Below are 56938 nucleotides of genomic sequence, written 5' to 3'. Positions count from 1 at the left end.
GTCGACGAGGCGGCCTCGCTGCTGGCCGCGCGGCTCTTCCACGGCGGCCCCGCGGAGCCGGGCCCGGACTGGTCGCCGGTGGACTGGCAGCAGTACCCGGACGAGGTCGTGGACCGGAAGTGGCGTGCGGACGCGGCCCGCCTGTTCGCCGTACTGGACCGGCTGGGCGTCCTGGAGGCGTCCCCGGACCCGGAGGACTCGATGGACGGCCGCGTGGACGGCCCGACGCTGGCGCGCGTCCTGACCCACCTCTCGACGGCGCCGACCGCCGCGGAGAGCCCCTCCGAGGCCCTCGCCGCGGCCCTGACCGCCGCGGTGGCGCGGGAGGAGGCCGGCCGGCCGGAGCCCGCGCCGGTGGCGCTGCCCGGCGCGCCCGGCTCCCCGCACGCCGTCTACGGCTCCGACGCGCTCCCCCTGTTCCCGCTGCAGCCGCCCCGCACCGGGCGCGAGCTGCTCGCCGATCACGTGACGGCCATGGTGTGCTGCGCCGCGGTGGACACCGCGGGGGCCCGTCCCGGGCTCGACTGGCTGGACGGCCCCGCCCTCTTCCTGGGCGAAGAGCGCCAGTCGGAGCTGAGCGGCTGCGTGCTGACGCTCGTCGAGGACGGCGATCCCGATCCGCTGAGGCTCTGGCTGGCCCGTACCGGCGTGCGGCCGGAGAAGCCCGTCCGGCTGGTCTGAGACCGCCCCGCCAGGCCCACCCGTACCGTCCGGAGCCGGAAGTCCCGCTTCCGTTCCCGTCAATTCGCGACGAACGGTGACGGACTGCGTGCGTTATGTGATGTGCTGGGTTTCGGCACTGACAACGGATCCGCGCCACGGCTCGCGCCAGGCTTGCGCCAGGCACGCCACGGCGCACGGCGGACGCACACACCACCACAGGCGCGGGGGAGTCGAGGGAGGGGCGCAACATGGGGGCGGAACACATCCGGCGATGGGAATCAGGGGCGCTCGCCCACGCCGTCACGGACCCCTTCGGGCAGGGCCCGCTGCCCTGGCTGCGCGGCAGCGAGCACTACTTCGACGACACCGGCCAGGTCGTCCCCTGGTACGCCGACGCCACCCTCGACGCGACGAGCGGCGGCGGCCCGCGCACGGCCGACGACGTGCGCCGCCAGATCAAGGGCTTCGCCTCCGACGCGGCGGTCGCGCCCGGCGAGGCGATCGACTTCCACATCACCGTGGACCCGCCCCAGCAGTTCTCGGTCGACGTCTACCGGATCGGCCACTACGGCGGCGACGGCGCCGCCAAGATCACCACCAGCCCGCGGCTCGCCGGCATCGTCCAGCCGCCGCCGCTCACCGCCGACCGAACCGTCTCCTGCCACCACTGGTGGCAGTCCTGGCGGCTGCAGATCCCCTCGTACTGGTCGATCGGCGCGTACGTCGCCGTGCTCACCACCGTGGACGGCTACCGCTCCCACATCCCGTTCACGGTCCGCGACGACCACCCGGCCGACCTGCTGCTCGTCCTGCCGGACATCACCTGGCAGGCGTACAACCTCTACCCGGAGGACGGCCGCACGGGCGCCAGCCTCTACCACGCCTGGGACGAGGACGGCCGGCTGCTCGGCGAGGAGGACGCGGCCGTCACCGTGTCCTTCGACCGCCCGTACGCCGGCGCGGGCCTCCCGCTGCACGTGGGCCACGCCTACGACTTCATCCGCTGGGCCGAGCGCTACGGCTACGACCTCGCCTACGCCGAGACCCGCGATCTGCACGCGGGCCGCGTCGACCCCACCCGCTACCGCGGCCTGGTCTTCCCCGGCCACGACGAGTACTGGTCCGTCCCCATGCGCCGGACCGTCGAGCTCGCCCGCGAACAGGGCACCTCCCTGGTCTTCCTGTCCGCCAACAGCCTGTACTGGCAGGTCGAGCTCGGCCCCTCGCCGTCCGGCGCGCCCGACCGGCTGCTCACCTGCCGCAAGCGACGCGGCCCCGGCCGCCCCGCGCTGTGGCGCGAGATCGACCGGCCCGAGCAGCAACTCCTCGGCATCCAGTACGCCGGGCGGGTCCCCGAACCGTCCCCGCTGGTCGTACGGAACGCCGGGCACTGGCTCTGGGAGGCGACGGGCGCCGGCGAGGGCGACGAGATCCCCGGCCTGGTCGCCGGCGAGGCCGACCGGTACTTCCCGCGCACCGCGCTCCCGCCGCACGAGAGCCGCATCCTGCTCGCCCACTCGCCCTACCGCGACACCGAGGGCGCGCTCCGGCACCAGGAGACCTCGCTGTACCGATCCCCGTCCGGCGCCTGGGTGTTCGCCTCCGGCACCTTCGCCTGGTCGCCCGCGCTGGACCGGCCGGGCCACACCGACCTGCGTATCCAGCGCGCCACCGCCAACCTTCTGGACCGCATCTGCAAGCGTGACTGACCGGCCCGACCACCGGCTTCCCGGCCGGGTGAGAGAGAATCGGACCGCTCCTGGATCAACCTACGCGGAGGAACCGTGTCCGGATTCGTAGAAAAGCCCGAGCCTGTCCAGGTCCCGGGCCTCACCCATCTCCACACGGGCAAGGTGCGCGACCTGTACCGCGACGAGGCCGGCAACCTCGTCATGGTGGCCAGCGACCGCATGTCCGCGTACGACTGGGTGCTGCCCACCGAGATCCCGGACAAGGGCCGCGTGCTCACCCGGCTCTCGCTGTGGTGGTTCGACCTGCTCGCCGACCTGGTGCCGAACCACGTCCTGTCGACCGAGCTGCCCGAGGGCGCCCCGGCCGACTGGCAGGGCCGCACCCTCGTCTGCAAGTCGCTCGACATGGTGCCCGTCGAGTGCGTCGCCCGCGGTTACCTGACCGGCTCCGGCCTCGTCGAGTACGAGCAGCACCGCACGGTCTGCGGCCTCGCCCTGCCCGCGGGCCTCACCGACGGCTCCGAGCTGCCCGCGCCGATCTTCACCCCCGCCACGAAGGCCGCCGTCGGCGACCACGACGAGAACGTCAGCTACGAGGAGGTCGCCCGCCAGGTCGGCGCCGAGACCGCCGCGATGCTGCGCCAGACCACGCTCGCCGTGTACAGCCGGGCCCGTGACATCGCGCGGGAGCGCGGGATCATCCTCGCGGACACGAAGTTCGAGTTCGGCTTCGAGCACACCCCGAGCGGTCCGCATCTGGTCCTCGCCGACGAGGTCCTCACGCCGGACTCCTCCCGCTTCTGGCCGGCCGACCAGTGGCAGCCGGGCCGCGCCCAGCCCTCGTACGACAAGCAGTTCGTCCGCGACTGGCTGACCTCCCCCGCCTCGGGCTGGGACCGCACGAGCGAGCAGCCGCCGCCGGCCCTGCCGCAGGAGATCGTCGACGCGACGCGCGCCAAGTACATCGAGGCGTACGAGCTCCTCACGGGCACGAACTGGAGCTAGCGTCTGCCCGGCGGATCAGGGCCGGGGCCGCGACGCCTGGCACGGCACACCTCGCCGCGTTGCCGGAGCGCCTCGATAGCTCCGCTATCGAGGGGCTCCGGCGCCTTGCGATGCACCGCACCAGACGCCGCGGCCTGCCCGGCCCTGATCCACCGGGCAGACCCTAGACACGAAGAAGCCCCCGGTCGGATCGACCGGGGGCTTCTTTCATGGAGCGGACGACGAGATTCGAACTCGCGACCCTCACCTTGGCAAGGTGATGCTCTACCAACTGAGCCACGTCCGCCTGCGCCGTAGCGCTGCGCCCACTATACCCAACCTTTCGCCCGGGCGAGACGCACCGCCGTGTGCCGGTTCTCCGCACCGAGCTTCGCGGCGGCCGAGGAGAGGTAGTTCCGGACCGTCCCGGGGGACAGCGAGGCGCGCGCGGCGATCTCCGCGACGGGCGCTCCGTCGGCCGCGAGCTCCAGCACCTCGGCCTCGCGCGCGGTCAGAGGGGAGTCCCCCGCGGAGATCGCGTCGGCCGCCAACTCCGGGTCCACATAACGGTTTCCGTCCTGGACGGAGCGGATGATCTCGGCGAGCCGCTGCGCGCTGACGGTCTTCGGCACGAAGCCGCGCACCCCGGCGGCGAGGGCCCGCTTGAGGTGCCCGGGGCGGCCGTGACTGGTCACGATCATGGTCTTGCAGCCGGGCAGCCGGTCGCGCAGCGCTGTGGCGACCTTCACACCGTCCGCCCCCGGCATCTGCAGGTCCAGCACCGCGACGTCCGGCTCGTGCGCCAGCGCCATGGCGAGCGCCTCGGGCCCGGACGCGGCCTCGGCGACGACCACGAGGTCGTCCTCCAGCGCGAGCAGCGCGGCGAGCGCGCCCCGGATCAGATGCTCGTCGTCGGCGAGCAGCACGCGCACGGTCACACGATCTCCTTCGTCACTCCACCGGCCACGGAACGGGCCTCGGGGGCGGGGGCCGCCTGGGCCCGTACGGCTTCGGGGGCGTCGGTCGACGCGCCCCCGTTCGCCGAAGCGTCAGCCGCCGGCCCCGGCCTCAGCGGTATGCGGGCCGTGACGCGGAAGCGGCCGCCCCGGCGGGGGCCCGCGTCCAGGGTGCCGTCCACGGCCGCGAGGCGTTCGCGGAGGCCGGCCAGGCCCGAGCCGCCGGTGACCGGGGCGGCGGGCGATGCCGACTCCGGGGCGCCGTCGTTGTCGACCGTCAGCCGGACCCACCCGTCCTCCTCCCGCAGCGAGATCCGGCACTGCTTCGCGTCCCCGTGCCGCAGCACGTTCGTGGTCGCCTCGCGGACCACCCAGCCCAGCGCCGACTGCACCGCCCCGGGCAGCTCGATTCCCCCGCCCGGTTCCATCGCGCAGGCGATGCCCGCCGCCGCCAGCACGCCGCGCGCGCCCTCCAGCTCGACCCGCAGGTCCGCCTCGCGGTAGCCGCGCACCACGTCCCGTACCTCCCGCTGGGACTCCCGGGCGATCCGCTGCACCTCGGTCATCTGGTCCACGGCGCCCTCCGCGCGCCCCCGCCGCGCCAGCTGCACCGCGAGCTCGCTCTTCAGCGCGATCACCGACAGGTTGCGGCCCATGACGTCGTGCAGGTCGCGGCCGAACCGCAGCCGCTCCTCGGCGACGGCGAGCCGCGCCTTGAGCTCCCGGGACCGCTCCAGCTCCCACACGATCCGCAGCAGCCAGCCGGAGAAGCCGCAGGCGCCGACGAGGCCGGTGCCGCCGAACAGGATGCCGACCGTGAAGCCGACCGCCTCCGGAAGCCCGATCCCGAGCAGCGCGACCACCGCGCCCACGCCGACCGCCGCCACCGGCACGGTGCCGAGCATGTGCTTCACCTTGGGCAGGCACAGGGACAGATGGCCGAGGGTGAAGCTGACGAGCCCGACGGCGACCCCGGCGACGACCGAGGAGTCCGCGAGCGCACCGGTCCGCAGCAGGACCAGCACGGCGAGCGTCGCCGAGCCGGTGAGCGCGATCAGCGCCGCCGCGAGCCGCACCGGCCGCTCGCGGCGGCCGAGCCCCCAGTCCAGGGCCCGGGACGCGAGCACCGCGCTGAGCACGGCGTGCACGCAGACCAGCAGGAACAGGGCCGGCGTGTCGAGGGTGTCCAGCCGGATGTCGTCGCCCCTGCTGACGGGGATGCCGCCGAGGGCGATGACCTCCAGCGGCGCGAAGACGTGGAAGGTCCACCGCGTGTACAGCTCCACCTTGGCCGCGCTGCTGCGGCCGCTCCACCACCTCGTCAGCCTGGACACGGCCGACCCCCCTGTTCTCGTAAGCCCCCGGCGCCGCGTTCCCCCGAAGTCCGTCCCGGTCCGGCCGGTCCCCCGAAGTCCGTCCCGGTCCCGGACGGTGGCTAGCGCCGCGGTTCCCAGCGGAACCACTTCTGGACAGCAAACACGCTCAGCACGATCCAGGCCACCGTGGTGAGGCCGGCGCCCAGCAGTTCCTTGCCGCCGACCTGGCCGACGCCCAGCCAGCCGGCCCGGACCAGTTCCATGACCCCGCTGAGCGGGAGCAGTTCGGCGACGGGCGCGACCGCGTCCGGCAGGGCCTCGGTGGGCACCATCAGGCCCGAGCCCATGGCGGAGACCAGGAAGAACGGCAGCGTGGTCAGGCCCGCGCTCTCCACGGAGCGGGTGATCACGGTGGTGACGGCGGCCAGCCCGACGAGCAGCAGGATCCCGGCGACGACGCCGGCCAGCAGCAGGTCGGGGCGGCGCGGGGCGCTCGCGTCGAGGACGGCCGGGCCGAGCGCGGTGAGGATCGCGCACTGGACGAGGGCGATCACGGACGCGGGCAGCGCCGCGCCGGCCAGGATCTCGGTGTCGCGGGCCTCGCCGGTGCGCAGCCGCTTGAGGACCAGTTCCTCGCGGCGGGCGACGTAGGTCGCGACGAGGTTCATGTAGACGACGAGGACGAGGACCATGCCGGTGCCGCCGACGACCGTGGCCTCGGCGACGCCCATGGGCAGGTCGTCCGTGCCGGACAGCGAGGAGCGCAGCAGGAAGATCATCAGCACCGGCATCAGCAGTGCGACGAACAGGTTGTTGCGGTTGCGCGCGAGCAGGGTGAGTTCGGCCCGGCCGAGTGCGGTCAGGCGCGCGGCGGTGGCGTTCATCGGACCTCTTCGGGGTCGGCGGCGGTCGGGGCGGTCGGGGAGACGGCGGAAGCCGGGGACGCGGCGGGTGCCGACGAGGACGCAGCGGCAGCCGCGGACGCGTCCGCGGTCGGTGGGTCGTCGGCGCGGGAGGCGATCTCCAGGAACGCCTCCTCCAGCGAGGCGGAGCGGGCGTCGAGCCCTTCCAGCCGTACGCCCTCCCCCGCGGCCCAGCCCAGCAGCTCGCCGAGCGCGTCCTGCAGCGCGTGGGTACGGATCTCCACGCGGCGCCCGTCCGCGGCGGCCCGCAGGCCGAGCGGCAGCCGCTCGGGGCCGGTGCCCTCGGGCAGGACGAACCGGATCCGGGCGGGCCGGGAGGCGGTGACCTCGGCGGGCGTGCCGGCGGTGACGATCCGGCCGCGGTGCATGATCGCCAGCCGGTCGGCGAGGGCCTCGGCCTCCTCCAGGTAGTGCGTGGTGAGCAACACCGTCGCCCCGGTCCCGCGCAGCCGGCGGACCAGCTCCCAGGTGTCCCGGCGGCCCTCGGCGTCCAGGCCGGTCGTGGGCTCGTCGAGGAACAGCACCTCGGGCCGGCCGAGCAGGGCGAGCGCCAGGTCGAGGCGCCGGCGTTCGCCGCCGGAGAGCTGCTTGACGCGGACCCCGGCGCGGCCGGTGAGGCCGACGAGCTCCAGGGCCTCGGCCGTGGGCCGGGCGTGCGTGGTGCAGCCGGCCCACATGCGTACGGTTTCGGCCACGGTCAGATCGGAGGGGAAGCCGCCCTCCTGCAACATCATGCCGATCCGGGGGCGGACGGCGGCCCGCTCGGTGTACGGGTCGTGCCCGAGCACCCGTACCGTCCCGCCGCTGGGCCGCGCCAGCCCCTCCAGGAGCTCGACCGTGGAGGTCTTGCCGGCGCCGTTCGTGCCGAGGAGCGCGAAGATCTCGCCCCGGGGCACGGTGAAGGAGATCCCCCGGACGGCCTCGAAGCCGCCGGAGTAGGTCCGGTGGAGGCCGTCTGCCTCGATCACGTCTGTCATGCCTTCAGGCTCCCGGCGGAATCCGCCGGCCGGCAGTGCGCGCTGTCACGACTGCTCATGACAAATGTCATCGGGCGCCCACCGGGCCGGGGACACGTCAAAGGCCCCGGTCCGAAGACCGGGGCCTTTGATCCCGAGCGGACGACGAGATTCGAACTCGCGACCCTCACCTTGGCAAGGTGATGCTCTACCAACTGAGCCACGTCCGCATTGCTCCCGACCGGCTTTCACCGGGCGGTGCGAGCACCACTCTACCTGATCCACCGGAGTGGTCGGTATCGCGATGCAGAGCGGGTGACAGGAATTGCACACTGCGCCTTCCCCCTGGAAGGGGGATGTTCTACTACTGAACTACACCCGCACGCTGCGTGAGGTCCGGCCTGTCGGCCTCGCCCCTCGGCGTGATCCAGACTTTAGCCGATCGGCGGGGGTGGATGGCAAATCGCTTCCTGGCTGCCCGTCAGGGGCGGACCTCAACTGGCCTGCCGGAACGCCTCGTAGACCCGCTTGGGGATCCGGCCGCGGGCCGGCACCTCCATCTTGTGCGACTGTGCCCAGGCGCGGACGGCGGCCGGGTCCGGGGCCAGCGAGGTCACCGTGCGGGGCGCCGCGGGCGCGCCGGTGCGGCTCGCGCCCTGCTTTCGCCCGGCGGCCACGTAGGGTGCCAGGGCGTTGCGCAGTTTCTTTGCATTGGCGGGATTGAGGTCGATCTCGTACGTCTTACCGTCGAGGCCGAACGTGACCGTTTCCGCCGCTTCTCCGCCGTCGATGTCGTCGAAGAGCGTGACCACTACGCGCTGCGCCACGGATATCGGTCCTTTCCTGCGGTTCGTCGCGTCTGCATGCCTGTTGGGCGTGGCTGACGTGCGGCGATGCCGGATTTTCCGGCTGTTGAGGGGCAATGCTGCTTTCCTCTGCATTCCTTTGTACAGCGGTCGGCACGGCATCGTGAAGCCCCGGCAATTCCATCAGCGTGTCACGTCGGCGGCAATGGGCGCCGCGATTTTTCACATGGATTTTTCCTGGAGGTCTTTGTGGGCTCCTCCAAAAGTCTACTCGCGTAGAATTTGGAGGCAGGTACGCTGAAGGAACCGCCCACGCAACACACCACCGGGAGTGCCAGTGGCACGCGTCGTAGTCGACGTCATGCTCAAGCCGGAGATCCTCGACCCGCAGGGGCAGGCGGTGCACCGTGCACTGCCGCGTCTGGGTTTCGAGGGGATCGCCGACGTCCGTCAGGGGAAGCGCTTCGAGCTGGAGGTGGAGGGTCCGGTCGACGAGGCCGCCCTCGCCCGCATCCATGAGATGGCCGAAACCTTCCTCGCCAACACCGTGATCGAGGACTTCACCGTGAAGGTGGAGTCGTGACCTCTCGCATCGGAGTCGTCACTTTCCCTGGGACCCTCGACGACCAGGACGCTCTGCGTGCCGCCCGCCTCGCGGGCGCCGAGCCCGTCTCGCTGTGGCACCGCGACAAGGACCTCAAGCAGGTCGACGCCGTGGTCCTGGCCGGCGGCTTCTCCTACGGCGACTACCTGCGGGCCGGAGCCATCTCCCGCTTCTCGCCGGTGATGGAGACGATCATCGAGCAGGCGAAGGCGGGCATGCCCGTCCTCGGCATCTGCAACGGCTTCCAGATCCTCACCGAGGCCCACCTGCTGCCCGGCGCCATGCTGCGCAACAACCACCTCCACTTCATCTGCCGCGACCAGAAGCTGCGGGTGGAGAACGCGGAGACCGCCTGGACCTCGGACTACACCGAGGGCCAGGAGATCGAGGTCCCGCTCAAGAACATGGACGGCCGGTACGTCGCCGACGAGCGCACGCTCGACGAGCTGGAGGCCGAGGGGCGGGTGGCCTTCCGCTACCTGGACGTCAACCCCAACGGGTCGCTGCGCGACATCGCGGGCATCACCAACGCCGCGGGCAACGTGGTCGGCCTCATGCCGCACCCCGAGCACGCCGTCGAGCCGCTGGTCGGCACCGGCAAGACCGACGGCCTCGGTTTCTTCACCTCGATCCTCAAGAAGCTGGTCAACGCCTGATGAGCCTCGACACCGTCAAGCACGCCACCGAGACCCCGGACGTCGAGCAGCCGTGGGCCGAGCTCGGCCTCAAGGAGGACGAGTACGCGCGCATCCGCGAGATCCTCGGCCGCCGGCCCACCGGCGCCGAGCTCGCGATGTACTCGGTCATGTGGTCCGAGCACTGCTCGTACAAGAGCAGCAAGGTCCACCTGAAGCAGTTCGGCGAGAAGGCCCCCGAGAACGACGCCCTGCTCGTCGGCATCGGCGAGAACGCGGGCGTCGTCGACGTCGGCCAGGGGTACGCGGTCACCTTCAAGGTCGAGTCGCACAACCACCCCTCGTACATCGAGCCCTACCAGGGCGCGGCCACCGGCGTCGGCGGCATCGTCCGCGACATCCTCGCCATGGGCGCCCGCCCGGTCGCGGTCGTCGACCCGCTGCGCTTCGGCGCGGCCGACCACCCCGACACCAAGCGCGTCCTGCCCGGCGTCGTCGCCGGCATCGGCGGCTACGGCAACTGCCTGGGCCTGCCGAACATCGGCGGCGAGGTCGTCTTCGACGAGTGCTACCAGGGCAACCCGCTGGTCAACGCCGGCTGCATCGGCGTGATGAAGCACGAGGACATCCACCTCGCCAAGGCCTCCGGCCCCGGCAACAAGGTGATCCTCTACGGCGCCCGCACCGGCGGCGACGGCATCGGCGGCGTCTCGGTCCTCGCGTCCGAGACCTTCGACGACACCAAGCCCACCAAGCGCCCCGCCGTCCAGGTCGGCGACCCGTTCCAGGAGAAGCTCCTCATCGAGTGCACCCTGGAGATCTTCAAGGAGAAGCTGGTCGCCGGCATCCAGGACCTCGGCGGCGCCGGGCTCTCCTGCGCCACCTCCGAGCTGGCCTCGGCCGGTTCCGGCGGCATGCGGGTCGAGCTGGACACCGTGCCGCTGCGCGACGCGACGCTCTCGCCGGAGGAGATCCTCATGAGCGAGTCGCAGGAGCGCATGTGCGCGATCGTCGAGCCGCAGCACGTCGACCGCTTCATGGAGATCTGCGAGAAGTGGGACGTCACCGCCACCGTCATCGGTGAGGTCACGGACGGCGACCACCTGGAGATCTTCTGGCACGGCGAGCTGATCGTGGACGTGCCCCCGGGCACCGTCGCCCACGAGGGCCCGACGTACCACCGGCCGTACGCGCGCCCCGAGTGGCAGGACGCGCTGCAGGCCGACGACGCCGGCAAGCTGGCCCGCCCGCAGACCGGTGACGAGCTGAAGGACCAGGTCCTGAAGGTCGTCTCCTCGCCGAACCAGGCGTCGAAGGCGTGGATCACCGACCAGTACGACCGCTTCGTGCAGGGCAACACCGTGCTCGCCCAGCCCGAGGACGCCGGCATGGTCCGCATCGACGAGGAGACCAACCTCGGCGTGGCCATGGCGACCGACGGCAACGGCCGGTACGCCAAGCTCGACCCGTACACCGGCGCGCAGCTCGCGCTGGCGGAGGCGTACCGCAACGTCGCCGCCTCCGGCGCCAAGCCGCTGGCGATCTCCGACTGCCTGAACTTCGGCTCGCCCGAGGACCCGGCCGTCATGTGGCAGTTCGCCGAGGCCACCCGTGGTCTCGCGGACGGCTGCCAGAAGCTCGGCACCCCGGTCACCGGCGGCAACGTGTCGCTGTACAACCAGACCGGTGACGTGGCGATCCACCCGACGCCGGTCGTGGCCGTGCTCGGCGTGATCGACGACGTCAACCGCCGCACCCCCATCGCCTTCGCGGAAGAGGGCCAGCTCCTCTACCTGCTGGGCGACACCAAGGAGGAGTTCGGCGGCTCGGCGTGGTCCGAGGTGATCCACCAGCACCTCGGCGGCCTGCCGCCGGCGGTGGACCTCGACCGGGAGAAGCTGCTCGCCGAGATCCTGATCTCGGGCTCCCGCGACGGCATGATCGACGCGGCGCACGACCTCTCGGACGGCGGTCTGATCCAGGCGGTCGTCGAGTCCTGCCTGCGCGGCGGGACGGGCGCGCGCCTGATCGTGCCCGAGGGCCTGGACGCCTTCACGTTCCTCTTCAGCGAGTCGGCCGGCCGTGCGGTCGTGTCCGTCCCGCGCAGCGAGGAGCTCCGCTTCACCGACATGTGCGGCGCGCGCGGTCTGCCCGCGACCCGGATCGGTGTCGTGGACGGCGACGTCGTGGACGTCCAGGGCGAGTTCACGCTCTCCCTGGCCGAGCTGCGCGAGGCGCACGAGGCGACGATCCCGGGCCTGCTGGCCTGACGGAACGCGTGACGCGAGGGGCCCCCGCCGTACGGCGGGGGCCCCTCGCGCGTCGATGCCTGCCCGGCGCGGCCTATTCGGCCTTGCCCCAGAAGGCGTCGGCCTCGTCGATGTCCTCGACGCACTCGTCGACGTCGGAGACCTTGTCGCCGACGATCGTGAAGAAGAGGCCGCCCTTCATCTCGATGCCCCGGTCGCCGCGGTCGCCGTGCCACTTGTGGACGCTCATGACGTGGCCCCGGCCGTCGGGGAAGATGTGCTCCACCTCCACGCGGAAGGTGCCGTCGGTGAGCTCCATGAGCCTGCCGAAGTGGGCCAGGACGTTGTCGCGGCCCTTGAAGTGCCCGGACATCTGGCTCTCACCGGGCGAGTGATGCGTACAGTCGCCCGTCATCATGCCGGCGAGCGTCTCCATGTCTCCGGTGGCGAAGGCCTCGTAGCCCTTGCGCACCAATGCGGCGTGAGGGTGTTCCGCCATGATCCTTGCACCCCTCTCGTAGCCCTCTTCTCAGTCTCCGCCGGGCCACACCGCCCTGCCACACGGCGCAGGATCTACGCTCGGGCCCATGCCTCCTGCCAAGAAGCGCGCCCGCTCGTACGACTCCGCCAAGACCCGGGCCGCCGTCCTCGCGCAGTTCGAGAACGTGCGGTCGGCCGTCGCCACGCTCACGCCCGAGCAGCTCGACGGGCCGACCCGGCTGGGGGACTGGACGGTACGGGACCTGGTGGCCCACATGACGCTGGCGCTCGGCTCGGTCGCGCGGAAGCTCGGCGAGCCCGAGCCTCCGGTGCCGGAACTCGGCCTCCTGGAGTGGCCGTCGGTGACCGCGAGCGAGGCCGCGACGATCGACGAGGACACCCGGGCGATCGACACCGGTGACCTGCCGGGGCTGTACGCGCGGACGGCGGAGAGCTACGCGCTGCGCATCGCCGGCGTCTCCGACGACCGGCTCGTCCCGACCCGCTTCGGCGCCATGCGGCTCGGCGACCACCTGGTCACCCGGGCCGTCGAACTCGTCGTCCACACCGACGACCTGAACGCCGCGACCGGCCTGGAGGTCCCGTACGACCGCCAGGCCCTGGCCGCCTGCGCACGCCTGCTCGCGGACGCGCTGGCCGTGAAGGCTCCCGGGGGCGCGGTGGAGGTCCGCGTCCCCCCGTTCGCCGTCGTGCAGTGCGTCGCCGGTCCCCGGCACACCCGCGGCACCCCGCCGAACGTGGTCGAGACCGATCCGCTGACCTGGATCCGGCTGGCCACGGGCCGTACGGACTGGGCCACGGAACGGGCCGCGGCCCGGGTGAGCGCCAGTGGCGAGCGGGCCGACCTGGCGGACCTCCTGCCGCTCATGGGGTGACGGCCGGGAACCGCCCGGGCGGCGGCTCCGTCCCATCGACATGCAGAAGCCGCGCATCACCGCAGCCGCCGCCCTGGCCTCCCTCGCCGTGCTCGCCGCCTGTGGCACCGAGACCGGCACCGGTACGGGCGCCGGATCCCGCACCGTCACGTCCGACGCGCCCGTCACGAACATCCGCTGGTCCTTCGACTCGCTCACCGTGGACGGGAAGAAGACGCCCGCCCCGGCCGGGGCGTTCGTGGAGTTCGCCGAGAACGGCCGGGTCTCGGGCAACTCCGGCTGCAACCACTTCGGCGGCGCGGTCGCGGTGAACGAGGACGCCCTGACCGTCAGCCTCGGCGAGACCACCGAGATGGCCTGCGACGCCAAGCGCGACCGCTTCGAGTCGCTGCTGCACAAGACCTTCGACGGCCGGCTCAAGGCCGTCGTCGCCGACGGCACCCTCACCCTGACCCGGCCGGACGGCGACACGCTCGTGCTCGGCTCCGAGCCGCCCGCCCCGCTCAAGGGCACGAAGTGGACGGTCGACACGCTGGTGTCCGGCGAGACGGCCTCCTCGCTGCCCGCCGGGGCCGAGGGCCGGGCGTACTTCGTCCTCGGCGCGGACGGCCGGATCACCGGCAAGCTCGGCTGCAACGGCTTCTCGACCACGGCCGCCGTCTCCGGCACGACGATCACCTTCGGGCGGGTGATCACCACCAAGATGGTCTGCGCCGCCCCGCAGATGACCGTGGAAAAGGCGCTGCTGAAGCTGTTCGAGAGCCCCGCCACGTACGAGCTCCGCTTCCGTCAGCTCGCCCTCACGGCGCCCGACGGCTCCGGCGTGGCCGCCTCCGCAACGCGCGTAGCGAAGGACTGAGCGCTTCCCGGGAGCGCGCCGCGCCTGCGAACTCCGTCACACTCCGGGCCCGCACCGGGTCCCGTACGAGCGTCCGCTCTTCGGGGGCGCCCGCTCCGGCGAGTCCGCGGACCCCTTATCCCACCAGGGGTGCGGGGCCGCGGGACCGCTCCCGCGCACGCCGGTGGATCAACTCGTGCGATCGCACGACCTGCGCACTCCCGCACTTTCCCCAATTCGGACCAGTGGTCGACCTCGCCTACACTCGGAGGCGTGCCACGTGGTGACGGTCGACTCAATCACGATCTGCTCCCCGGCGAGAAAGGCCCCCAGGACGCGTGTGGCGTCTTCGGTGTCTGGGCTCCGGGTGAAGAGGTCGCAAAGCTCACGTACTTCGGGCTCTACGCCCTCCAGCATCGGGGTCAGGAATCCGCGGGAATCGCGGTCAGCAACGGCTCCCAGATCCTCGTCTTCAAGGACATGGGCCTCGTGTCCCAGGTCTTCGACGAGACCTCTCTCGGTTCCCTCCAGGGTCATATCGCGGTCGGTCACGCCCGCTACTCGACCACCGGGGCCTCCGTGTGGGAGAACGCGCAGCCGACGTTCCGGGCGACCGCCCACGGCTCGATCGCGCTCGGCCACAACGGCAACCTGGTGAACACGGCGCAGCTCGCCGAGATGGTCGCGGACCTGCCCAAGCAGGACGGCCGCTCCACGCAGGTCGCCGCCACCAACGACACCGATCTGGTCACCGCGCTGCTCGCGGGACAGGTCGGCGAGGACGGCACGCCGCTCACCATCGAGCAGGCGGCCGCGAAGATCCTCCCCGAGGTCCGGGGCGCCTTCTCCCTCGTCTTCATGGACGAGCACACGCTCTACGCGGCCCGTGACCCGCAGGGCATCCGCCCGCTGGTCCTCGGCCGGCTCGAGCGCGGCTGGGTGGTCGCCTCCGAGTCCGCCGCCCTCGACATCTGCGGCGCCAGCTTCGTCCGCGAGGTCGAGCCCGGCGAGATGATCGCGATCGACGAGAACGGCATCCGCACCTCGCGATTCGCGGAAGCGAAGCCCAAGGGCTGTGTTTTCGAGTACGTGTACCTGGCCCGCCCGGACACCGACATCGCCGGCCGGAACGTGTACCTCTCCCGCGTGGAGATGGGCCGCCGGCTCGCGAAGGAGGCCCCCGTCGAGGCCGACCTCGTCATAGCCACGCCCGAGTCCGGCACCCCGGCCGCCATCGGCTACGCGGAGGCCTCCGGCATCCCGTTCGGCGCCGGCCTGGTCAAGAACGCCTACGTCGGCCGGACCTTCATCCAGCCCTCCCAGACCATCCGCCAGCTCGGCATCCGGCTGAAGCTGAACCCCCTGAAGGAAGTCATCAAGGGGAAGCGGCTGGTCGTCGTCGACGACTCGATCGTCCGCGGCAACACGCAGCGCGCCCTCGTCCGCATGCTCCGCGAGGCGGGCGCCGCCGAGGTCCACATCCGGATCTCCTCCCCGCCGGTGAAGTGGCCGTGCTTCTTCGGCATCGACTTCGCCACCCGCGCGGAGCTGATCGCCAACGGGATGACGGTCGAGGAGATCGGCAAGTCGCTCGGCGCGGACTCGCTCTCGTACATCTCCCTCGACGGGATGATCGAGGCGACCACCATCGCCAAGCCGAACCTCTGCCGGGCCTGCTTCGACGGCGAGTACCCGATGGAGCTCCCGGACCCGGAGCTGCTCGGCAAGCAGCTGCTCGAGACGGAGCTGGCCGCCGGCCCCGCCGCCACCGCGGCGGCCGACGCCCTGCGCCGTCCGTAAGACCCCGCTGCACACCCCGCAGTACCGACAGGAAAGCTCTTCAGCATGTCTGAGAAGACCACTGGTGCCAGCTACGCGTCCGCGGGCGTAGACATCGAGGCGGGCGACCGCGCCGTCGAGCTCATGAAGGAGTGGGTGAAGAAGACGCAGCGCCCCGAGGTCCTCGGCGGCCTCGGCGGCTTCGCCGGCCTCTTCGACGCCTCGGCCCTCAAGCGCTACGAGCGCCCGCTGCTCGCCTCGGCGACCGACGGCGTCGGCACGAAGGTCGACATCGCCCGCCAGATGGGCGTGTACGACACCATCGGCCACGACCTGGTCGCGATGGTCATGGACGACATCGTCGTCTGCGGCGCCGAGCCGCTGTTCATGACCGACTACATCTGCGTCGGCAAGGTCCACCCCGAGCGGGTCGCCGCCATCGTCAAGGGCATCGCCGAGGGCTGCGTCCTGGCCGGCTGCGCGCTGGTCGGCGGCGAGACGGCGGAGCACCCGGGCCTGCTCGGCCCGGACGACTTCGACGTCGCGGGCGCGGGCACGGGCGTCGTGGAGTACGACCGGCTGCTCGGTGCGGATCGCATCCGTACGGGGGACGCGGTCATCGCCATGGCCTCCTCCGGTCTTCACTCCAACGGGTACTCGCTCGTCCGCCACGTGGTCTTCGACCGCGCCGGCATGACCCTGGACCAGCAGGTCGAGGAGCTCGGCCGGACGCTGGGCGAGGAGCTCCTGGAGCCCACGAAGATCTACTCGCTGGACTGCCTGGCGCTGACCCGGACCACCGACGTCCACGCCTTCAGCCACATCACGGGCGGCGGTCTGGCCGCCAACCTGGCGCGGGTGATCCCGGACGGGCTGCACGCGGTCGTCGACCGGTCCACCTGGACCCCGGGCGCGATCTTCGACCTGGTCGGCCGGGCCGGACAGGTCGAGCGCCTGGAGCTGGAGAAGACGCTGAACATGGGCGTCGGCATGATGGCCGTCGTCCCGGCCGACTCGGTCGACGCCGCCCTCACCACGCTCGCGGACCGCGGGGTGGACGCCTGGGTGGCCGGCGAGATCACCGAGCGCGGCGAGCACACCACGGGTGCGGAGCTGGTCGGCGACTACGCCGTCTGAGCAGGGCCTGACGAGCCCTCGTGGTCACCCGACCGCGAGGGCTCGGCGGAATCCGGCCGCGGCTGACGTACCGCGTACGCGGAACGCACAGAAACCCGGTCCGGGAGGCCCGGACCGGGTCGGTGTGGATCAGTGCGAGGTCAAGCGCGACGCTGGGACGCCGCAGGACCGGACTGGTCGTCCTCGTCCTCGTCGTCGTCGTTGTACAACTCCGCGTACTGCGCGTACGGGTCGTCTTCCTCGTCGTCGTCCTCGAACGGCTCGCCATTAGGCGGTTGGCTCGAAGTCGATGCGCCCAGCTCATTGGCCAGACGCGCAAGGTCGGTCCCGCCGCTGCTGTACTTCAGCTGGCGGGCGACCTTCGTCTGCTTGGCCTTTGCCCGGCCGCGCCCCATGGCTCGACCCCCTCGGTGACGGGGCTCGACGGCCCCAGAGTCTTGACACGCGTTCATGATGCGGAACGGGCTCTCGTAAGAGAGACCGGCCCGTAGGGCTTCAACGGTACCTGCTTCCTCGGCCATACGGTACGCCGCCCGCATCACGTGCCCCGGAGCAGAACCTTCGAGGAGCCCTGTCCTCGCTGGTCAACCGCGATTTTAACCCCATCTTGAGGTCGACCCGCCGACCGGCGTGAGTCTTGTCTCTGCCTCTGGGCGAACCTCCAAACGAGGGACCCGGCGGGCCGACCTGTCAAGAATCAGCCGCGGCGCGCCTCCGCCATGCGCTGCTCGGCGATCCGGTCGGCCGCGGCGGCCGGCGGAACCCCATCGGCCTTCGCACGTGCGAAGATCTCCAGAGTGGTGTCGAAGATCTTCGTCGCCTTCTTCTTGCAGCGGTCGAAGTCGAAGCCGTGCAGCTCGTCGGCCACCTGGATCACGCCGCCGGCGTTGACGACGTAGTCGGGCGCGTAGAGGATCCCGCGCTCGGCGAGGTCCTTCTCGACGCCCGGGTGGGCGAGCTGGTTGTTCGCCGCACCGCAGACCACCTTGGCGGTGAGCACGGGCACGGTGTCGTCGTTCAGGGCGCCGCCGAGCGCGCAGGGCGCGTACACGTCCAGGCCCTCGACGCGGATCAGCGCGTCGGTGTCGGCGACCACGGTGACCTGCGGGTGCCTGTCGGTGATCCGGCGGACCGACTCCTCGCGGACGTCCGTGATCACGACCTCGGCGCCGTCCTCGAGGAGGTGCTCCACGAGGTAGTGGCCGACCTTGCCGACGCCCGCGACGCCGACCTTGCGGCCGCGCAGGGTCGGGTCGCCCCACAGGGTCTGGGCCGAGGCCCGCATGCCCTGGAAGACGCCGAAGGCGGTGAGCACCGAGGAGTCGCCGGCGCCGCCGTTCTCGGGGGAGCGGCCGGTGGTCCAGCGGTTCTCGCGGGCCACGACGTCCATGTCGGCCACGTAGGTGCCGACGTCGCAGGCCGTGACGTACCGGCCGCCGAGGGAGGCGACGAACCGGCCGTAGGCCAGCAGCAGCTCCTCGGTCTTGATCTTCTCCGGGTCGCCGATGATCACGGCCTTGCCGCCGCCGTGCTCCAGACCGGCCATGGCGTTCTTGTACGACATCCCGCGCGAGAGGTTCAGCGCGTCGGCGACGGCCTCGGCCTCGTTGGCGTAGGGGTAGAAACGGGTGCCGCCGAGGGCGGGGCCCAGGGCGGTGGAGTGAAGGGCGATGACGGCCTTCAGGCCGGAGGCGCGGTCCTGGCACAGCACGACTTGTTCGTGGCCTCCCTGCTCCGAGTGGAACAGGGTGTGCAGGACGCCGTCGGTCACATCGGTCACGGTGGTGACTCCCAAGTACGAAGCGGCGGTGAGGGGCCCCTCCTACGGGTGGGGAGGGACCGGTTCGGCAAGAGAGTAAGTCCTACGGGTTGGTAGATCCGCCGCAGTGCCGAGGATCACCCCCTGGGGGAGTACCCGCGTGGAAGGATTCGCGGCATGTCGGTCGTCTCCTCCGCGTGTGTCCCGTACGCCTCCTACCTGCGCGTGTACGAGCCGCTGGCGGCGTTCCCCGAGCCGGAGCGGGCGTACTGGGCGCGCTACGCGGAGCGCTCCGACACACCCACCGCGCAGGACGAACTCCGGCGCTCGCTGGCGGACTTGGCGCCGACCCCGCCGGTCCCGGTGCCGGTGCACGAGAGCGGCGACGCGTTCGTGGCGGAGGTGGACGGGGTGGTCCTGGTGTGCCCGTGGCGGACCCGGCTGCGGGGCTGGCTGGCGATGACGGAGCTGGTGGAGTCGCTGCCGGGGCCGCTGCTGGACGCGATGCTGCCGCCGGTGGTGCGGGCGCAGGCCGCGGCGGACTTCGAGCGCTGGCGGGAGCGGAACCCGGACGCGCGGCCGTGGATCCGTACGTCGGTGTGGGAGGTCCCGGTGCGGTGGTTCGCGCTGTTCGCGGACGAGGAGCGGGAGTACGCCCCCGGGGACGCGGAGGCGGCCCGGCCGCCGGTGCTGCGGTACCGGACGCCGATGGTGCAGGCGCGGCGGCGGCTCGCCCGGTCGCTGCGGACGCTGCGGGAGACGATCGACGAGGGGCCGCTGACGGAGGGTCTGGTCGACGTGGGTCGCTGGCTGGAGGAGTTCCATCCGCGCGCGCTGGTGGAGCTGGACTACGGGGGGCTGGTGCACACGATGCCGGCGGCGGCGCTGGAAGAGGACCGGTCGGCGGCGGACGTGGCCGAGGGGATCGCGGCGCTGCGGGACGGGGACGGCGAGGCGGCGGGCGAGGCGTACGGGCGGCTGATGGAGCGCTGGCGCGCGGTGCGGGACCGCCGGTTCGCGAACTGAGCGGGGTCGTCGGCGAACTGCCGAGCGAGGAACCGTCGACAAGCGGGCTGCGTCTGCTGTAAATGATCTTCATGGACGCGCGGGCCTTCGGGGACGCGCAGGGCGTGCCGGGTCCTTCGGGCGGCCCGGCGGGGGACGTAGGTCCCGATCCGGGCCTTTGGCTCAAGCGTGACGGACAGCACTTAGTGCACCCTTGCGCCCATCGCCCACCCTCGTGCCAAAATAGGACAAGGAGTCCGGGGAGGGTTCCTTCCGTCCAACTCTGGGCGGAATGCTCAGCATTGCACTCCATGGGGGGTCTGACGCCTCCTGATCGCTCTGTGACTGATCGTCACGGTGGCGTGACTGTCCGCTATGGCATGGTCCATCGGCTTCCGTCGCTGATGGACACCTGAGAGGGCAATTCCATCGGTTTGGCCGACGTGGCTGGACAGATGGTGTAGTTGTAGTGCCGAGGACAAGCCGTTCGTCCTATAACCGACTCGGCTCGCGTCCGCCATTTCGGGCAACGCGGGTCAAGGTGCAGAATTTAGAGGAAAGAACCGAGAAGGTTCGGTTCTCCCGAGGAGGCCGCTCATGACCGCTCGCACCCCTGATGCCGAGCCGCTGCTTACCCCCGCCGAGGTCGCCACGATGTTCCGCGTGGACCCGAAGACGGTGACCCGTTGGGCGAAGGCGGGCAAGCTGACGTCCATCCGCACGCTGGGTGGGCACCGCCGGTACCGCGAGGCAGAGGTCCGCGCCCTGCTGGCGGGCATCCCGCAGCAGCGCAGCGAGGCCTGAGACACCTGCAACACCCCGTAACACCGGGCTTCTCCGGGTCCCCCAATCCGGCCGCCCATCCCTAGCTCTGCCGACCGGTCGCCTGCCCCAACAGGCTCTGTGTCATTGATCGCGCTGGACTCCGCCGGGTCCAGCGCGATCTTTTTGTTGGCCGGCGAGGGTGGTGCAATTGCACATATTAAATGGGCCTGCTGTAGGGAGGGGGTAAGTGCGGGGGTTTCTGAAACTCTTTCAGTGACTCGCGTCACACTGCGGGACGGGGTCCTCGCCGCCGTCGCCGTCCGCCGCGGGGTCGTCGCCGGAGCCCTCCCCGGCCTCCTGCCCGGCTTCCTGCCCGGCCGGCTCCTCCGCCTCCATGGCGAGCCGCTGGAGGCGATGGCAGACGGGGCAGGTGCGTGTGACGTGTCCGTACCGCGACGCGGCCGCCAGATGCGCGCGCAGCAGCGCGCCGGTCTCGTGCCTCACCGTCGCCGCCGCCGCCATGCGCGCCACCTCCGCCGCCGTGGGGCCCCGCCCCCTGCATCCGGGGTACCGGCGCGCGATGACGCCGTCAAGACGCCCGGGCATACGCCGAAGGCGCCGTATACGACACGAAGGCCCGCACCTTCCGGTGCGGGCCTTCGATCTTCACTGCGGTCCTGACGGGATTTGAACCCGCGGCCTCCACCTTGACAGGGTGGCGAGCACTCCAAACTGCTCCACAGGACCTTGCTCGCAGCCTTTGTGTGCGTGGCTGCGAGGAAGACTGTACAGCAGCTCAGAGGGTGCGGTCGAACTGACGCAAGGCGACGCTCCCGCTACGGGGCCGCCGCGTCGATCGCCTTCACGATCCGCTTGTCCGAGACCGGGTACGCCGTGCCCAGGGCGTGGGCGAAGTAGCTCACCCGGAGCTCCTCGATCATCCAGCGGATGTCCGTGACCTCGGTCGGCACCGGACGGCCCTTCGGGAGCTGTTCGAGCAGCCAGGCGTACTCGTCCAGCATCTCGTGGACCTTCTCCATGCGCGTGGTGTCCCGCTGGACGCCCGTCGGCATCTGCTGCAGCCGGCGGTCGGCCGCGACCAGGTAGCGCATGAGGTCCGGCAGCCGGCGCAGGCCCGTACGGGTGACGAAGCCGGCCGGCATCAGCCAGGCGAGCTGGTCCCGGACGTCCGCCACGTTGCCGATCAGCGCCAGGCTGTTCGTCGCCTTCAGCCGCCGCTCGCACGCCTGCCAGGCCGCCAGGACCTGCTGGACCTGGGCGACCGTGCGGACGGTCAGCTCGACCAGGTCCGCCCGGACCTTGTCGAACAGCTTCCGGAAGGACTCCTCGTCCCACGCAGGCCCGCCGTGGTCGGCGATCAGCTTGTCCGCCGCCGCGGTCGCGCAGTCCTCGAACAGCGCCTGCACCGAGCCGTGCGGGTTCCGCGACAGCGCCAGCTTCTGCTGGTTGGTGAGCTTGTCCCCGGCGAACTTCGCCGGGTTCACCGGCACGTTCAGCATGATCAGCTTCCGCGTGCCCCGCCACATCGCCTCCGCCTGCTCTGCCTCCGTGTCGAAGAGCCGTACGGAGACGGAGTCGCCCGCGTCGACCAGCGCCGGGTACGCCTTGACCGGCTGCCCGGCCCGGCGGGTCTCGAAGACCTTCGTCAGCGTGCCGATCGTCCAGTCCGTCAGCCCCGTGCGCTCCACGGACTGCCCCGAGCCGCTCGGACCCGCCGCCGCGGCCGCCGCGGCCTTGGAGAGGGCCTGACGGGCCTTGGGGCGCAGCTTCAGCTTCAGCGCCTCCAGGTCCTTGTCCTCGGCCAGCCTGCGCCGCCGCTCGTCGACGATCCGGAAGGTGATCTTGAGGTGCTCGGGGACCTTCGCCCAGTCGAAGTCCTCCGGCGCGACCGGCACGCCGACCATCCGGTGCAGCTCGCGCGCCAGCGCCGTCGTCAGCGGCTCCTGCACGGGCACGACCGTGTCCAGGAAGCGGGCGGCGAAGTTCGGCGCCGGGACGTAGTTGCGCCGGATCGGCTTGGGCAGCGAGCGGATCAGCTCCGTCACGACCTCCTCGCGCAGGCCCGGGATCTGCCAGTCGAAGCCCTCGTCGGTGACCTGGTTGAGCACCTGCAGCGGAATGTGGACGGTCACGCCGTCCGCGTCCGCGCCCGGCTCGAACTGGTAGGTCACCCGGAACTTCAGCTGCCCCTGCCGCCACGCGTCCGGGTAGTCGTCCTTGGTGACCGCGCCGGCCTTCTCGTTGATGAGCATCTCGCGCTCGAAGTCGAGGAACTCCGGTTCCTCATGGCGCTTGTGCTTCCACCACGAGTCGAAGTGCGCGCCGGACACGACGTGTTCGGGCACCCGCTTGTCGTAGAAGTCGAAGAGGGTCTCCTCGTCGACGAGGATGTCCCGGCGGCGGGCGCGGTGCTCCAACTCCTCGACCTCGGCGAGGAGTTTGCGGTTGTCGGCGAAGAACTTGTGATGCGTGCGCCAGTCGCCCTCGACGAGCGCGTTGCGGATGAACAGCTCGCGGGACGCCTCGGGGTCGATCTTCCCGTAGTTGACCTTGCGGTCGGTGACGATCGGCACGCCGTAGAGCGTCACCTTCTCGATCGCCATGACCGCCGCCTGGTCCTTCTCCCAGTGCGGCTCGCTGTACGTCTTCTTCACCAGGTGCTGCGCGAGCGGCTCGATCCACTCGGGCTCGATCCTCGCGTTCACCCGGGCCCACAGCCGCGAGGTCTCGACCAGCTCGGCGGACATCACGAACCGCGGCGGCTTCTTGAACAGCGCCGAGCCCGGGAAGATCGCGAACTTGGCGTTCCGCGCGCCCAGGTACTCGTTCTTCGCGCCCTCCTTCACGTCCTTCATGCCGACGTGGGAGAGCAGGCCCGCCAGGAGCGAGACGTGGACGGTCTGCTCGGGGGCGTCCTCCTCGTTGACGTGGATGCCCATCTGCTTGGCGACCGTCCGCAGCTGGGCGTAGATGTCCTGCCACTCGCGGATCCGCAGGAAGTTCAGGTACTCCTGCTTGCACATCCGGCGGAAGGAGCTGGAGCCCCGCTCCTTCTGCTGCTCGCGGATGTACCGCCACAGGTTCAGGTACGCGAGGAAGTCGCTGGTCTCGTCCTTGAAGCGGGCGTGCTGCTGGTCGGCCTGGGCCTGCTTCTCGGCGGGCCGCTCGCGCGGGTCCTGGATGGACAGCGCGGCCGCGATCACCATGACCTCGCGCACGCAGCCGTTCTTGTCCGCCTCCAGGACCATCCGGGCCAGGCGTGGGTCGACGGGGAGCTGGGAGAGCTTCCGGCCCTGCGGGGTGAGCCGCTTCTTCGGGTCCTTCTGCGCCGGGTCCAGCGCGCCCAGCTCCTGCAGGAGCTGCACGCCGTCGCGGATGTTGCGGTGGTCCGGCGGGTCGATGAAGGGGAACTTCTCGATGTCGCCGAGGCCGGCCGCGGTCATCTGCAGGATGACCGACGCCAGGTTCGTCCGCAGGATCTCCGCGTCCGTGAACTCGGGCCGGGACAGGAAGTCGTCCTCGGAGTAGAGCCGGATGCAGATGCCGTCGGAGGTACGGCCGCAGCGGCCCTTGCGCTGGTTGGCGCTGGCCTGGCTGACCGGCTCGATCGGCAGCCGCTGCACCTTGGTCCGGTGCGAGTACCGGGAGATCCGGGCGGTGCCGGGGTCGATCACGTACTTGATGCCGGGGACGGTCAGCGAGGTCTCGGCGACGTTCGTGGCGAGGACGATCCGGCGGCCGCTGTGGGCCTGGAAGACGCGGTGCTGCTCGGCGTGCGACAGCCGGGCGTACAGGGGGAGGATCTCCGTGTTCCGCAGCTGCTTCTTGACCAGCGCGTCCGCGGTGTCGCGGATCTCCCGCTCGCCGGAGAGGAAGACCAGGATGTCGCCGGGGCCCTCGGCCTGCAGCTCGTCGACGGCGTCGCAGATCGCGGTGATCTGGTCGCGGTCGGCGTCGTCGGAGTCCTCCTCCAGGAGGGGCCGGTAGCGCACCTCGACCGGATACGTACGGCCGCTGACCTCGACGATCGGGGCGTCGCCGAAATGGCGGGAGAAGCGCTCCGGGTCGATGGTCGCGGAGGTGATCACGACCTTGAGGTCGGGGCGCTTCGGCAGCAGCTGGGCCAGATAGCCGAGCAGGAAGTCGATGTTGAGGGACCGCTCGTGCGCCTCGTCGATGATGATCGTGTCGTAGGCGCGCAGCTCGCGGTCCGTCTGGATCTCGGCGAGCAGGATGCCGTCGGTCATCAGCTTGATGAAGGTCTCGTCCTGGTTCACCTGGTCGGTGAACCGGACCTTCCAGCCGACCGCCTCGCCCAGCGGCGTGCGCAGCTCCTCCGCCACGCGCTCGGCGACCGTGCGGGCGGCGATCCGGCGGGGCTGGGTGTGTCCGATCATGCCCCGGACGCCCCGGCCCAGCTCCAGACAGATCTTCGGGATCTGGGTGGTCTTGCCGGAGCCGGTCTCGCCCGCGACGATCACGACCTGGTGGTCGCGTATCGCCTCGGCGATCTCGTCCTTCTTCTGGGAGACCGGCAGCTGCTCCGGGTACGTGACCGCGGGCACGCGGGCGGCGCGCCCGTCGACGCGCTCCTTGGCCTTGCCGGCCTCGGCGGCGATCTCGTCCAGGACGGCCGCGCGGGCCTCGGGCTTGCGGATGCGGCGGGCGCCTTCGAGACGGCGGCCGAGCCGGTGCGCGTCCCGCAGCGAGACCTCGGCCAGCACGGTCTGGAGGGCGGCGAAGGAAGTAGACATACGGAATCCAGGATCGCACCTGCCGCCGAGAACCGGCGAACCGATTTACGGGGCCTCTTCCCGGGCCCGGGGTGGGGCGGTGCGTAATATTTCGGGCACCCGACCGGAAGGCCCCCCATGTCCCGCAGCGCCGCCCGCGTGCCGGCGGCGTTCGCCGCGCTGGCCGCCGTGGTGCTGGGGCTCCTGACCTGCGGGACCGCCTCGGCGGGCACCCACGCGGCCGCCGCCGCTGTCGCCGCCGTCGCCGACGTGACGGCGGACCCCGGGGAGCCCGGCTGCGGGCGCGGCCACCCGGCCGGCGAGGGGGCCGCGGGCCCCGTCGTACCGCCGCGCGTCCAGGGCTTCGGGGAACTGCTGCCGGCGCTCGTGGCCGGCCGGCCGGTCCGCGGGCACGGGGCGGCGGACGTCCTCGTCCGGGACCTGGCACCGGGGCCCGAGCCGCCGGAGCTCGTACCGCCGTCTCCGCCCGAGCTGTCGGTCCTGAGGGTCTAGGCGGACGGCCGCGCTCGCCGTCGTCCGTCTCTTCTCCCTGCTCAGGAGCGTTTCCCCGCATGTCCAGGTCCAAGCCGATCACCCTCGTCGCCGCCGTGGCCGTCGCCGCAGCCGCGCTCGGTCTCGTCTCGTACACCGCCACCAAGCCCGACCCCCGCGGCGCCGGCGTCTCCGCCGTCGCCGAGGCGCCCGCCGAACCGACCTCCGGCGTCTACCCGGAGCTGGAGTCGTACGCCCGGCGCGACGCCTCCGACGGGCTCGCGCTCGGCCGCGCCGACGCGCCCGTCGTGCTCATCGAGTACGCCGACTTCAAGTGCGGGTACTGCGCGCAGTTCGCCCGGAGCACCGAGCCGCAGCTGGTGAAGAAGTACGTGGCGGACGGCACCCTGCGCATCGAGTGGCGGAACTTCCCGATCTTCGGCGAGGAGTCGGAGGCCGCGGCCCGCGCGTCCTGGGCGGCGGCCCGGCAGGGGCGGTTCTGGGAGTTCCACCGCGCCGCGTACGCGGAGGGCGCGAAGGAGAAGGGCTTCGGCCCGGAGCGGCTGACGGCGCTGGCGAAGGCGGCCGGGGTGCCGGACCTGGCGAGGTTCGCCGCGGACTCGGCGAGCGCGGCGGCCCGGAAGGCGGTGACGGCGGACCAGGAGCAGGGGTACTCGCTCGGGGCGACGTCGACCCCGTCGTTCCTGGTGAACGGCCGGCCCATCGCGGGGGCGCAGCCGCTGGAGACCTTCGTCGAGGCGATCGAGGCGGCGGCCCGGACGGCGAGGGCGAAGGGCACGAAGGCAGCGGGCCCGTCGGGCTCGCCGTCGGGCGCGCCGTCGGGCGCGGCGTCTGGTTCGGCGTCTGGTTCGGCGTCGGGCGCGGCCACGGTTTCGCCGTCGGTCGCTGCCTCGCGCGTGCCCTCGCCCTCGGCGTCGGCGGGTGCCTCCCGGTGACCGGCGAGTTCGGGTATCTGGCCGCCCTCCTGGGCGGCCTGCTCGCGCTGCTCAGCCCGTGCAGCGCCCTGCTGCTGCCCGCGTTCTTCGCGTACTCGATCGACTCGCCGGGCCGGCTGCTCGCGCGGACGGGCGTGTTCTTCGCGGGCCTGGCCACCACCCTCGTCCCGCTGGGCGCGGCCGGCTCGTTCGCCGGCCGGCTCTTCTACGGCCATCGCGACCTGCTGGTGACCGCCGGCGGCTGGCTGATCATCGGCCTGGGCGGGCTGCAGATCCTGGGCCTGGGCTTCGCCTCGCGCCGGCTCGCCGAGGTCGGCGGCCGGATCCGGCCGACCACGGCGGTCTCCGTGTACGCGCTCGGCCTGGTGTACGGACTGGCCGGCTTCTGCGCGGGCCCGATCCTCGGCAGCGTCCTGACGGTGGCGGCGCTCAGCGGCAGCCCGGCGTACGGCGGACTGCTCCTCGCGGTGTACGCGCTGGGCATGGCGGTCCCGCTGTTCCTGCTCGCGCTGCTCTGGGAGCGGTACGACCTGGGGAAGCGGCGCTGGCTGCGCGGCCGGCCGCTGCGGATCGGCCGCTTCGAGGCGCACTCGACCTCGCTGCTGTCCGGGCTGTTCTTCGTGCTGCTCGGCACGCTGTTCCTGGTCTTCGACGGCATGACGGCCCTGCCGGGCCTGCTGTCGGTGGACGCCTCGTTCGCGGTGGAGCGGCGGGTGGGGGAGCTGGGCCGGGTGGTTCCGGACTGGGCGCTGCTCGCGGGCCTGGTGGCCGTGGTGGGCGGGGTCGTCGGCGTACGGGCCGCGCGGCAGAGGCAGACGCGGCAGACATAGCGGAAGGCCCCCGTCCGAGGACGGGGGCCTTCGTTTGTGGCTGGGGCCGGGGTCGAACCGGCGACCTATCGCTTTTCAGGCGATCGCTCGTACCAACTGAGCTACCCAGCCACGAGGCTGTTTCCAGCCTCAGCGATCCTGACGGGACTTGAACCCGCGACCTCCACCTTGACAGGGTGGCGAGCTAACCAACTGCTCCACAGGACCTAGGTTGTGTACGAGCACTAGTCTCGCACACGGTGGTGCGTGCCCCCAACGGGATTCGAACCCGTGCTACCGCCTTGAAAGGGCGGCGTCCTGGGCCACTAGACGATGAGGGCTAAGGGCCCACCTGGGCGCTTCATCAGCGCGTCGGGGACGTGAGAAGCATATGGGATGGCAGCGGGTATCGCCAAAACGGTTTCCCCGGGCCCGGTGAGAGCCGCCCCGGGCGGGCGTCCTCGGGGGACAATGGCCGCGTGCTGGAGATGACGCGCGAGGAGTTCGAGGAACTGGTCGCCGAGGCGCTGGACAGGATCCCGCCGGAGCTGACGCGGCTGATGGACAACGTCGCGGTGTTCGTGGAGGACGAGCCTTCTCCGGACGACCCCGAACTGCTCGGCCTGTACGAGGGGACGCCGCTGACGGACCGCGGCGAGTGGTACGCCGGGGTGCTGCCGGACCGGATCACGATCTACCGCGGGCCGACGCTGCGGTTCTGCGAGTCGCGGGAGGACGTGGTCGCGGAGACGGAGATCACCGTGGTGCACGAGATCGCGCACCACTTCGGGATCGACGACGAGCGGCTGCACGCGCTCGGCTACGGCTGAGCCGCGATCCTTTCGGATCGCCGCCGTTTCGGGCGTGTCCCTTGTGGCACACGGGGAGTTGGGCTGTGAAACGCGTTCTCCCCTCCTGGAGGTGCCCTCCGTGCGCTCACTGCCCACCCCCGTGAGATGGGCCGCCACCGCGCTGGCGGTCGCCGCCTGCGCCGCACTCGGCGGCTGTATGAGCGTGACCGACGAGGGGGCGAAGCCCGCGCCCGGGAAGTCGGCGGGGAAGCGGGAGGGCGTGGCGGCCGAGTCGGCCGGCGGCGCGGGCTCCGGCGGCGGGGCGCGCGAGGGCGCTCACGGGTACGGCGGCGGCGCCGGGAAGGACGGCGAGCGGGGCGAGGAGCCCGCGGACGGGGCCTCGCCCGGGCCGGGGGCCTCGCCGAGCCGGCCCGGGAAGCCGGCCGCGCCGGGCGCGGGCGGCGGGAAGCCCGGACCGCAGAAGCCGGAGGAGCCGCCGGGGCACGGTCAGCCGCAGGAGCCGGGCGCGCCGAGCGCGCCCGGGAACCCGGGCGGCGGGGGCGAGGAGCCGCCGCCGGTCGACCCGACGCCGACGGAGCAGCCGCCGGGCCCCGACCCCTCGCAGAACCCCGACCCCGGCCCGGATCCGTCCGGACAGCCGTCCGCGACGCCCGGCGCGGACACCCACATGGGGGCGATGAAGGCGGCCGACGGCTCCGGTGGTCCGACCGAGCCGAAGGCATCGCCGCAGGTCGGACCGGTGTGACGCAGCCCGGTTTGCCTTGAGCGGGGGAGGGTGCGTATGGTGGTAGATCGTTTGATCCCATTTGCCCGGCGCCGACACCGAAGAGCGCCGTGACTGGCGCGTACTCTCCCTTGCCGTGGCTGACCGCATTGAGGCGGTCGTAGTGCGAAAACACGGAGTTGACGGGCGCGTGCCGAGACTCCGGAAGGTTTCGCATTTCGCATGTCCATTTTCAGTTCTGATCACGCCGTCGTGCCCACGAACGACGACGCCATCGACGCCATCGACACCCTCGACGTCGACAGCGAGCTCGTCGAGACGGCCGCCGAGGCCGACTCCGAGCCCACCCTCACCTTCGGCGACCTCGGTCTGCCCGAGGGCGTCGTGCGCAAGCTCGCGCAGAACGGCGTGACCACCCCCTTCCCGATCCAGGCCGCGACCATCCCGGACGCCCTGGCCGGCAAGGACATCCTCGGCCGAGGCCGCACCGGCTCCGGCAAGACCCTCTCCTTCGGCCTGCCGCTGCTGGCCACCCTGGCCGGCGGCCAGACCGACAAGAAGAAGCCCCGCGGCGTCATCCTGACCCCGACCCGCGAGCTCGCGATGCAGGTCGCGGACGCCCTCCAGCCGTACGGCGACGTGCTCGGCCTCAAGATGAAGGTCGTCTGCGGCGGTACGTCGATGGGCAACCAGATCTACGCCCTGGAGCGCGGCGTCGACATCCTCGTCGCCACCCCCGGCCGCCTGCGCGACATCATCAACCGCGGCGCCTGCTCCCTGGAGCAGGTCCAGGTCGCGGTCCTCGACGAGGCCGACCAGATGGCCGACCTGGGCTTCCTGCCCGAGGTCACCGAGCTGCTCGACCAGGTCCCCGAGGGCGGCCAGCGTCTTCTGTTCTCCGCCACGCTGGAGAACGAGATCGACAGCCTGGTCAAGCGCTACCTGGTGAACCCGGTCACCCACGAGGTCGACCCGTCCGCCGGCGCGGTCACCACCATGACCCACCACGTCCTCGTCGTGAAGCCGAAGGACAAGGCCCCGGTCACCGCCGCCATCGCCGCCCGCAAGGGCCGCACGATCATCTTCGTCCGCACCCAGCTCGGCGCCGACCGCGTCGCCGAGCAGCTGCGCGACGCGGGCGTGAAGGCGGACGCGCTGCACGGCGGCATGACGCAGGGCGCCCGTACGCGGACGCTGGCCGACTTCAAGGACGGCTACGTCAACGTCCTCGTCGCCACGGACGTCGCCGCGCGCGGCATCCACGTCGACGGCATCGACCTGGTCCTGAACGTGGACCCGGCCGGTGACCACAAGGACTACCTGCACCGCTCGGGCCGTACCGCCCGCGCCGGCCGCTCCGGCGTGGTCGTCTCCCTCGCGCTCCCGCACCAGCGCCGCCAGATCTTCCGCCTGATGGAGGACGCGGGCGTGGACGCCTCGCGCCACATCGTCGGCGGGGCGGGCGCGTTCGACCCCGAGGTCGCCGAGATCACCGGCGCCCGTTCGCTGACCGAGGTCCAGGCCGACTCGGTGAACAACGCGGCCAGGCAGGCCGAGCGCGAGGTCGCCGAGCTGACCCGTCAGCTGGAGCGCCTCACCAAGCGCGCCGCCGAGCTGCGCGAGGAGGCCGAGCGCCTGGTCGCCCGTGCCGCCCGCGAGCGGGGCGAGGACCCGGAGGTCGCGATCGCGGAGGCGGCGCAGGCCGCCGAGGCGGAGGCCGCTGCCGAGGAGGCGAAGGCCGCGGCGGAGCGCGAGCGGGAGCGTGAGCGCGAGCGCCGTGACGACCGGGGCAACTTCGAGCGCCGCGGCGACCGCGGTGGCGACCGCCGGGACGACCGCGGTGGCGACCGTGGCGGCTTCCGCCGGGACGACCGCCCGCAGGGTGGTTTCCGCCGGGACAACGACCGCCGTGACGACCGTCGCGACGGCGACCGTGGTGGCGACCGGGGCGGCTTCCGCCGCGACTTCGACCGCCGGGACAACGACCGTCGTGACGACCGTGGCGGCTTCCGCCGCGACGACCGCCGTGACGGCGACCGCGGTGGCTTCCGCCGGGACGACCGCCCGCAGGGTGGTTTCCGCCGGGACAACGACCGTCGTGACGGCGACCGTGGCGGCTTCCGCCGGGACGACCGCCCGCAGGGTGGTTTCCGCCAGGACAACGACCGTCGTGACGGCGACCGTGGCGGCTTCCGTCGCGACGACCGCCCGTCCGGCGGCCACCGCGGCAGCGACCGTCCGTTCAACCGCGACCGTCGCGACGACCGCCCGTACGGCCGCCGCGACGACCACCGCGGCACCGGCGCGTCGTCCTTCGGCCGCCGCGACGACAAGCCGCGCTGGAAGCGCAACGGCTGACGGTCGGTAAGCACCTGAGCAAAGGCCCGTACAAGCAGATCGCTGCTTGTACGGGCCTTTGCCGTACGGTTCTTTGAACGGGTTCGAAACCCCCTCGCGCGGCGGGACCGGCGACTGTTAAGGTCGGGCCCCCTGTGGTGGGAGGTGCGGCCGGGGGGCCTGCGAGACCCTCCCCACAGGGTCTTCCTGGGAGGGGACTTGCTCCGCACGCCGGGGGCGGCGTACACGAAGGCCGGTTCCGGGTTCGGTGGGATGAACGTGCTCACCTCGGCCGGGGACCTGACCGGGGACGGGCGGGCCGATCTGGTCGCGCGGAACGGGGACTCGCTGTACCTGTACGCCGGGAAGGCCGGCGGGACGCTCGCCGCCGGGGTGCGGTTCGGGTCCGGGTGGTCCGCGTTCACCCACGTCGTGGGGACCGGGGACCTGGACGGGGACCGGATCGGGGACCTCGTCGCACGCAAGAGCGACGGGTCGCTGTACCGGTACTCCGGTGCGGGCGGCGGGAAGCTCAAGGCCGGAGTGAAGATCGCCTCCGGGTGGGGGGCCTCGTACACCTCGATCGTGGGCGTCGGCGACCTCGACTCCGACGCCAGGCGGGATCTGGTCGCCCGTGACCGGGCCGGACTGCTGTTCCGGATCTCCGGGAACGGCAGGGGCGGATTCGGCGCGCCCGTGCAGATCGGGTCCGGCTGGGGCTCGTTCAAGGGGCTGTACTAGAAACGGCGCGGCCGGTGATCCGATACCCGATCGGCTCACCGGCCGCGTCCGGCTATGCTCGGGGGTGACGCGCCGAGGGCCGTTAGCTCAATTGGCAGAGCAGCGGACTTTTAATCCGTTGGTTGTGGGTTCGAGTCCCACACGGCCTACCGAAAGGCGGGCGAGGGGGAAGCCTCTCTCCTCCCGCGCAACGCCCCGACCGGGACCGACCGGTCGGGGCGTTGCGCGTTCGCGCGGCCGGTCGCCTCCTGCCGGCCCGCCGACCCGAACCGACCGATCCGTCCGGCCCGTACCGCCTGCCTGTCGCAAGGGAGTTCACGTGCAGCATTTCGTCCGTCCCGCCGGGAGCCCGCCCGTCAACGGGTACAGCCACGCCGTGGCGTTCACCGGAGCGATGGTCGCCGTCTCCGGGCAAGTGCCGCTGGACGCCGAGGGGAGGATCGTCGGCGAGGCCGACGCCGGCGCCCAGATACACCAGGTCTTCGCGAACGTGGACACGGCGCTCCGGGCGGCCGGAGCCCGTCTCCGGGACGTGGTCAAGCTGACCGTGTACCTCACCGACCTGGACGACCTCGACGCGTTCCGCCGGATCCGTGACGAGTACCTGGACATGGCCCGCCCGCCGGCCTGCTCCCTGGTCAAGGTCGCCGGGCTCGTCCATCCGGCCTTCCGCGTCGAGGTCGACGCCCTGGCCGCCCTGCCTCCCGCGGACGCGTGAGGTTCAGGGCGCGGGGCTGAAGCGGGCCTTCAGCGTGTGGGGCTTCGTCATGGGGAGCGCCAGGGTGTCGCCCTTGTGGGGGAGCGCTGCGCCGTCCAGTTCCCAGCCCGCGAAGACGTGGCCCTTCTTCGGTGTCGCCGTCACCGTGACCTCCGTCCCCGGCCGGTAGGGCCCCCACGTGGCCGGGGCGACCGTGCCGGCCGTCGCCGGGGCCGCGGCGAGGGTCAGGGCGTGGCGGGCGACCGGGGTCGCCGGCGTGCGGTACGCCGCCACGATCGGGGCCGTCCAGCGGGCCACGCGGGCGTTGTCGTTGTGCGCGTCGCCCAGTGGCTCGCCCTGCCAGCCGCGCACCGTGTTCGCGTACCGGTTGACCGGGGCGCACTCCCCGGGGCAGGACGAGCCGTACGCCATCAGCGTGTGGAAGCGGCCGTCGGCCGTGATCCAGCCGGTGCTGTACGGGGTGGTCAGCGAGCGGGTGTAGTCGAGGCCGCCCGTCTGGCGCTCCAGGGTGGCCCGGTCGTGCCAGAGGCCCAGGTTGTGGCCCACCTCGTGGCCGAAGTTGAACCAGTCGACGACGCTGTCGACGTCCGTCACCGAGTACGCCTGGTGGTCCGTGGTCGCCGCAGGCGGCTGCGGCAGGCTGCCGTACCCGGTGCTGGTCCCGGCCGGGACGGTGACCAGGAGGGCGGCGAGGTCCGCGCCGTGACGCTCGCGCAGTTCGGCGGCGGGCGCGCCGAGTTCGCGGTCGTCGGGGTCGGCCAGCCTGCCGTACACCTCCTGCGCGCGCTCGCTGCCGTCGTACGCGGCCTCGTACACCGCCACCACGTCGACGCTCGCCCGCACCCCGCTGTCCGCGAGCGCGCTGTCGAGGGCGGCGTCGGCGAGGGCGATCCGCGCGCGCATCGCCGCCGCGCCGCCGATGCGCTCCGCGGACTTCGGGGTGTGACCGACGAGCAGGTCGATGACGACGGGGTCGGGGTCGGTGGCGGGGGCGGCGGCCGGTTCCGTCGCCGGCCCGGGCGGCGGGGTCGGGTGGGCGGCCCCTCCTGGTTCCGTCGCCGGCCCGGACGGCGAGGCCCCGGGGGCCGGCCCTCCCGCCCCCACCTCGTCCGGCACCGGCTGCGGCCGCTTGCCCGGGTCGACCTCCGCGATGCGGACCCGGCCCGGCCGGCCGGGCGCGGCGGAGAGCGTGTACGTGTACGGGCCCAGGGTCACCACCGCGTCCACCGCCGTCGACGCGGCCCGGGCCTCCGGGGCGCAGGCGCCCGTCACTGTCAGGAGCACCGTCCGCTCCGGCCGGCCGGGGACGTGCCCCGCCCAGGTCACCGTGCCGCGCGCGTCCCGCTCCACCCGGTCCGCGACCGCCGTCACCGACACGTCGGGGAAGAGGTCCAGGGTGCGGGTGCCCGGCGCGCCGGCCGGCCGGGCGGCGCACAGCGCGGCGTACTCCTTCGGGTCGAGCCGCTCCGTACGGCTGCGCAGCACCCACGCCGGCTCGTCGGCCACCGGGTCCGTGTCGGACGACGCCGGGGGCGCGGCCAGCGACGCGAGGGCCAGCAGCCCCGCGCCGACGAGCAACGAGCGGTGCCTGCGCATGACTTCTTCTCCTGACGGGTCGGTGCCCGGCTCGGTGCCGGTGCGGGCTCGGTCCGTCGGTCAGTGAAGAGGCCCGGCGCCCGCCGGGGCCAGGGAAGGGCGCGCGCCCAGACCCGTACGAAGGGTTCCTTCACCCGTCCGGGTCACTCCCGCGGCGCGTCCGTGCCGGCGCCGGGGTCCAGGGCGGTCACGTCCAGCCGTGCCAGGCGCTCCGGGTCGGCCAGGATGTCGATCTGGACGATCCGGCCCTCCTCGGAGACCGTGAAGGCGAGCAGCGCGGCGGGCCGCCCGTCCTGTACGGAGAGCACCCCGGCGCTGCCGTTGACGAGCACCGGCACCCCGACCGCCTGGAAGCGGGCGAAGGTGAGCGCCTGCGAGGCGACCGCCTCCGGGCCGCGGACCAGCTTGGTGGCGGCGGCCCGCAGCGAGCCGCCGTCGGCCCGCAGGACGACGTCCGGGTCGAGCACGGCGAGCAGCCCCTCGAAGTCGCCCCCGCGGGACGCGGCGAGGAACGCGTCGACGACCTTGCGCTGCCGGACGACGTCCCGCTCCGGCTGCGGCGCCGTGCCCTGCACCCGGCGGCGGGCCCGGCTGGCGAGCTGGCGGGCGGCGGCCGGGGTGCGGTCGACCAGCGGGCCGATCTCGTCGAAGGACACGCCGAACATGTCGTGCAGCACGAACGCGAGCCGCTCCGCCGGGTTCAGCGTCTCCAGGACGACGAGCAGGGCGAGGCCCACCGAGTCGGCCATCAGCGCCTGCTGCTCGGGGTCGGTGGTCCGGGCCACCGGGTCGGGGGCGGCCCGGATCACCGGGTCGGGGACGTGCACCCGGGCGTCCAGGGAGTCCTCGCGGCGGGAGGTGCGGGAGCGCAGCATGTCGAGGCAGACCCGGCCGACGACGGTGGTCAGCCAGCCGCTGAGGTTCTCGACGGCGGAGGTGTCGCTGCGGTTCAGCTTGAGCCAGGCCTCCTGGACGGCGTCCTCCGCCTCGCTGACCGAGCCGAGCATCCGGTACGCGACCGCCCGCAGGTGATCGCGGTCCGCCTCGAAGCGCCGGGCCAGCAGCTCGCGGTCCGGCGCGCTCGCGCCTCCCGGGGCGTCGGTGTGCGGGTCCGCGTGCGTCTCCTGCGGTTCCGGGTTCATGTCTTCCGTCCGTTCCCCTCGTCGGACCGGCGTGGTCCCGGTCCCCACCGTCATGACGGGCCGCGGGGGGACGATGTGACCGTCCGGCGTCCCGGCACGTGAGATCCGCACCGGATCGCGCCGCACGCGCGGGAATCCCCGGCCGGACCCGGCAAGCACCGGGATTCCCCACTTCAGCCCGATGATCTTCGTCCGTAGGTTCTCAGACATGACGACGACGCACACCCAGAACGCCCAGACCGCCGCGACCACCGCCAACCCCGTGCTCCGCGTGCCGCCCGCCTCCCCGGCCGCGGCCGCCGCGTACTTCTCCGCGAGCCTGGCCTTCCACGCGGACGTCTCCGACGTCGCCGCCGCGCTCGCGGCCGGCGGCGACCCCGGCTTCGTGCTCCTCGACTCCCGCTCCACGGCCTCCTGGGACCAGGGCCACGTGCCCGGAGCGGTCCACCTGCCGACCGCGCAGATCCCCGAGCAGGCCGAGCGGCTCCTGGACAAGGCCGTCCCGGTCGTCACGTACTGCTGGGGCCCCGGCTGCAACGGCGCGACCCGCGCCGCCCTGGCCCTCGCCGAGCTCGGCTACCAGGTCAAGGAGATGCTCGGCGGCTTCGAGTACTGGGTGCGCGAGGGCTTCGCGTACGAGACCTGGGAGGGCCCGGCGGGGCGCGCCGCCGACCCGCTGACCGCGCCGGTCGACGCCGAGGACTGCGGCTGCTGAACGGCGGGTGAGACCAGGGTCACGCCCCTGTGGCGAAAAGCGATTTCCGATGCTGTCCGCGATGACGTACTGTTGGGTTCACCGACGCGGGGTGGAGCAGCTCGGTAGCTCGCTGGGCTCATAACCCAGAGGTCGCAGGTTCAAATCCTGTCCCCGCTACTGAAGACGAAGGCTCGGATCCATCAAGGATCCGGGCCTTCGCGCATGCCCGGCCCTCGGCTGCCCCGGCCCCCGCAAGTCACAGGCCCTCGCGAGCGGCCCCGTCCCCCGGACGGCCGACGGCGGGTCGCCGCGGGGCGCGGCTGCGGCCAGCCTGGATGGGGCGGAGCACCGTCCGCGGCTCGGGCGGACCGGCAGGAGACCACAGGTGGGGCGACGATCGGCGGGCGGAGGGAAGAACGGCGAGGCGAGGCTCTCGCCGGTTCAGCGACGCTTCGTCCGCGCCCTGCCCGCGCTCGTCATCCTCGGCGGCGCGGCCTTCGACCTGTCCACGCCGCCCGAGTACACCGCGGCCCCGCTGTACTCGGCCGCCCCGCTGATCGCCGCGCCGCTGTTCTCCTTCCGGCTGACCCTGCTGACCGTCGTCGTCGCGGTGCTCGCCAGCTTCGGACTGCACTGGTACAACGACACGGCCGGCGACGTTCCCGCCATCACCGAGAACCTGACCGTCCTGACGGTCTCCGCCTTCGCGCTGCTCATCAACCGGGCGGTGCAGCGCAGCGGCGAGCGGCTGGCGTCCGCGCGGGTGATCGCCGAGGCGGCGCAGAAGGCCGTGCTGCCCACCCCCGCCGAGCGGATCGGCGCGCTGCACGTGGCGGCGCGGTACGAGGCGGCGCAGGCGGACGCGTTCATCGGCGGCGACCTGTTCGCGGTCCAGGACACCCCGTACGGGGTGCGGCTGGTGGTCGGCGACGTCCGCGGCAAGGGGCTGGACGCGGTGGAGGCGGTGGCGGTGGTCATCGGCGCGTTCCGGGAGGCGGCCGAGCAGGAGGCCGCGCTGGAGGGCGTGGCGCAGCGGCTGGAGCGGGCGCTGGCCCGGGAGGGCAGGCGGCGCGGCAGCCTGGACGCCTTCGAGGGCTTCACGACCGCCGTGCTCGCCGAGATCCCGGGCGGCCGGGAGCGGGTGCGGATCGTCAACCGGGGCCATCCGGAGCCGCTGCTGCTGCACGTCGACGGAGGGCTGGAGCGGCTGACGCCGAGCCAGGCGGCGCTGCCGCTGGGCATGGGCGACCTGGGCGCCTGGCCGGACCGGGTGGACGACTGGCCGTACCCGCCCGGCGCGACGCTGCTCTTCTACACGGACGGCCTCTCCGAGGCGCGCGACGAGCACGGCGCCTTCTACGCGCCGGGGGAGCGGCTCTCCGGCCGGATCTTCCCGGGGCCCGGGGAGCTCCTGGACGCACTGGTCGACGACGTGCGCCGGTACACCGGGGGCGGGTCGACGGACGACATGGCGCTGCTGGCGGTGAGCCGGCCGGCGGAGGGCCAGCCGGAGCGACGGCGGACGATGCCGGTGGTGCCGTGACGATGGGTAGTCGCGGGATCTCGGAGAGATAACGACTGACGGGGCGTCACTTCGCGTGGATCCGGCCGGCGGTCGCCGACGCGGGGCCAACTCGCCCGTTTCCACCCTGTTCTGGAGGATTAAGTCCAGGCCAAGGGGCGGAACGATCAAGAGGAACAGCTTGGAATCGGACCCCCGTGTCTATTAACGTTCGATAACGCAGCGCGGTCGTCCCAGCCGTCGCAAGAGTCGGCACCGTGCGCGTGCGCCGAATCCCGCAAGGGAACCGGGGAACCACCACTTGGGGTGAATCGGGTCGCACCCGACCCGTAGGAGACCTTCCTGCTCCGAACCCGTCAGCTAACCCGGTAGGCGAGAAGGAAGGAAAGGAGTACGCCTCCGTGGCGTCCAACCCTGCTGTCCCCCAGACCCATTTCGACGTGTACGGCCCCGCGGCCGGCGTCCCGGCCGTCGGTGGGGGAGGCGAAGGGGAGGAGTGGAACCCCGGCGAGGACGTGCTCCGCCCGGCCCGCGGCCGGCACCGTGTCGTCAAGCAGCGCAGCATCGCCCGCAGTTCCACCGTCCTCGGCGTCGGCGTCATCGCGGCGGTCGGCGCGGGCGGCCTGGCCACGGCCAAGGAGAAGCCCCCGGTCGCCATCTCGCTGCCGGACATGAACCTGCCCGCCGCCGCGGACCTGCCCGGCGTGGGCGACCTCATCGCCGACGAGCCCGCCGCCGTCAACGACGGCGTCGAGCCGCTCACCCAGTCCTCCGTGGCCCTCGCCGCCGACGGCTCCCAGAGCGGCGCCGACGCGGGCGAGGCCCTGCGCGCCCGCATCCTCCAGCAGGCCGAGCAGCAGCAGGCGACCGCGGAGGCCCAGGCCAAGGCGGCCGCCGAGAAGGCCGCCGCCGAGAAGGCCGCCGCCGAGGCGAAGGCCCAGCAGACCGCGGCCGCGGCCGAGGCGAAGGCCGCCGAGGAAGCGAAGCGCAAGGCCGAGGCGGAGGCCGCGGCCAAGGCGGAGGCGGCCCGCATCGCGGCCCTCGCCGCCAGCTACGCGCTGCCCACCTCCTCGTACACGATCACCTCCGAGTACGGCCAGGCCGGCTCCATGTGGTCCTCCGGCTACCACACCGGCCTCGACTTCGCCGCGCCCACCGGCACCCCGGTGAAGGCCGTCCACGGCGGCACCATCAAGTCGGCCGGCTGGTCCGGCTCGTACGGCTACCGGATCGTCCTGGAGCTGGAGGACGGCACCGAGGTCTGGTACGCCCACCTGTCCTCGATGACCGTGAGCGCGGGGCAGAGCGTGGGCACCGGCGACACGATCGGCCGCGTCGGCGCGACCGGCAACGTGACCGGCCCCCACCTCCACCTGGAGGTCCACACCGCGAGCGGCGCGGGCATCGACCCGGCCGCCTGGCTGCGGGAGCACGGCCAGAACGTCTGACGCGGCTCAGGCCCGGTACGGATTCGGGCCCGTGTAGTCGCGGTGCGGCGGGGGCGGCGGCACCGGCCGGAGCCGGCCCGTGGCGCCCGCCGCGTACGTGAGCGCCGGCGAGGCGAACGCCTTCCGCTGCCACAGGTGGTGCAGCAGCTCCTGCTCCCGCGCGGCGAAGTCCGGCTCCGCCGTGCCGCGGTGGGCCCGGTCCCGCAGGAACGCCAGGCTCGTCGCGAAGACCTCGTACTCGTGCACCGCGCGCCCCGCGGCGGCGCCGTACGCGGCGGAGGCGTACGAGCGGGCCACGGCGCGGGCCCGCATCGAGGACAGTGCCAGCGGCTCGGCGGGGGCGAGCCAGCCGGCCGCCGCGTACGCCGGGAGCCGCCCGGATATCGTGCGCAGCTCGCGCTGCCGGCTCCAGATCGCGAGCCAGGTCAGCAGGGCGAAGGCCGGCACCATGAACGCCCCGTACACGGCGAGGAAGCCCAGCGGGCTGCGGACGGCCGAGCCGTTCCACAGCGCGTGCACCCCCATCGCCAGCAGCAGCCCGCCGAGCGGCAGCAGGACGCGGCGGACCCGGTGCCGGCGGGCGGTGGCGGCGGCGAGCCCGAAGCCGATGCCGGTGCACACGGTGAACAGCGGATGGGCGAACGGCGTCAGCACGATCCGGCCGAAGAAGGTCATCACGGTCTTCGAGCCGAGGACGCCCGCGCCGGTCGCCAGGTCCTCGCCGAAGGCGTTGCCGAGATACAGGACGTTCTCGGTGAACGCGAAGCCGGTCGCGGTGAATCCGGCGACCACGACGCCGTCGACGAGGCCGGTGACGCGCGGGCGGCGGAACAGGAAGAGCAGAAGCAGGGCCCCGGCCTTGACGCTCTCCTCGACGACCGGGGCCACGTAGGTCGCGCCGAGGCTGAGCAGGTCGTCGGGGTCGGTGGTGGCGGTCGCGCCGGCGATCCAGCGGAGCGCGAAGGTGTTGGCGGTGAACGCCATGAGCGCGGCGGCGCCCGCGCCCCAGGCGAACGCGAAGATCAGGTTCTTCCAGGGGCCCGGGTCGACCCGGTCGAGCCAGCGGAACGCGGCCAGCAGCAGCGGGACCGGGAGCACCGCCAGGCCGAGGCCGACGAGGAAGCCCTCGGTGCCGGTCTTCTCGCGGAGCACGACCAGGAGCACCAGGCCGCAGAGCGCGAGCACGCCGAAGACGGCGGCGGCGCGCAGGGCCCGGCGGTGCCGGAGCAGCCGCCGCGGACGGTAGCGCCACTGGGCGCGGTCGCCCGGAGCGGCGGGCGGGGCGTCGGCGTCGGCGGTCGGCACGGGGTGGTGCGACGCGGCAGGCCGCGTCGGCGCGGGGTCATGAGGTGGCGCGAGGTGATTCGGCACGCTCCGACCGTAGCCGCGGGGCGGGGGCTACTTCCTGCGAAAAAGAAGATCATGCACCCGGTGGCCCTTGTCGAGGCCCTGGCCCTCGAAGCGGGTCAGCGGGCGGAACGCGGGCCGGGGGGCGAAGCCGCCGTCCTCGGCGGTGTTCTCGAAGTCGGGGTGCGCGGTGAGCACCTCGAGCATCTGCTCGGCGTACGGCTCCCAGTCGGTGGCGCAGTGCAGGATCGCGCCGGGCTTCATCCGGGTCGCGACGAGGCTCAGGAACTCCGGCTGGATCAGACGGCGCTTGTGGTGGCGCTTCTTGGGCCAGGGGTCCGGGAAGTAGACGCGGACGCCGTCGAGGGCGTCGGGCGTGAGCATCTCGCGGAGCAGGATGATCGCGTCGCCGTTGGCGACACGGACGTTGTCCAGGCCGTTGCGGTCGGCGAGGCCGAGGAGGTTGCCCTGGCCGGGGGTGTGGACGTCGACGGCGAGGATGCCGGTGCCGGGGTCGGCGGCGGCCATCTGCGCGGTGGCCTCGCCCATGCCGAACCCGATCTCCAGGACGACGGGCCGGCCGCCGAACATCGCGTCGAGGTCGAGGACGCTGTGCCCGTCGATGTCGAGGCCCCAGTCGGGCCACCGCTTGAGCAGGGCCTCGGCCTGGCCGGCGGTCACCCGGCTGCGGCGCGGCTGGAAACTCCGGATCCGCCGCTCGTGGTGTGAGCCGGCGGGATCGGGCGAGGGCCCTTCCCCGGGCGCGAACATGCGGCTGCCGCGGCGGGCGGGGGCGGAGGTTTCACGGATCTCAGACACAGTGCCCCCAATTTTACGTGCCCGGCGGCGGGAGCCCGTTTCCGCGCGGAGCTGCGGATCAGAGGAGCGGCGGCCGGGCCCGGCGGGTCGGAGCAGACCGGCCTGAGCAGGTCCGGCCGACGCAGCTCCGGTCCGTGCCGGTCCGGTCAGAGCAGGTCGAGCGCGCGCCGGGCGATCTCGCGGCCGATCGGCAGGGACGCCGTCGCCGCCGGCGAGGGGGCGTTCAGGACGTGGACCGTCCGGGGGGCCTCCTGGATCAGGAAGTCGTCCGCCAGGGTGCCGTCCCGCAGGACCGCCTGGGCGCGGACGCCCGCGGGCGCGGGCCGCAGGTCGGCCTCCTCCACCGAGGGGAGCAGCCGCCGCACCGCCTCCGTGAAGGCCCGCTTCGACAGCGAGCGGTGCAGCTCGCCCGCCCCGTACCGCCAGTGCTGCCGCGCGATCTGCCAGGAGCCCGGCCATGCCAGCGTCGCGGCCACGTCGCCGGGGCGGACCGTCGTCCACCCGTACCCCTCGCGCGCCAGCGCCGGCACCGCGTTCGGCCCGACGTGGACGCCTCCGTCGACGCCCCGCGTCAGATGCACCCCGAGGAAGGGGAACGCCGGGTCCGGGACCGGGTACACCAGTCCCCGTACCAGCGAGGGCCGCGTCAGCTCGTAGTACTCGCCCCGGAAGGGCACGATCCGCATCCCCGGGTCGTCGCCGGCGAGCCGGGCCACCCGGTCGCAGTGCAGGCCCGCGCAGTTCACCAGGACCCGCCCCCGCACGATCCGCCCGTCCGCCGTGCGGACCGCCACGCCCCACGGCCGCCGGTCGACCGCGACGACCTCCGCGCCGTACAGCACGTCCGCCCCGGCCGCGCCCGCCTCCTCGGCGAGCTGCGCCGCGACCGCCCCGTAGTCGCAGACCCCGGTGGTCCCGACGTGGATCGCCGCGATGCCGCGCACCCGCGGCTCGTACGCGCTGATCTGCGCCGGGCCCAGCTCCCGCACCGGGATCCCGTTCTCCCGGCCGCGCTGCACCAGCGCGTGCAGCCGCGGCAGCTCGTCCCGCCCGGTGGCGACGATCAGCTTGCCGGTGACCTCGTGGGGGATGCCGTACTCGGCGCAGAACTTCACCATCTCCGCCGCGCCCGCGACCGCGTACCGCGCCTTCAGGGAGCCGGGGCGGTAGTAGATCCCGCTGTGGATCACCCCGCTGTTGCGGCCCGTCTGGTGGCGCGCGGGGGCGAGCTCCTTCTCGAGGACGGCGACCTTCGTGCCCGGCCGCGCACGTGTCAGCGCATACGCCGTCGACAGGCCGACGATCCCGCCGCCGACGATCAGCACGTCACAGTCGTACGCGTACGTCGTCGCGTACGTCGGCGCGCACCCCGACGCGTCCCTCGACGCGGACCCAGACCCGGACACCAGTGCCACCTCCCACCCCGATAGTGCACTGGCCCGCTGACAATCCCGCTAAACGCCCACCACGTGGGACGCGTGTCACGCGACCGGAACACACCGCGAGGGGGCGCTACGCCGGCGCCATCAGCAGCGGACGCGCCCGCTCCCGCAGCTCCATCACGCGCGGCTCGTCGCCGTACGGCTCCAGGCGGTGCAGCAGGTCCCGCACGTACTCCGTGGTCCGCGCCGACGAGATCCGCCCCGCGACCTCCACCGCCCGCACGCCCGCCGCGCAGGCCGCGTCGAGGTTCCCCGACTCCAGTTCCGCGACCGCGCTCACCACCAGGCGCAGCCCGTGCGAGCGGACGAACTCCTCCGTCGGCCGGGACAGCGCCTGCTCGGTGAACCGCCGCACCTGCCGCGGCGCCTTGAGGTCCCGGTAGCACTCCGCCGCGTCGGCGGCGAACCGGTCCTCCGAGTAGAAGCCGAGCCAGGACGGGTCCGCGTCGCCCTCCCGGGACCGCTCCAGCCAACCCTCCGCCGCCTTCAGCGCCGCGCCCGCCGCCGCCGCGTCGTTCGCCTTCGCGTGCGCCCGGGCCTCGACCAGCCGGAAGAACGACATGGTGCGCGCCGTCGCCAGGCCCCGGTTGCGCTCCAGCGCCGCCTGCGCCAGGTCCACGCCCTCGTCGGCGAAGCCGCGGTACGTGGCCTGCAGCGACATCGACGCGAGCACGTACCCGCCGAGCGGCACGTCCGCCGCCGCGCGGGCCAGCCGCAGCGCCTGGATGTAGTACCGCTGCGCCGCCTCCTGCTGCCCGGTGTCGAAGGCCATCCAGCCGGCCAGCCGGGTCAGCTCCGCCGTCGCGCCGAACAGCGCCCGGCCGACCTCGTCGGAGTACGAGCCGAGCAGCAGCGGTGCCGCGTCGACCCGCAGGCACTCCGGCACCATCGAGGAACGCCAGTCGCCGCCGCCGTACTTGGAGTCCCAGCGGCGGGCGTCCTCCGCGGCCTCACGCAGCTTGGCGACGTCGCTGTGGCCGACTCGCGGGTAGCCCTCGTCGTGCGGCTCGGGCGCCTCGGGGACGGCGGGGGCGCGTCCGGCGCCCTTCGTCCCGTGCGCGCCGAGCGGCGGCGCCTGGCGGGCCACCGACGGGTCGGCGGGGGTTATCAGCCAGCGGGAGGCGGGCGTCGCGTACGCGCTGACGGAGAACGAGCCCGCGAGCGACTGCCAGATCCCGGCGCCGCCGCTGCGGCGACCGGCGAGATCCAGCCGGTACAGCTCCGTCGCCGAGCGGACCGCCTCGCCGACGTCGCGCGGGAAGGCGAGCCCGACCTCGGGGGCCGGGTCGGCGTCCGCGAGACCGATCTCGTGCAGGGGGACGGGACGGCCGAGCTTCTGGCCGATCGCGGCGGCGATCAGATGCGGCGCGGCGCCCTGCGGCACCATGCCCTTCGACACCCATCGCGCCACCGACGTCTTGTCGTAACGGAGCGTCAGTCCCCGCTGCGCGCCGAGGTCGTTGACCCGCCGGGCGAGGCCGGCGTTGCTGATTCCCGCGAGGGCGAGAACCGTGCCGAGCTTGTCGTTCGGCCCGCGTTGTTCCCTGGACATGCGCCACCCCTCGACACACAGACGGCCGCCGCGGCGCCGGGCATAGGCGTGCGGCATTCGTAAACCCAGCGTAGTTCGCCGCATCCCTACCGTTAAGAGGCGGTGTTCCGTATGGCGGGATTGTGGTGCGTACGGGGGGATGCCCGGGCGGCCGTGGCGGGGAATCGTGCTCCGGGTGTGTGGCCGTGCGCCCACCCGTGCGCTCTCGTCCGGGGTCGCGGGGAGCGCTTCCATGGGCGATGCGTGGGTCGGCCCGCTGTGCGAAGCGGCAGTGGGCTGGGGGATACCGTCGCCCCAATCCCCGCGGGCGGCGGAAGGGTCCGGGAGGCGAGCGGCGCCTCCCGGACTGTCACCGGGGGCCGAACGGCCCCCGTACAGAACGCTTTTCGTGCCGGGACACGCCCGAACCGTCCCGCGCCGAGAATGGCCGAATGACGACGGTGCTCCGGGCCGTCGCGTACCGTCGGCAACTGGCCAATGCCAGGGGCGCATTCGCGTTTTGCGTGCGCGACCCGGAGCCGCTCCCGTGCGCCCTTCGGCGTGGCAGCATGTTCTCCACTGGACGTGACGAAAGTTGTCCACAGTCTGTGGAGGCAGCGATGCGGTGGCTGGTGGGCTGGAGCAGTATCGCCGCGCGCTTCGGTACGCGCACCCGCGTCGGACCCGTCGGCGCGGGCGAGTTCGGCGGCGCGGCCGCCTCGGCGGGCGCGTACGGCGACGAGTCCGAAGGGCTCACCCTCCACCCCGTCGGCGCCCAACTCCTGTGGGGCGACCCGGATCCGCTGTGGGCGGTCGGGGACTGGCGGCCCGACGAGATCCGCGTCGTGTCCGTCGACGCCGACACCCGCCTCGCCGTGCTCGGCTGCTGCGCGGCGAGCGACGAGCAGCTCAGGGTGGCGCTGTTCGCGGCGCGCGGCGGCGCGCTGCGGCACCTGACCGCCTGGGCCGGCAGCTACACCGTCGTCGTCCAGGCCGGCCGCCGCATCACCGTCACCGGCGACCTCGCCGGCGCCCGGCCCGTGTTCCACACCCCGTGGGCCGGCGGCACCGCGTACGCCACCGCCGCCCTGCCGCTCGCCGACCTCATCGAGGCGCAGCTCGACATCGGCCACCTCGCCGCACTGCTCGCCTGCCCCGAGACCCCGGAGGCGCTGCGCGACTCCACCCCGTACGAAGGGGTCCGCCGCGTCCCGCCCGGCCACGCGCTCGTGCTGCGCGAGGGCTCCCGGGAGATCACCGGCTACGAGCCGGTCGCCTCGCTCGCGGTCGCCGCGCCGCAGAAGGACCCCCGGCAGGCGGTCGACGCCGTGCGCGACGCGCTCGTCGACGCCGTACGGGCCCGGCTCACCGCGCCCCGGCACGCACCGGAGGTACTCCCGCCCGACCCCGGCCCCGTGCCCGGCATGGGGCCGGCCGAACGCCGGGCCGCCCGCGGCGCCGTGCCCGCGCCCGGCATCGGCGCGGACCTGTCCGGCGGCAGCGCCTCCGGCACGCTCGCCCTGCTCGCCGCCGGGCTGCCCGGAGTGCCCGGGACGATCCTCGGGCACGGCACCGGAGCCGGGGAGCGGCTGCTCGCGGTCACCTTCAACGACCTGGCCACCCGCGGCCGGGAGGACGAACTGGAGCGGGCCCGGGCGATGGCCGCGAACCCGCGGCTGCACCACGTCGTCGTCGCCGCCCGCGAGGAGGCCCTGCCGTACGCGGAGCTGGACGGGCCGCTCACCGACGAGCCCGGGCCCTCGCTGGTCGCCGCGGCCCGGCACCGGCGGCGGCTCGCGGCCGGCAGCGCCGACCACCTCACCGGACTCGGCGCCCGGCAGGTCCTCGACGCCCATCCGGCGCGCCTCGCCGACCTGCTGATGGACCGCCGGCGCAGGTCCCTGGTCCGCCCGGTGACCGCCCTGGCCAAGGCGACCGGCCCCTCGGCGGAGGCGCTGCTCGTGCCGCTCACCGTGTACCGCGCGGCCCGGCGCCTGGCCCGTACGCCGTACCGCACCGGCCTGGAGACCGCGGCGGCCGGCCTGCTGCGGGCCAACCGCACCGCGGCCGCCGCGCCCGGCCCCCTGGAGGCCTCGCTCGCCGCGCTCGCCTGGTCGCGTCCGGGGCCCGCGGCGCGCTGGCTGACCGGGGAGGCGCTGGCCGAGGTGTCGGCCCGGCTCAACCGGGCGGCCACGCTCCCCACTTCCGTCCAGCGGCCGGGCGAGTCCCGGGCGCGGGCCGCGCTGGCCCGGGCGGCGGCGGACCACCGCGTCCTGGAGCAGGCCGCGGAGATCCGCAGCCAGCGGCTGCACACCCCGTTCCTCGACAACCAGGTCGTCCGCGCCTGCCGCGACCTGCCCGAGGCCCTGCGCGTCCAGCCCGACGCCCGGGCGACGATCCTCCGCTCGGTCCTGGCGGGCGCCGGCATCCACGACCTGCCCCCGGGCTGGGGCGCGGCGGCGGGCGCCGGCCCGGCCACCCGGGCGGGCCTGCGCGAGGCCCTCCCGGACCTCCTGTCGCTGTTCACCGCCCCGCTCCTCGCCGACGCCGGCCTGATCGAGGCCCGCGTCGTCCGCCGCGCCCTGCGCGCCGCCGCCGACGGCGAACCGGTCCCCCTCGACGGCCTCGCCGACCTGGTCTCCACCGAACTCTGGCTCCGCCGCCTCATCGCCCGCCGAGGCACCTGCTGGACCGGCACCGCCGCCCCCCGCCAACGCGCGGTCGCGGGCGGCGTCCCGACCCGCGCGTCGCTGGCGTGACCCTGCCACACTCCCGCCACAGACCGCCCACGACGCCCTAGGCTGGCCTCGCACAGACCAGGGAGGTGCCATGCCTGGCCAAGAGTACGAGGGTGTGTCTCTCGACGAGGCCTTCCAGCTGTTCAGCTCGGTGTCCCCTCGGGGGTGGCGCGTGGAACTGATCGAGTGCCAGGTCCATGTGACGGGGATGAGCGACGGGGGGCACGCGACAGCCGTCGCGGAGCTCACCGACCAGGTCGTCGGTGGTCGGCTCAGCCCGACTCTGCGCCCCTACACGGGCATCGGTCTCCGGACGCGTGGCCGCCACGGCACCGAATGCTTCCTGCCCGACCTCGTCGTCGCCCCCAAGGGCAGCTTCGACGACCAGCAGGAGTGGCACGTCCCCGACGCCGTCCTCCTCGTCGGCGAGGTGACCTGTGCCTCCACCGCCGGACGCGACCGCGTCCAGAAGATCCGCTGCTATGCCCGCGCCGGCATTCCCGTCTACCTGCTCATCGACCGCGAGGCCGGCGAGGCCGTCGTCTGCTCCGAGCCCGACGGCGACGACTACGCGCACAAGGCGATCCACAAGCTGGGGACGAAGGTCCCGCTGCCCGCGCCGCTCGGGTTCGTGCTCGACAGCGCCGAGTTCTGATCCGGCGGCGCGTCAGGCGCAGCGGATGCGGGACTGGGCCCAGTCGGCGATGGCGGCCTCGCCGAAGGGGGTGTGGGGTTCGACGACGAGGGTGAGCGTGCGGACGCCGGACAGCGGGACGTGGACCGGGACCGGGGCGTCGCCGGCCTCGACGACCTTCGAGCGCCAGACGCGCCGGCCGTCGGCGAGGACCACGAAGCGCACGCCTCCGACGCCGAGGTCCGCGCTCATGTCGTCGACGCCGACCATCGCGTCGTAGCTGCGGCACTGCCGGTTCAGGTCGATGACCAGGGACGACGGCGCGTGGACGCTGACCCCGTGGGCGTACCGGGTGCCGCCCGTCGACAGGCCCTGCCGCTGCCACATCCAGCTGCTCTCGCCCATCCGGACCTCCGGCTTCGTGCCGTCGCCGAAGGTGCTGTACTGCAGCTCGCTGACCTGGAACGAGTCCGGCGCGGGCTTCGGCACCGGCTTGGGCTTCGGTTTCGGCGCCGGCTTCGGCGCGGGCGTCGGGGTCGGCGACGGCTTCGGGGCCGGCCGGGGCGGCGGGGGCGGAGTGGGCGTCGGCGTGGGCGTCGGTTCCGGCGCGGGGGCCGCGGGCGGCGGGGGCGGCGTCGGCGTGGGCTTCGGCGCCGGCGGGGGCGGCTGCTCGGCGGGGGCGACGGCCGGCGGGGTCGGCCGGGGCTTTGCGACCGGCTCCTGCGGGTCGCCGGAGAGCGCCCAGACCAGGCCCGCGGCCGCGGCGACGGCCGCCGCCGCGGCGAGGCCCGCCTTCGCGGGCGCGCCCAGACCCTCCGCCGCGGCGGCCGACGTGGCCCCTGCGGTCGTCGTCGAACCGGACACCGCGCCCGTGGCCGCGGCCGCCGCTCCCGCGCCGGTCGCGCCCACCACGCCGCCGACCACCACACTGCCGGCCTTGAACGCGTACCCGGCGGCGAACCAGCCGATGACCGCGATCGGCAGCAGCGCGGGGATCCCGGCGTTGACGGCCTCGAGCTCGCCGGCCGCCAGCCGGCACTTGGCGCACTCCTCCAGGTGCTTGCGCAGCCCGCGCTCGGCGCGCATCCGCAGCCCGCCGCGGGCGTACGCGCCGAGCCGGTCCGCGTACCGCGCGCAGTCCCCGCCCGCGGTCAGCGCCTGGCTGACGTGCGCCTGCAGGTACGCCTGCTTCAGACCCTCGCGGGCCCGGCTGGCCAGCACCGCCGTGGCGTTCGGGGTCAGCCCGAACAGCGGCGCGACCTCGCTCGGCGACTCCTCCTCGACGGTGGTGTGCCACAGCACCGCCTGCCAGCGCTCCGGCAGCGACCGGAACGCCTGCATGGCCAGCGTCTGCTCGGCCTCGTGCATGGCGCGGACGTCCGCGCCCAGCTCCAGGGTGTCGTCGTCGGAGACCTCCGCGGCGCGGGCGGCCTCCTCCGCGAACAGCGCGAAGTCCTCGACGAGATGCTCGCGCTTCTGCGACTTCGTCCAGTTCGCGGCGGCCCGGCGGACCGTCGTCATCAGATACGCGCGGACCGCCTGCTCGGGCCCGGCGCCGCCGCGCACCGCCTGCAGGGTGCGGGCGAACACCTCGGCGGTCAGGTCGTCCGCGGTGTGCGCGTCACGGCAGCAGGTGCGGGCGTAGCGGCGTACGGCCTCGGAGTGGCGGCGGAACAGCTCCTCGTACGCGCTGTCGTCGCCGCCGCGCATCCGCTGGATCAGCTCGGCGTCGGGGGGCGGCAGGTCGAGCGGCGGCGGCAGGACGGAACCGGTCTCCCCGGCCTCGCGCTGCGCGGGCACGCTCGCGTCGCGCGGCTGCGGTTCGGGCTGTGAGGGCTGTACGGGCTGCGCTCCGGACGCGCTCGGCGACGGCGCCCCGGACGGGCTCTGCGGCGGGGGCTCCGCAGGCGCGCCGGTGCCGGGCGCGGCGGTGGAACCCAGCGGTCCGCCCTGGCTCGGCACCTGACCGGAAGGCAGCCCTCCGGGCTCAGTCCCCGTGGTGCCGCGCTCGCCCTGTGGCTCGTCCCGACCTTCACCGCTCATCGCGGAAGCCCCCGTATGCACGCTCAGAACCGAACACCGGCCAAGAGTGCCACAGGCTTCGCGTACGCCGAACCTCCGCGTCAGTCAACCACTCGTCCGGGGCGACTTCGCGGGTATGGGCGTAACCGATCACTCGTTCGTGAAATGCTCAACGATCCGAGTGACGCAGGAGGTTGACGGGACCGGCGCCCGGCCCGGGACGAACCGAACGGCGACCGGACGACGGCCCCTTCACACCACTCTCACGAACCTCAGACCGACGGACGCGAGCGCAGCCCCTCCAGCAGGATGTCCAGCAGCCGGGCCGACGCCGCCGCCTGCTGCGCCGCGTCCGGCAGCGAGGGCGCCGCCGTGGCGATCACCAGCAGCACGTCCGCCACCGTCACGTCGCCGCGCAGCTCGCCCGCCGCCCGCGCCCGGTCCACCAGCTGGCCGACGACCTCCAGGAGCTCCGAGGCCCCCGCGTCGTCCTGCTCCGCCGGCGGAGCCGTCCGCGGCGCGACCACACGGGGCTCCGACAGCACGGCCGCCGCACCCCGCTGGGCCGGCACCCGCGCCTCGTCTTCCTCCCCGGCCGGACCGCCCAGCGGCTCGTCCCCGTCCACGCCGACCCGCAGTATCTGCGGCGGCAGCAGCCGCCCCGCACCCGACGCCACCGACGTGCGCAGGAACCGGGAGAGCGCCGACCACGGCTCCTCCTCCTGCCCCAGCGCCGCCCGCGCCTGCTCGGTCAGCCGGGAGGTCTCCTCCTCGGCTATCCGGCGGACCAGCACGTCCTTGCTCGGGAAGCGCCGGTACACCGTGCCGACACCCACCCGCGCCCGCCGCGCCACGTCCTCCATCGGAGCGCCGTAGCCCAGCTCGCCGAACACCTCACGCGCGGCCCGCAGCACATGCTCCAGATTCCGCTGCGCGTCCACGCGCAGCGGAGCGGACCGGCCCACCGCCGGACCCGCCGAACCGCGGCCGTTCGTCACCCCGTCGGTCGGCGACGCGACGACGGCCTGCCAATGAGAATCCTGAATCTGCATAAGCGTTCCCCCGCTCATGATGTCTCCCCCCGGAGACTCCCCGCCCTGACGGCCGGGGACCGGTCATTTGCTCAGGTCTTCGTCCACGACCCGACTCCCCGACGAGGTACGAACATAGTTGAGTTGCGGTCAATTCAGAAGGGGCCGTTCCGTACGGTGCGCCCCCCGATCGGAGCAAGGGCCGGAACACTCCCGATTCTCACCCCTGCACGCACCCCCCACCCCTATCGTGACCTGCGCACTTCCCCGCATACCGGCCTCACGCGCCACCCCACGCCTCCGTACCCCTCCGGTCACATGATTTGCCGGGCCTGTGGACAAACCCCGGTCGGCGTTGCGTCATGGGACAGTGACCGAACCTGCGCGCATTCTCGTTGTCGGCGGTGGCTACGTCGGGATGTACACCGCGCTGCGTCTGCAGCGCCAGCTCAAGGCCGAGCTGAGAAGCGGTGCCGTCGAGATCGTGGTGGTCACGCCCGAGCCGTACATGACGTACCAGCCCTTCCTCCCCGAGGCCGCGGCCGGCTCCATCTCCCCCCGCCACGTCGTGGTCCCGCTGCGCCGCGTCCTCGACCAGTGCCGGGTGCTCATCGGCGAGGTCCACCGCATCGAACACGCCAAGCGGACCGCCACCCTCTCCACCCTCGCCACCGAGGAGGAGGGCACCGGCGGCGTGCAGATGACGTACGACGAACTCGTCATCGCGCCCGGCTCGATCTCCCGCACCCTCCCCGTCCCCGGCCTCGCCGACTACGCCATCGGCTTCAAGGCCGTCGAGGAGGCCATCGGACTGCGCAACCACGTCATCGAGCAGATGGACATCGCCTCCTCCACCCGCGACCCCGCCCTCCGCGACGCCGCCCTCACCTTCGTCTTCGTCGGCGGCGGCTACGCGGGCGTCGAGGCGCTCGGCGAACTGGAGGACATGGCCCGCTACACCGCGCGGTACTACCACAACATCAAGCCCCAGGACCTGAAGTGGATCCTCGTCGAGGCGTCGAACCGGATCCTGCCCGAGGTCGGCGAGGAGATGGGCCGCTACACCGTCCGCGAACTGCGCGCCCGCAACATCGACGTCCGCCTCGAGACCCGCCTGGAGTCCTGCGTGGACCGCGTGGCCGTCCTCAGCGACGGCTCCCGCCTCCCCACCCGCACCGTCGTGTGGACCGCGGGCGTCAAACCCGCGCCGCTGCTCGCCGACACCGACCTGCCGCTCAACGAACGCGGCCGCCTCAAGTGCACCGCACGCCTCACCGTCGACGGCGTCGAGCACGCCTGGGCGGCCGGCGACGCCGCCGCCGTCCCCGACATCACCGCCGACGAGCCCGGCAAGGAGTGCGCGCCCAACGCCCAGCACGCCGTCCGCCAGACCAAGGTGCTAGCCGAGAACCTCGCCGCCTCCCTGCGCGGACAGCCGCTCAAGGAGTACGCGCACAAGTACGTCGGCTCCGTCGCCTCGCTCGGCCTGCACAAGGGCGTCGCCCATGTGTACGGGCGCAAGCTCAAGGGCTACCCGGCCTGGCTCATGCACCGCGCCTACCATCTGAGCCGCATGCCCACGTTCAACCGCAAGGCCCGCATCCTCGCCGAATGGACCCTCGCCGGCCTGTTCAAGCGCGAGATCGTGTCCCTGGGGTCGCTGGAACACCCGCGCGCCGAGTTCGAGATGGCCGCCACGCCCCCGGGCGACAAGAAGAAGAACGGCCCCGCCAAGACGCCGGGGGACACGAAGAGCGACACACCGAAGGCCCCACAGAAGGACCCGCAGAAGGACACTGGCCCGGCCACGCGCCCGGACACCCGGAAGGCCACGCCCCAGGACCCGCAGAAGGACGCGGAGCAGAACGCACCGGCCGACCGCCGCGACGACGGCCCCACCCCCGGACCGACGACCGGCTGACCCCTTGTCAGTGCGCTCGGTCACACTGGACGTGTGACCATAGGTGGGCCCACACCTGCACAGAGTGACCGCACGGCAACGACACCACGAGGCATTGAGATCCGTGAACTTCACCCGCTGGAGCCCCCGGCTCCCCGGTACGCAGCGCCGCGCCGCGGCGCGGACCGATCGCGGCTCCGTGCCCGCGGCCCGCGGTGAGTACGAGCAGCAGCTGGAGTCCCTGCCCGACGACGTGCCCGCCCTGGAGGACTTCTCCGTCCGCGAGGTCGTCGGCCGCCTCCCCGGTCTCGTCGCCCTGGTGTACGGCCCCGAGCACCGCATCGCGTACGTCAACGACGCCTACGCCGCCGCCTTCGGCCCCCGCCCCGCCGGCTCACGGGCCGCCGACAGCTGCCCCGAGGCCGACGAGCTCGGCCTGCTCCCGCTCATGGACCAGGTCCTGCGCAGCGGCAAGCCCCGCACGGTCAAGTCCCGCCGCACCCGCCACGGCGGCTCGTACACGGTCACCTGCCTGCCCGTCGACACCCCGCACCACGAGTCCGGCGGCGTCCTCGTCCACGCCGCCGACGTCACCGACCACGCCGAGGCCGCCGAACGGCTGCGCGCCAGCGAGCGCCGGCACCGCGAGACGGCCGTCACCCTCCAGCGCTCCCTGCTCCCGCAGGAACTGGAGCAGCCCGACGACCTGCGCGTCGCCGCCACCTACCAGCCCGGCGGCACCGACGCGGCCGTCGGCGGCGACTGGTACGACGTCATCACCCTCGGCGCCGGCCGCACCGCCCTCGTCATCGGCGACGTGATGGGCCGCGGCGTACGCGCCGCCGCCGTCATGGGCCAGCTCCGCACCGCCGTACGGGCCTACGCCCGGCTCGACCTGCCGCCGCACGAGGTCCTGCAGCTCCTCGACGGCCTCGCCGCCGAGATCGACGCCAGCCAGATCGCCACCTGCGTCTACGCCGTCCACGACCCCAACGAGGGCAAGCTCGTCTACGCCTCCGCCGGCCACCTCCCGATCCTCGTCCGCGACGAGGACGGCACCGTGCGGCGCGCCGAGGACCCCACCGGACCGCCGCTCGGCACCGGCGGCTGGCTGCACACCTCCGGCTCCATCGCCCTGCCGCCCGGCTCCACCGCCGTCCTCTACACCGACGGCCTGGTCGAACGGCGCCGCGAGGACATCGACGAGGGCGTCGCCGCCCTGGAGCGCGCCCTCGCCGGCGCGACCGGCACCCCCCAGGTCGTCTGCGACCGGCTGCTGCGCTCCCTCGGCGTCACCGCCGAGCACGACGACGACGTCGCCGTCCTCGTCATGCAGCACCCCTCGCGCACCGGCCCGGACGCGGAGCTCTTCCACAACGCCGCCCTGGAACTCCTCGGCGGAGTGGAGGCGGCGCCCCGCGCCCGCGCCTTCGCCTCGGGCGTCCTGGCCAGCTGGCGCTTCCCCGTAGAACTGCGCGACCTCGGCGTGCTCGCCACCAGCGAACTGGTGGCCAACTCCCTCCAGCACGGGACCCCGCCGATGAAGCTGCGGCTGCGCCGCACCGACCGTCGACTGATCATCGAGGTCACCGACGGCGACGACCACCTGCCCCGGCGCCGCCGCGCCGAGTCCGAGGACGAGTCGGGCCGCGGCATCTCGATCATCGCCACCATCGCCTCGTCCTGGGGCAGCCGCCGCACCCCGGGCGGCGGCAAGGCGGTCTGGTGCGAGTTCGCCCTGCCGGACGCGTCCTAGGCGGCTACGGCCTGGGTGGCTACGTCTCAGGCGGCCACGTCCGCCCGCCGCGGCTCGTGCCGCGCGACGATCTTCGACGGCCTGGCGGCCAGGGAGGGCTGGTTCTGCACCGGCGTCAGCCGCTTGCCGAGCCGCACCGCGAGCACACTGATGCCCAGCGAGAACAGCACGAAGGTCACGATGTACGGCCCGTGCAGCGTGGCACCCATGGGCCCGCCGACCGCCGGACCGACGGCCAGCGCGAGCTGCTTCACCAGGGCGAAGGCCGAGTTGTACGTTCCGACCATCGACTCCGGCGCCAGGTCGGCCACCAGCGGGGCGACCGTCGGCGCCAGCAGCGCCTCGCCGAGCCCGAACAGCGCGTACGTGGAGACGAACGCCGCCGTCGCCATCGCCTGGCTGCCGTGGCCGAGGCCCGCGTACCCGGCGCACAGCCACGCCACGGTCCAGATCAGACCGACGGCCGCGATCACCCGGCTGCGCCTGCGGCGCTCCACGAACTTCAGCACCAGGAACTGCGCGGCCACGATGACCGCCGTATTGGCGGCCAGGGCGATGCCCAGCGTCGACGGCGCGATGCCCGCGGCCTCGGTGCCGTACGCGGCGAGACCCGACTCGAACTGTCCGTAGCAGGCGAAGAAGAGGACGAAGCCCAGCACGCACAGCTGCACCATCGCCTTGTGCCCGAGCAGCGCCCGCACACCCCCCGGCTGCGCCGAGCCCGGCCGGGTGTCCTGCAGCGCGGGCGAGCCCGGCATCCGCACGGTCAGCACGATCGCGGCCAGGACGAGGAACATCGCCGCCTCGATCGAGAACAGCAGCACGAAGCTGCCCGGCCGGCTCTCGTCGACCAGCTGGCCGCCGATCAGACCGCCGACGCCCAGACCCAGGTTCTGCAGGAAGAACTGCATGGCGAAGGACCGGGTGCGCTGCGCCGGCGCAGAGCACCAGACGATCATCGTGGCGAGCGCGGGCTGCATCACCGCGGTACCCGCGCCGAGCACGGCGGCCGAGGCGACGGCGGACCCGACGTCCGCCGCGAGGCCCAGGCCCAGCGCGCCGGCCGAGGCGAGGAGCGCGGCGACCAGAAGCACGGGCACGGGCCCGCGCCGGTCGATCGCACGGCCGCTGAACGGCAGCACGACCAGCGCGGCCATGGCGAAGGCGGCGAGCACGACACCGGCCGTGGTCGCCCCCAGCTCGCGCACCTGTGCCACGTACACATAGAGGTACGGCACGGTGAAGCCGAGCCCGAACGCGCTCAGCGCGCTCCCTGCCTGGATCCGGCGCATTGCTGCACCCATCGCCTTGGTCACGACCACCCACTCCGTCACGTACGAGTTCAGACCCGTAGCCCTGAACTCTGAAGACTTCAACACTAAAGTTAGATGCTTAACAATACACATCCAAGGACTTCGACGCCAACGAGTTGCGTGGGATACTCGGCCCCATGTCCGAAACCCAGGCGCAGCCGTCTCCGGCGCCCACGCAGGAGCCGACCCTCGACGAGCTGATCGCCGCCTATCAGCGCGAGTACCGCGACCTCGACCCCCAGGTCGAGAAGGTCGTGTCCTCCCTCGGCCGGCTCAACCGGCGGATGAACGTGGCGTACGGCCGCCAGCTCGCCGACCTCGGGATCAGCAACGCCGAGTGGGAGGTCCTCAAGCACCTCGTCCTCGCCGGCGCCCCGTACCGCCTCGGCCCCGGCGAACTGGCCAAGCGCCTCGGCCTCACGCCGGCCGCGATGACCCACCGCATCGACCGCATGGCGGGCGAGGGCCTGGTCACCCGCGACCGCGACGAGAACAACCGGGTCCGCGTCATCGTCGAGCTGACGGACGAGGGCCGCTCGAAGTGGCTGGAGGCCATGCGCATGGCGACCGACTTCGAGGCCGACCTCCTCCAGGACCTCACGCCCGACGAGCGCGGAGTCCTCGGCGACCTCCTCATCCGCCTGCTGGACCGCATCGAGGGCCGCAGCTGAGGGGAGTTGACACGGCCCCGCCTGATCCGTAGTGTTCTCCGAGTTGTCGCGGGGCCGTAACGGTTCTGCGACGCTATCCCGCCGCTGAAGCGGCACCTCAACTCGCACGATCTCCCGGACCGGGATGCATTTCGGCATGCCGAAATTCGTTTCGAATGGCTCGGTTATGAGTCACCGGAGAAATCCGCTAGAGTTTGAGCGTCGGAACGGCCCAACAGCCGGAAAGACAACTCCCGCTGACTGGGAATCAGGCGCCGAAAGGATCTGATAGAGTCGGAACCGCCGGAAGGGCCCCAAGCGAAAGCGAAGGGACCGGAAAGCAGCCGAAAGGCACCGAGGAAATCGGATCGGAAAGATCTGATAGAGTCGGAAACGCAAGACCGAAGGGAAAAGCCCGGAGGAAAGCCCGAGAGGGTGAGTACAAAGGAAGCGTCCGTTCCTTGAGAACTCAACAGCGTGCCAAAAATCAACGCCAGATTAGTTGATACCCCGTCCATCTTCGGATGGTCGAGGTTCCTTTGAAGTCCTACTGGCCCATGCGGCA

47 protein-coding genes, 9 tRNA genes and 1 riboswitch (1 of these 57 cut by a window edge) are annotated in these 56938 nt (G+C 72.9%); of the genes, 30 read left to right on the top strand and 26 right to left on the bottom strand.

Annotation, left to right across the window (positions count from 1 at the left end):
* The 3 genes from ACNJ93_RS15080 to ACNJ93_RS15070 all read left to right on the top strand — a co-directional run.
* Positions 1-681 carry the 3' end of a hypothetical protein gene (locus tag ACNJ93_RS15080; protein WP_418957923.1) on the top strand. 1017 nt of this gene lie to the left of the window's left edge, so only the last 681 of its 1698 coding nucleotides appear in the window; the start codon falls outside the window, past its left edge; the stop codon is at positions 679-681.
* 230 nt (positions 682-911) lie between these two features.
* Entirely contained in the window at positions 912-2372 is a 1461-nt protein-coding gene (locus ACNJ93_RS15075; protein ID WP_418957922.1) for a N,N-dimethylformamidase beta subunit family domain-containing protein, read from the top strand.
* 75 nt (positions 2373-2447) lie between these two features.
* Entirely contained in the window at positions 2448-3359 is a 912-nt protein-coding gene (locus ACNJ93_RS15070) for a phosphoribosylaminoimidazolesuccinocarboxamide synthase (RefSeq protein WP_418957921.1), read from the top strand.
* A 210-nt stretch (positions 3360-3569) separates the two neighbouring features.
* Here the strand turns inward: ACNJ93_RS15070 and ACNJ93_RS15065 are convergent.
* From ACNJ93_RS15065 to ACNJ93_RS15030, 8 genes are all read right to left on the bottom strand, one after another.
* Positions 3570-3645: transfer RNA gene (locus ACNJ93_RS15065), tRNA-Gly, on the bottom strand.
* 22 nt (positions 3646-3667) lie between these two features.
* Entirely contained in the window at positions 3668-4276 is a 609-nt protein-coding gene (locus ACNJ93_RS15060) for a response regulator (protein WP_418957920.1), read from the bottom strand.
* Positions 4273-5628 carry a sensor histidine kinase gene (locus ACNJ93_RS15055; protein ID WP_418957919.1) on the bottom strand — a complete coding sequence of 452 codons (1356 nt, stop codon included), beginning with the start codon at positions 5626-5628 and terminating at the stop codon, positions 4273-4275. Before ACNJ93_RS15055 ends, ACNJ93_RS15060 begins: the two co-directional genes overlap by 4 nt.
* Before the next feature lie 101 nt (positions 5629-5729).
* Complete coding sequence (locus ACNJ93_RS15050) at positions 5730-6494, bottom strand: ABC transporter permease (RefSeq protein ID WP_418957918.1); 765 nt, start codon at positions 6492-6494, stop codon at positions 5730-5732.
* Entirely contained in the window at positions 6491-7510 is a 1020-nt protein-coding gene (locus tag ACNJ93_RS15045; protein WP_418957917.1) for an ABC transporter ATP-binding protein, read from the bottom strand. The genes ACNJ93_RS15050 and ACNJ93_RS15045 overlap by 4 nt, the downstream gene beginning before the upstream one ends.
* Before the next feature lie 136 nt (positions 7511-7646).
* A tRNA-Gly gene (locus ACNJ93_RS15040) sits at positions 7647-7719 on the bottom strand.
* A gap of 80 nt (positions 7720-7799) precedes the next feature.
* A tRNA-Gly gene (locus ACNJ93_RS15035) sits at positions 7800-7871 on the bottom strand.
* Positions 7872-7983: 112 nt separating this feature from the next.
* The gene (locus ACNJ93_RS15030) at positions 7984-8316 is read right to left on the bottom strand and encodes a histone-like nucleoid-structuring protein Lsr2 (RefSeq protein ID WP_418957916.1); all 333 of its coding nucleotides are present in this window, start codon (positions 8314-8316) and stop codon (positions 7984-7986) included.
* A gap of 316 nt (positions 8317-8632) precedes the next feature.
* Between ACNJ93_RS15030 and purS the strand changes: the two genes are divergently transcribed.
* Genes purS through purL form a run of 3 tightly spaced genes read left to right on the top strand, consistent with a single transcriptional unit; the run spans position 8633 to position 11804 of the window.
* Positions 8633-8878 (top strand): phosphoribosylformylglycinamidine synthase subunit PurS, encoded by a 246-nt coding sequence (purS, locus tag ACNJ93_RS15025; RefSeq protein ID WP_418957915.1) that lies wholly within the window; start codon positions 8633-8635, stop codon positions 8876-8878.
* Entirely contained in the window at positions 8875-9555 is a 681-nt protein-coding gene (purQ, locus tag ACNJ93_RS15020) for a phosphoribosylformylglycinamidine synthase subunit PurQ (RefSeq protein ID WP_418957914.1), read from the top strand. The genes purS and purQ overlap by 4 nt, the downstream gene beginning before the upstream one ends.
* Complete coding sequence (gene purL, locus ACNJ93_RS15015; RefSeq protein ID WP_418957913.1) at positions 9555-11804, top strand: phosphoribosylformylglycinamidine synthase subunit PurL; 2250 nt, start codon at positions 9555-9557, stop codon at positions 11802-11804. The genes purQ and purL overlap by 1 nt, the downstream gene beginning before the upstream one ends.
* A 73-nt stretch (positions 11805-11877) precedes the next feature.
* Here purL and ACNJ93_RS15010 read toward each other — a convergent pair whose 3' ends face one another.
* Complete coding sequence (locus tag ACNJ93_RS15010) at positions 11878-12282, bottom strand: nuclear transport factor 2 family protein (RefSeq protein ID WP_418957912.1); 405 nt, start codon at positions 12280-12282, stop codon at positions 11878-11880.
* A gap of 88 nt (positions 12283-12370) precedes the next feature.
* Between ACNJ93_RS15010 and ACNJ93_RS15005 the strand changes: the two genes are divergently transcribed.
* From ACNJ93_RS15005 to purM, 4 genes are all read left to right on the top strand, one after another.
* Entirely contained in the window at positions 12371-13159 is a 789-nt protein-coding gene (locus ACNJ93_RS15005) for a sterol carrier family protein (protein WP_418957911.1), read from the top strand.
* Between the two features lie 40 nt (positions 13160-13199).
* Positions 13200-14018 carry an META domain-containing protein gene (locus tag ACNJ93_RS15000; protein ID WP_418957910.1) on the top strand — a complete coding sequence of 273 codons (819 nt, stop codon included), beginning with the start codon at positions 13200-13202 and terminating at the stop codon, positions 14016-14018.
* Between the two features lie 252 nt (positions 14019-14270).
* Complete coding sequence (purF, locus tag ACNJ93_RS14995; protein ID WP_418957909.1) at positions 14271-15797, top strand: amidophosphoribosyltransferase; 1527 nt, start codon at positions 14271-14273, stop codon at positions 15795-15797.
* Between the two features lie 45 nt (positions 15798-15842).
* Positions 15843-16913 (top strand): phosphoribosylformylglycinamidine cyclo-ligase, encoded by a 1071-nt coding sequence (gene purM / locus ACNJ93_RS14990; RefSeq protein WP_418957908.1) that lies wholly within the window; start codon positions 15843-15845, stop codon positions 16911-16913.
* Positions 16914-17053: 140 nt separating this feature from the next.
* Here the strand turns inward: purM and ACNJ93_RS14985 are convergent, their stop codons facing one another.
* A complete protein-coding gene (locus tag ACNJ93_RS14985) occupies positions 17054-17308 on the bottom strand; it encodes a DUF3073 domain-containing protein (protein WP_418957907.1) in 255 nt (84 codons plus the stop codon).
* Positions 17309-17610: 302 nt separating this feature from the next.
* Complete coding sequence (locus tag ACNJ93_RS14980) at positions 17611-18693, bottom strand: Leu/Phe/Val dehydrogenase (RefSeq protein ID WP_418957906.1); 1083 nt, start codon at positions 18691-18693, stop codon at positions 17611-17613.
* A 156-nt stretch (positions 18694-18849) separates the two neighbouring features.
* Here ACNJ93_RS14980 and ACNJ93_RS14975 point away from each other — a divergent pair, with 156 nt between their 5' ends.
* Both ACNJ93_RS14975 and bldC read left to right on the top strand, forming a co-directional pair.
* Positions 18850-19698 (top strand): hypothetical protein, encoded by an 849-nt coding sequence (locus tag ACNJ93_RS14975; protein ID WP_418957905.1) that lies wholly within the window; start codon positions 18850-18852, stop codon positions 19696-19698.
* Positions 19699-20274: 576 nt separating this feature from the next.
* Positions 20275-20481 (top strand): developmental transcriptional regulator BldC, encoded by a 207-nt coding sequence (gene bldC / locus ACNJ93_RS14970; RefSeq protein WP_003949541.1) that lies wholly within the window; start codon positions 20275-20277, stop codon positions 20479-20481.
* A 231-nt stretch (positions 20482-20712) separates the two neighbouring features.
* On the opposite strand, the gene ACNJ93_RS14965 is transcribed toward bldC, so the two are convergent.
* The 3 genes from ACNJ93_RS14965 to hrpA all read right to left on the bottom strand — a co-directional run bounded on the left by ACNJ93_RS14965 (position 20713) and on the right by hrpA (position 25217).
* A complete protein-coding gene (locus tag ACNJ93_RS14965) occupies positions 20713-20964 on the bottom strand; it encodes a DUF6274 family protein (RefSeq protein WP_418957904.1) in 252 nt (83 codons plus the stop codon).
* Between the two features lie 150 nt (positions 20965-21114).
* Positions 21115-21189, bottom strand: a tRNA-Asp gene (locus tag ACNJ93_RS14960).
* Positions 21190-21278: 89 nt separating this feature from the next.
* Entirely contained in the window at positions 21279-25217 is a 3939-nt protein-coding gene (hrpA, locus tag ACNJ93_RS14955) for an ATP-dependent RNA helicase HrpA (protein ID WP_418957903.1), read from the bottom strand.
* A 117-nt stretch (positions 25218-25334) separates the two neighbouring features.
* Between hrpA and ACNJ93_RS14950 the strand changes: the two genes are divergently transcribed.
* The 3 genes from ACNJ93_RS14950 to ACNJ93_RS14940 are packed head-to-tail and all read left to right on the top strand — an operon-like array spanning position 25335 to position 27474.
* The gene (locus ACNJ93_RS14950; protein ID WP_418957902.1) at positions 25335-25709 is read left to right on the top strand and encodes a hypothetical protein; all 375 of its coding nucleotides are present in this window, start codon (positions 25335-25337) and stop codon (positions 25707-25709) included.
* A gap of 59 nt (positions 25710-25768) precedes the next feature.
* Entirely contained in the window at positions 25769-26644 is an 876-nt protein-coding gene (locus tag ACNJ93_RS14945) for a DsbA family protein (protein ID WP_418957901.1), read from the top strand.
* Positions 26641-27474, top strand: a complete 834-nt coding sequence (locus ACNJ93_RS14940; RefSeq protein ID WP_418957900.1) for a cytochrome c biogenesis CcdA family protein — start codon at positions 26641-26643, stop codon at positions 27472-27474. The genes ACNJ93_RS14945 and ACNJ93_RS14940 overlap by 4 nt, the downstream gene beginning before the upstream one ends.
* A 37-nt stretch (positions 27475-27511) precedes the next feature.
* Here ACNJ93_RS14940 and ACNJ93_RS14935 read toward each other — a convergent pair.
* From ACNJ93_RS14935 to ACNJ93_RS14925, 3 genes are all read right to left on the bottom strand, one after another.
* Positions 27512-27585: transfer RNA gene (locus tag ACNJ93_RS14935), tRNA-Phe, on the bottom strand.
* A gap of 22 nt (positions 27586-27607) precedes the next feature.
* Positions 27608-27681, bottom strand: a tRNA-Asp gene (locus ACNJ93_RS14930).
* Between the two features lie 40 nt (positions 27682-27721).
* Positions 27722-27794: transfer RNA gene (locus ACNJ93_RS14925), tRNA-Glu, on the bottom strand.
* A 138-nt stretch (positions 27795-27932) separates the two neighbouring features.
* Between ACNJ93_RS14925 and ACNJ93_RS14920 the strand changes: the two genes are divergently transcribed.
* The 6 genes from ACNJ93_RS14920 to ACNJ93_RS14895 all read left to right on the top strand — a co-directional run bounded on the left by ACNJ93_RS14920 (position 27933) and on the right by ACNJ93_RS14895 (position 32785).
* Entirely contained in the window at positions 27933-28283 is a 351-nt protein-coding gene (locus ACNJ93_RS14920) for a metallopeptidase family protein (RefSeq protein WP_406861847.1), read from the top strand.
* A 100-nt stretch (positions 28284-28383) separates the two neighbouring features.
* Positions 28384-29010, top strand: coding sequence for a hypothetical protein (locus tag ACNJ93_RS14915; protein WP_418957899.1), 627 nt, complete (start codon positions 28384-28386; stop codon positions 29008-29010).
* A gap of 201 nt (positions 29011-29211) precedes the next feature.
* A complete protein-coding gene (locus ACNJ93_RS14910) occupies positions 29212-31347 on the top strand; it encodes a DEAD/DEAH box helicase (protein WP_418957898.1) in 2136 nt (711 codons plus the stop codon).
* A gap of 198 nt (positions 31348-31545) precedes the next feature.
* Positions 31546-32067: an FG-GAP repeat domain-containing protein gene (locus ACNJ93_RS14905; RefSeq protein ID WP_418957897.1), complete on the top strand. Its 522-nt coding sequence runs from the start codon at positions 31546-31548 to the stop codon at positions 32065-32067.
* A gap of 76 nt (positions 32068-32143) precedes the next feature.
* Positions 32144-32216: transfer RNA gene (locus ACNJ93_RS14900), tRNA-Lys, on the top strand.
* A 170-nt stretch (positions 32217-32386) separates the two neighbouring features.
* Complete coding sequence (locus ACNJ93_RS14895) at positions 32387-32785, top strand: RidA family protein (protein WP_418957896.1); 399 nt, start codon at positions 32387-32389, stop codon at positions 32783-32785.
* Positions 32786-32788: 3 nt separating this feature from the next.
* On the opposite strand, the gene ACNJ93_RS14890 is transcribed toward ACNJ93_RS14895, so the two are convergent.
* Positions 32789-34381 (bottom strand): InlB B-repeat-containing protein, encoded by a 1593-nt coding sequence (locus tag ACNJ93_RS14890; RefSeq protein ID WP_418957895.1) that lies wholly within the window; start codon positions 34379-34381, stop codon positions 32789-32791.
* 143 nt (positions 34382-34524) lie between these two features.
* Positions 34525-35523 carry a sigma-70 family RNA polymerase sigma factor gene (locus ACNJ93_RS14885; RefSeq protein ID WP_418957894.1) on the bottom strand — a complete coding sequence of 333 codons (999 nt, stop codon included), beginning with the start codon at positions 35521-35523 and terminating at the stop codon, positions 34525-34527.
* Positions 35524-35731: 208 nt separating this feature from the next.
* Here ACNJ93_RS14885 and ACNJ93_RS14880 point away from each other — a divergent pair, with 208 nt between their 5' ends.
* The 4 genes from ACNJ93_RS14880 (at position 35732) to ACNJ93_RS14865 (ending at position 39190) form a co-directional block, all read left to right on the top strand.
* Positions 35732-36238 carry a rhodanese-like domain-containing protein gene (locus ACNJ93_RS14880; RefSeq protein WP_418957893.1) on the top strand — a complete coding sequence of 169 codons (507 nt, stop codon included), beginning with the start codon at positions 35732-35734 and terminating at the stop codon, positions 36236-36238.
* 85 nt (positions 36239-36323) lie between these two features.
* A tRNA-Met gene (locus ACNJ93_RS14875) sits at positions 36324-36397 on the top strand.
* Between the two features lie 208 nt (positions 36398-36605).
* Positions 36606-37763 carry a PP2C family protein-serine/threonine phosphatase gene (locus tag ACNJ93_RS14870; protein WP_418957892.1) on the top strand — a complete coding sequence of 386 codons (1158 nt, stop codon included), beginning with the start codon at positions 36606-36608 and terminating at the stop codon, positions 37761-37763.
* A 235-nt stretch (positions 37764-37998) separates the two neighbouring features.
* A riboswitch (cyclic di-AMP (ydaO/yuaA leader) is annotated at positions 37999-38132 on the top strand.
* A gap of 11 nt (positions 38133-38143) precedes the next feature.
* On the top strand, positions 38144-39190 hold the full coding sequence (locus ACNJ93_RS14865) for a M23 family metallopeptidase (protein ID WP_418957891.1): 1047 nt from the start codon (positions 38144-38146) through the stop codon (positions 39188-39190).
* Positions 39191-39196: 6 nt separating this feature from the next.
* Here ACNJ93_RS14865 and ACNJ93_RS14860 read toward each other — a convergent pair whose 3' ends face one another.
* The 4 genes from ACNJ93_RS14860 to ACNJ93_RS14845 all read right to left on the bottom strand — a co-directional run bounded on the left by ACNJ93_RS14860 (position 39197) and on the right by ACNJ93_RS14845 (position 44350).
* Positions 39197-40495, bottom strand: coding sequence for a PrsW family intramembrane metalloprotease (locus tag ACNJ93_RS14860; RefSeq protein ID WP_418961413.1), 1299 nt, complete (start codon positions 40493-40495; stop codon positions 39197-39199).
* Positions 40496-40588: 93 nt separating this feature from the next.
* Positions 40589-41308, bottom strand: coding sequence for a tRNA (guanosine(46)-N7)-methyltransferase TrmB (gene trmB, locus ACNJ93_RS14855; protein ID WP_418961412.1), 720 nt, complete (start codon positions 41306-41308; stop codon positions 40589-40591).
* 194 nt (positions 41309-41502) lie between these two features.
* Positions 41503-42681 carry an L-2-hydroxyglutarate oxidase gene (gene lhgO, locus ACNJ93_RS14850; protein ID WP_418961411.1) on the bottom strand — a complete coding sequence of 393 codons (1179 nt, stop codon included), beginning with the start codon at positions 42679-42681 and terminating at the stop codon, positions 41503-41505.
* 187 nt (positions 42682-42868) lie between these two features.
* Positions 42869-44350: an MFS transporter gene (locus ACNJ93_RS14845; protein ID WP_418957890.1), complete on the bottom strand. Its 1482-nt coding sequence runs from the start codon at positions 44348-44350 to the stop codon at positions 42869-42871.
* A 599-nt stretch (positions 44351-44949) separates the two neighbouring features.
* Between ACNJ93_RS14845 and ACNJ93_RS14840 the strand changes: the two genes are divergently transcribed.
* Positions 44950-47088 carry an asparagine synthase-related protein gene (locus ACNJ93_RS14840; RefSeq protein ID WP_418957889.1) on the top strand — a complete coding sequence of 713 codons (2139 nt, stop codon included), beginning with the start codon at positions 44950-44952 and terminating at the stop codon, positions 47086-47088.
* A gap of 70 nt (positions 47089-47158) precedes the next feature.
* A complete protein-coding gene (locus tag ACNJ93_RS14835) occupies positions 47159-47722 on the top strand; it encodes a Uma2 family endonuclease (RefSeq protein WP_418957888.1) in 564 nt (187 codons plus the stop codon).
* A gap of 12 nt (positions 47723-47734) precedes the next feature.
* On the opposite strand, the gene ACNJ93_RS14830 is transcribed toward ACNJ93_RS14835, so the two are convergent.
* Both ACNJ93_RS14830 and ACNJ93_RS14825 read right to left on the bottom strand, forming a co-directional pair.
* Positions 47735-49744 carry a sigma-70 family RNA polymerase sigma factor gene (locus tag ACNJ93_RS14830; protein WP_418957887.1) on the bottom strand — a complete coding sequence of 670 codons (2010 nt, stop codon included), beginning with the start codon at positions 49742-49744 and terminating at the stop codon, positions 47735-47737.
* A 251-nt stretch (positions 49745-49995) separates the two neighbouring features.
* Positions 49996-50775: a TetR/AcrR family transcriptional regulator gene (locus tag ACNJ93_RS14825; protein ID WP_418957886.1), complete on the bottom strand. Its 780-nt coding sequence runs from the start codon at positions 50773-50775 to the stop codon at positions 49996-49998.
* A 397-nt stretch (positions 50776-51172) separates the two neighbouring features.
* Between ACNJ93_RS14825 and ACNJ93_RS14820 the strand changes: the two genes are divergently transcribed.
* Together ACNJ93_RS14820 and ACNJ93_RS14815 are read left to right on the top strand one after the other, a co-directional pair.
* On the top strand, positions 51173-52675 hold the full coding sequence (locus tag ACNJ93_RS14820; RefSeq protein ID WP_418961410.1) for an NAD(P)/FAD-dependent oxidoreductase: 1503 nt from the start codon (positions 51173-51175) through the stop codon (positions 52673-52675).
* Positions 52676-52778: 103 nt separating this feature from the next.
* A complete protein-coding gene (locus tag ACNJ93_RS14815; protein ID WP_418957885.1) occupies positions 52779-54410 on the top strand; it encodes an ATP-binding SpoIIE family protein phosphatase in 1632 nt (543 codons plus the stop codon).
* A gap of 26 nt (positions 54411-54436) precedes the next feature.
* Here ACNJ93_RS14815 and ACNJ93_RS14810 read toward each other — a convergent pair whose 3' ends face one another.
* Positions 54437-55714, bottom strand: coding sequence for an MFS transporter (locus tag ACNJ93_RS14810; RefSeq protein ID WP_418961409.1), 1278 nt, complete (start codon positions 55712-55714; stop codon positions 54437-54439).
* A 146-nt stretch (positions 55715-55860) separates the two neighbouring features.
* Between ACNJ93_RS14810 and ACNJ93_RS14805 the strand changes: the two genes are divergently transcribed.
* The gene (locus tag ACNJ93_RS14805; protein ID WP_418957884.1) at positions 55861-56394 is read left to right on the top strand and encodes a MarR family winged helix-turn-helix transcriptional regulator; all 534 of its coding nucleotides are present in this window, start codon (positions 55861-55863) and stop codon (positions 56392-56394) included.
* Positions 56395-56938: the final 544 nt, after the last annotated feature.

It is taken from the genome of Streptomyces tritici, from assembly GCF_048500665.1.
Classification (GTDB): Bacteria; Actinomycetota; Actinomycetes; order Streptomycetales; family Streptomycetaceae; genus Streptomyces; species Streptomyces tritici.
The sequence above is the reverse complement of the archived record's forward strand: the minus strand, read 5'-3'. Positions and strand labels throughout refer to the sequence as shown.

Coding starts and splice junctions, on each gene's coding strand:
- ACNJ93_RS15075 (WP_418957922.1), top strand. CDS start 912: ATGGGGGCGGAACACATCCGGCGATGGGAATCAGGGGCGCTCGCCCAC.
- ACNJ93_RS15050 (WP_418957918.1), bottom strand. CDS start 6,494: ATGAACGCCACCGCCGCGCGCCTGACCGCACTCGGCCGGGCCGAACTC.
- ACNJ93_RS15045 (WP_418957917.1), bottom strand. CDS start 7,510: ATGACAGACGTGATCGAGGCAGACGGCCTCCACCGGACCTACTCCGGC.
- purL (WP_418957913.1), top strand. CDS start 9,555: ATGAGCCTCGACACCGTCAAGCACGCCACCGAGACCCCGGACGTCGAG.
- ACNJ93_RS15010 (WP_418957912.1), bottom strand. CDS start 12,282: ATGGCGGAACACCCTCACGCCGCATTGGTGCGCAAGGGCTACGAGGCC.
- ACNJ93_RS15005 (WP_418957911.1), top strand. CDS start 12,371: ATGCCTCCTGCCAAGAAGCGCGCCCGCTCGTACGACTCCGCCAAGACC.
- ACNJ93_RS15000 (WP_418957910.1), top strand. CDS start 13,200: ATGCAGAAGCCGCGCATCACCGCAGCCGCCGCCCTGGCCTCCCTCGCC.
- purM (WP_418957908.1), top strand. CDS start 15,843: ATGTCTGAGAAGACCACTGGTGCCAGCTACGCGTCCGCGGGCGTAGAC.
- ACNJ93_RS14985 (WP_418957907.1), bottom strand. CDS start 17,308: ATGGGGCGCGGCCGGGCAAAGGCCAAGCAGACGAAGGTCGCCCGCCAG.
- ACNJ93_RS14975 (WP_418957905.1), top strand. CDS start 18,850: ATGTCGGTCGTCTCCTCCGCGTGTGTCCCGTACGCCTCCTACCTGCGC.
- bldC (WP_003949541.1), top strand. CDS start 20,275: ATGACCGCTCGCACCCCTGATGCCGAGCCGCTGCTTACCCCCGCCGAG.
- ACNJ93_RS14965 (WP_418957904.1), bottom strand. CDS start 20,964: ATGGCGGCGGCGGCGACGGTGAGGCACGAGACCGGCGCGCTGCTGCGC.
- hrpA (WP_418957903.1), bottom strand. CDS start 25,217: ATGTCTACTTCCTTCGCCGCCCTCCAGACCGTGCTGGCCGAGGTCTCG.
- ACNJ93_RS14950 (WP_418957902.1), top strand. CDS start 25,335: ATGTCCCGCAGCGCCGCCCGCGTGCCGGCGGCGTTCGCCGCGCTGGCC.
- ACNJ93_RS14945 (WP_418957901.1), top strand. CDS start 25,769: ATGTCCAGGTCCAAGCCGATCACCCTCGTCGCCGCCGTGGCCGTCGCC.
- ACNJ93_RS14910 (WP_418957898.1), top strand. CDS start 29,212: ATGTCCATTTTCAGTTCTGATCACGCCGTCGTGCCCACGAACGACGAC.
- ACNJ93_RS14890 (WP_418957895.1), bottom strand. CDS start 34,381: ATGCGCAGGCACCGCTCGTTGCTCGTCGGCGCGGGGCTGCTGGCCCTC.
- ACNJ93_RS14885 (WP_418957894.1), bottom strand. CDS start 35,523: ATGAACCCGGAACCGCAGGAGACGCACGCGGACCCGCACACCGACGCC.
- ACNJ93_RS14880 (WP_418957893.1), top strand. CDS start 35,732: ATGACGACGACGCACACCCAGAACGCCCAGACCGCCGCGACCACCGCC.
- trmB (WP_418961412.1), bottom strand. CDS start 41,308: ATGTTCGCGCCCGGGGAAGGGCCCTCGCCCGATCCCGCCGGCTCACAC.
- ACNJ93_RS14845 (WP_418957890.1), bottom strand. CDS start 44,350: ATGTCCAGGGAACAACGCGGGCCGAACGACAAGCTCGGCACGGTTCTC.
- ACNJ93_RS14840 (WP_418957889.1), top strand. CDS start 44,950: ATGCGGTGGCTGGTGGGCTGGAGCAGTATCGCCGCGCGCTTCGGTACG.
- ACNJ93_RS14835 (WP_418957888.1), top strand. CDS start 47,159: ATGCCTGGCCAAGAGTACGAGGGTGTGTCTCTCGACGAGGCCTTCCAG.
- ACNJ93_RS14830 (WP_418957887.1), bottom strand. CDS start 49,744: ATGAGCGGTGAAGGTCGGGACGAGCCACAGGGCGAGCGCGGCACCACG.
- ACNJ93_RS14825 (WP_418957886.1), bottom strand. CDS start 50,775: ATGCAGATTCAGGATTCTCATTGGCAGGCCGTCGTCGCGTCGCCGACC.
- ACNJ93_RS14820 (WP_418961410.1), top strand. CDS start 51,173: ATGTACACCGCGCTGCGTCTGCAGCGCCAGCTCAAGGCCGAGCTGAGA.
- ACNJ93_RS14810 (WP_418961409.1), bottom strand. CDS start 55,714: ATGGGTGCAGCAATGCGCCGGATCCAGGCAGGGAGCGCGCTGAGCGCG.
- ACNJ93_RS14805 (WP_418957884.1), top strand. CDS start 55,861: ATGTCCGAAACCCAGGCGCAGCCGTCTCCGGCGCCCACGCAGGAGCCG.